The sequence below is a fragment of the Sagittula sp. SSi028 genome (assembly GCF_048553715.1).
Lineage (GTDB): Bacteria > Pseudomonadota > Alphaproteobacteria > Rhodobacterales > Rhodobacteraceae > Sagittula.
This window is the reverse complement of record NZ_JBLZNC010000006.1, coordinates 163,160-216,963: the sequence shown is the minus strand read 5'-3', so window position 1 is coordinate 216,963 and position 53,804 is coordinate 163,160. Positions and strand designations below refer to the sequence as shown.

The window sequence follows — 53,804 nt, the reverse complement described above, 5'->3', positions numbered from 1 at the left end:
CCCCGATGGCGCTGATCGATGGCATTGCCGACCGGCTGGTGATGATGACCGCTGTGACGAAAACCTTTAACATCGCGGGCGCCCATATCGGCAACGTCATCATCCATGATCCGAAACTGCGCGCGGCCTTTGCGGCGCGAATGGCGGCCATGGGCATGTCGCCGAACTCCTTCGGTCTGTTCATGGCCGAAGCCGCCTATTCCCCGCAAGGCGCCGCATGGGTGGATGAACTGGTCAGCTACCTCGACGGCAACCGCAAGCTGTTCGATGCGGGCGTCAACGCGATCCCGGGTCTGCGCAGCATGGATATGCAATCGACCTACCTCGCATGGGTGGATTTCTCCGGCACCGGCATGTCGCGCAGTGAATTTACCAAGCGAGTGGAGCAGGACGCGCATATTGCCGCCAACCACGGACCGACCTTCGGCAAAGGGGGCGAGACCTTCCTGCGGTTCAACTTTGCCACGCCGCGCGCCCGCATCGAAGAGGCCGTGATGCGGCTCCAACGCGCCTTTGGGGATCTGCAGTGATCACCGCGCTGATGGCCATATTGGTGATCGCGGCGGCTGCCACATGGTCCTACCGGTCGCGGCGTGGCAGCGCGACGCGCGGCCCGGCACCGGCCAAGAAGGCCTGCAAATGGGTGCCAGACGGCGAGCCGCGTGGCCGCCTGCGCCCCTTTCGCTGCACCACCTGCGGGGTCACCGCCTTTTCCCAGCACGCCACCGGCCCCGAATTGTGCAAACGGGGCCTGACCGACGGGCGTATGAACTAGGTTACTTGTGGCGGGGCGGACGCGGCCGATAGATCGGGATGCGCCACGCAAAAGCAAGGCTGCCGGCCCGCAGGGCAAAGGTGAGACCGGCACAGATCAGCGTGGGCAGCGGCGCGGGCAGACCGGCCCATGCCGCGATGGCAAAGCCACCTGCCCCCGCCAAGGCACAGGTCACATAGGGCTCTCCCTGTTTGAGCACCACAGGCACGTCGTTGGCCACCACATCGCGCATCAGCCCGCCACCACAGCCGGTCACCACGCCCATCACCAGCACAATGGGCCACGGTAGCCCAAGGCTTGTGGCGATCCCCGCCCCTGCCGCCGCCGCCACAGGCAAGGCCAACGCATCCAGCCACAAGATCGCGGTGTAGCGGCTTTCCAACAGATGCGCCCCAAAGAATACCGCAATCGCGGCAGAACAACCCACGGCGAGATAGGTCGGATCTTCGACCCAGATCGGCGCACGGTTGAGCAGGAGATCGCGCAGCGTCCCCCCGCCCAAGCCCGTCAGACAGGCGAGAAAGCAAAAGCCTACCACATCCAGTTGGGCGCGGCTGGCCACCAGTGCGCCGGTCAGCGCAAAGATCAACACCGAGGTGTAATCAAGCAAGGTCACGATGGGCAGCGCGCTGGTCGACACGGGTGTCAGCTCTTCTTGAAAGGCGCCATGCCGGCGCGGGCCAGCTCGTCGGCCTTTTCGTTTTCGGGATGACCTGCGTGGCCTTTGACCCATGCCCATGTCACGTCATGCCGGGCCTGCGCCGCATCCAGCCGCTGCCAGAGTTCGACGTTTTTCACAGGCTTCTTGGCCGCGGTCTTCCAGCCGTTTTTCTTCCAGCCATGGATCCAGCCAGTCACGCCGTTTTTGACGTATTGAGAGTCCGTGACCACGGTGATCTGCGACGGGCGCGACAAGGATTCCAATGCGGAAATCGCAGCCATCAGCTCCATCTGGTTGTTGGTGGTCAGCGCTTCGCCGCCCTGCATCTCGCGTTCTTTGACGACTGTGTCGCCATCCATCGCGCGCAGAAGAACACCCCAGCCGCCCGGTCCGGGATTGCCGGAACATGCCCCGTCTGTATAGGCGAAAAGATCTGGCATGGCGGTCTCCTGTGGGGTGGTTTCAGGCGGTCGGGGTGAAACAGCACGCGCGCCCCGCGTCAAGCCCCATTGGCCTATAGCAGCAGACCGAGGCCAAGGCACAACACCACCAGCGCGGTCAACAAAATGCGCAGCGCCATCCACCACGGTGGCGCAAGCCCCCAGCGTGCAAACAATGCGTCCAGCCCGAGCAGGCCGACAAATCCCGCGACCAGCGCCAGACCTGCCGCCTGCGGTCCGCCGCCGGTCATGAAAAACGCCCAAAGCGCGGGGATCACCGACACGGCATAGCCCGTGGCGGCCTGACCTTGTGGCGCCCGCGCGGCAAAGCCCCACAGCACGCCCGACATGAACGACAAGATCACAGCCCCGTAGAACAGCTGCACATAGGGGCCGACAAAGCGCGGGCCGATGGCGGCTATGGTCCACTCAGCCAGCGCCGGCGACACCATGGTCAAAACGCCCCAGACAAAGGGCAGCACGCCTGCAAGGCCAAGGATCAGTGCGGAACGGGGGATTCGGGACATCGGGCGCTCCTGTTGTGGCTGTCACAAACATAGGCGCCGCTGGGTGTTGGGCCAGTCCGCACAATGGCGCACCAGCCCGACGTAATGCTTATTGACGATATTTGCTGTGGCAGGCTTTGCAGGTGCCGCCCATCTGGCCCAGCGCCGGACCCAGATCCGCCGCAGAGGCGATGGTGGCATTGGCAGCGGCTGTTTCCAGCGTCTCGGATTTGGCCACGAAATCCTCCCAGTTTTCCCAGATGGCGGGCAGCGATTCAGATTCGGGGTCGGTTTCCGGCGCCTCGAACAAAGCGGGCACCTCGGCAGCGCGGGCGGCCACCGTGTCTACAGCAGCCTGCGCGGCGGCCGCGTCAAAATCCACTTCGCCCTTGGCCATATTGCCCAGCACCTTCATCTGGGCGCTGATGTCGCTCATCGCCTGCATGCGCGCGGCCACAGCCGGATTGGACACATCGGAATGGGCAAAGCTGGTCGCTGCGACAAGAACAAACGCTGCACTGACGGCAAGGGAAGAAACACGCATCTGGGAAAGCTCCTGGGTGGGTTTGATACCACAGAGCCTACCTCACGGAATGTAACTGTCCAGTCACGGTCGCGTAAGCTGGGCAATAAATGCCTCAGGCGGGCATGCGCAAAACGCGAGGCACCTTGAATTCGACGTTTTCCTGCGCGGTCTCGACCACCTGTTCCGTGACAGTGAACCGGTCACGAAAGGCTTGTGTGACCTCTTCGATCAGGATTTCCGGCGCAGAGGCCCCCGCCGTGATGCCGATGGACCGCGCGCCTTCCAACGCGCGCCAATCAATGTCCTCGGCACGCTGGACAAGCTGCGCATAACCGCAGCCCGCCTTGCGCCCGACCTCGACCAGACGGCGCGAGTTCGACGAATTCGGCGCGCCGACCACCAGCAAGGCGTCGATCTTGGGCGCGATGGCTTTGACGGCTTCCTGACGGTTGGTGGTGGCGTAACAGATGTCTTCCTTGTGCGGGCCGATGATAGCGGGAAACCGCTCTTTCAAGGCGGCCACGATGTCGGCGGTGTCATCCACAGACAGGGTCGTCTGCGTCACAAAGGCCAGCCGCTGGGGATCACGCACCTGAACGGTCGCGACATCTTCGGGCGTTTCGACAAGCAGCACTTCGCCCTCGGGGAGTTGCCCCATGGTGCCAACCGTTTCGGGGTGTCCCGCATGGCCGATCATCACCATCTGCAACCCGTTTTCCGCATGGCGCGCCGCCTCGATATGGACCTTGGACACCAAAGGACAGGTGGCATCGACATAGATCATCTCGCGCGCCTGCGCCGCTTGGGGCACGGATTTGGGCACACCATGGGCCGAAAAGATCACCGGCCGGTCGTCAGGGCATTCTTCCAGTTCCTCGACAAAGACCGCCCCCTTGGCGCGCAGATCATCCACCACGTATTTGTTGTGCACGATCTCGTGGCGCACGTAGACAGGCGCCCCCCATTTGTCCAAAGCCATCTCGACGATCTTGATGGCGCGATCCACGCCCGCGCAAAAGCCGCGCGGGGCCGCGAGATACAGATCGAGGGGCTGAAGCTGCTGGGTCATGGCGATCTCCTTTGCGGATCAGGTAATCAGTCTGACCGCGCACGTCCAGTCACAGCAGACCCGATGCAATCCACGCAAACACAATGTAGCGCACGGTCTTGGCAAAGCCGACCAGCAGGACGAACAGCCACAAGGGCGTGCGCATGATGCCCGCCGCCAAAGTAATCGCGTCGCCCAACGGGGCCCATGACAGCAGCAGCGACCAAACGCCCCACCGCGCGTACCAGTCCTGCGCGCGGGCCATTTGCCGGTCGTTGGCGGGAAACCAGCGGCGGTGGCGGTAGCGTTCCACCGCACGGCCCATCCCGTAATTCACCACGGAGCCCAGCGTGTTGCCAATGCTGGCGACCACGACCAAGGACGCCACAGACCACTGCCCCGTGGCTTGCAGCCCTGCGAAAACGATTTCGGACTGGAAGGGCAGGATCGTTGCGGCACCAAAGGCGGCAAGGAAAAGGCCGCCCAACGCAGCGGCGTCGGCGGCCCAATCTATCGGCATACGGTCGTCCGTTTCATGTCAGGCAGCTCTCCTTCGACGCGGAACACTCCCGCGCCAAAGGCGAGCTAGTGCATCATTTCGCGGCGGCGACCTCAAACCCGCGCTGTTCCATCGGAACCTCACGCGGAGGGCGGCCGATCACATCGCGCAGTTCGTCCAGCTCGATGAAGTTGTCCGCCTGACGGCGCAGTTCGTCCGCGATCATCGGCGGCTGGCTGCGGATGGTCGACACGACAGACACGCGCACGCCCTGACGCTGCAGCGATTCCACCAGCGGGCGGAAATCGCCATCGCCCGAGAACAGAACGATATGGTCAACGCGGGGCGCAAGCTCCATGGCATCGACAGTCAGTTCGATATCCATGTTGCCCTTGACCTTACGGCGGCCCTGGCTGTCGGTGTATTCCTTCGCGGGCTTCGTCACCATGGTAAAGCCGTTGTAGTGCAACCAGTCCACCAGCGGGCGGATCGGCGAATACTCGTCATTTTCCAGAAGAGCGGTGTAGTAGAAGGCGCGAACCATCTTGCCGCGACGGGCGAACTCCTGCCGCAGCAGTTTATAGTCGATATCAAAACCGAGAGATTTAGCCGCCGCGTAGAGATTCGAGCCGTCTATGAAAAGCGCGAGGCGCTCATCCTTGTAAAACATCAAAAGTCCTTTCAACTAATACAGACCGTCTCCGACGTGAGTGTAAGGGAGAGCCCGATGACGGCCTTGACCGATAAAAGTAATGCTTTGATCCAATGTAGCAAGACGCAGAAATGTCTCTTTAGGGTAGTGAAAAAGGAATTATGGCACAAGTTTTCTTGATCGCGCTGGGATCCAACTTGGGATCCAAAGGTTTAGATCCGTTTAACACCGTTGACAGCGCGCTTTCTGCGATGCCCGAACACGGCATTCACGTGATTCGGACCAGCGCATTCTATGCCACTCCCTGCTTTCCCGCAGGGGCCGGACCGGACTATGTGAACGCCTGTGCCGCCGTGGAATTGCCCGACGGATGCGCCGATCCTGCGGACCTTCTGGAACGGCTACACCGGATCGAGGCCGATTTCGGCCGCGAACGCATCCAGCGTTGGGGCAGCCGGTCGCTTGATCTTGACCTGCTGGCCTGCGGCGACCGGATCCACCCTGATGCGGACACCTATGCCCGCTGGCACGATCTGCCCGCCGACGAACAGATGCGGCGCGCCCCCGATCAACTGATCCTGCCCCATCCGCGCCTGCATGAACGGGCCTTTGTCCTTGTCCCCTTGCGCGATGTGGCCCCCGACTGGCGCCATCCGGTTCTGCACCGCACCGTGGCCGAACTGCATGACGCGCTGCCCACAGACCTTGTGGCCGAGGTGCGCAGGATCGACAGGCTTTGACTTGTATCTTCGGGCCGACCGCGCTAAGTGGAGTTTTCTCGAGAAGAATCCACCCTAGGACTGGAGCACTCACATGGCCCGCGTGACGGTAGAAGATTGCGTCGATAAGGTTCCCAACCGCTTTGATCTGGTGATGCTGGCCGCCCATCGGGCGCGCGAGATTTCATCGGGCGCCGCGATCACCGTGGACCGCGACAACGACAAGAACCCCGTTGTGGCGCTGCGCGAAATCGCAGAGGAAACCCAGTCCACCGACGAGCTGCGCGAACGTCTGATCGAATCGAACCAGACGCAGATCGAAGTCGACGAACCCGAAGACGACGCCATGGCGCTGCTGATGGGTGCCGAGCAGGACAAACCGCAGGACGACGACATGTCCGAGGAAAAACTGCTGCGCGCCCTGATGGAAGCACAGGGTCAGGGTTAAGGCTGGGCCAGGCAGCATGATCGCCGCCGAGGATCTTGTTGCTCTTGTTCGCAACTACAATCCGCGCACGAACGAAGCGCTGATCAAGGCGGCCTATGATTATGGCCGCCTCATGCACGAGGGGCAGTTCCGCAAAAGCGGAGAGCCCTATTTCACACATCCCGTTGCGGTGGCCGCCATCCTGACGGAGCAACAACTTGACGATGCAACCATCGTCACGGCGCTGTTGCATGACACCATCGAAGACACCCGATCCACCTACACAGAGGTGTCGGAGAAGTTCGGCAAGGATGTGGCCGAGCTGGTCGACGGTGTGACCAAGCTGACAAACCTGCAGTTGTCGAGCTCGGAAACCAAACAGGCGGAAAACTTTCGCAAGCTGTTCATGGCCATGTCCAAAGACCTGCGGGTCATTTTGGTAAAACTGGCCGATCGTCTGCACAACATGCGCACGATCAAGGCGATGAAGCCGGAAAAACAGCTGCAAAAAGCGCGTGAAACCATGGACATCTACGCCCCGCTTGCCGGGCGCATGGGGATGCAGTCCATGCGCGAGGAGCTGGAGGATCTGGCCTTTCGCGTGCTGAACCCGCAGGGGCGTGAATCCATCATCCGCCGCTTTATTACGCTGCAAAAGGAAACCGGTGACGTCATCCACCGGATCACCTCGGACATGCGGCATGAGCTGGACAAGGCCGGTATTGATGCCGAGGTCTATGGCCGCGCCAAGAAACCGTACAGCATCTGGCGCAAGATGCAGGAAAAGAAGATCGGCTTTTCCCGCCTGTCGGACATCTACGGCTTTCGCGTGATCACACGCTCTGAGGCGGATTGCTATGCCGTGCTGGGCGCGATCCACCAGCGCTGGAAATCGGTGCCGGGCCGCTTCAAGGACTATATCAGCCAGCCGAAATCCAACGGCTACCGGTCGATCCACACCACCGTATCAGGGCGCGACGGCAAGCGGGTCGAGGTTCAGATCCGCACCAGCGAAATGCACGAAGTCGCCGAAACCGGTGTGGCCGCGCATTGGTCCTACCGTGATGGCGCCCCCGCCGAGAACCGCTTTGCCGTCGATCCGGCAAAGTGGATCGCCTCGATGACCGAACAGTTCGACAGCGAAGAAGACCACGACGCCTTTATGGAAGCGGTCAAGCTGGAGATGTATTCCGACAAGGTGTTCTGCTTCACGCCCAAGGGCGATGTGGTCAAGCTGCCCAAAGGCGCGACGCCGTTGGATTACGCTTATCAGATCCACACACGGATCGGCTCCAAATGTGTGGGCGCCAAGGTCGATGGCATCCGCGTGCCCCTTTGGACACGTCTGAAAAACGGGCAATCGGTGGAAATTATCACCGCCGAGGGGCAGATCCCGCAGGCGACTTGGCTGGACATCGCCACCACCGGCAAGGCCAAGACCGCGATCCGCCGCGCCCTGCGCGAGGCGAACAAGGAACGCTTTGCCCGTCTGGGGTTGGAACTGGCCCGCGCGGCCTTTGACGCGCATGGCAAGAAAGCCACCGACAAGGTGCTGGAAAAGGCCGCGGCCACCTTGCGGCTTAGCGATGTTGAAACCCTGCTGGCGCGGCTTGGCTCGGCGGAGCTGACGACCCGCGAGGTCGTCGAATCCGTCTATCCCAATCTGGTCATTGCCCAAGACAACGAGGTCGAGGTCCAGCGCGCTGTTGTCGGCCTTGGCGGTCAGGGGTTCGCACGCGCCGCCTGCTGCCAGCCCCTGCCTGGCGAACGGATTGTCGGCATTGCCCACCGTGGGCGCGGCGTGTCTGTCCATGCGATCGACTGCACCGCGCTGGAGGTCTTTGAGGACCAGCCCGACCGCTGGCTGGACCTGCATTGGGCCGATGGCACCCACCCGCCCGTCTACACGGTCGCGCTGGAAATGGTGCTGAGCAACGACGCCGGTGCCCTGGGACGAATCTGCACATTGATTGGCGAGCAAAAGGCCAATATCTCGGACATGACGTTTCAGGATCGAAAACCGGATTTTTACCGTATCATGATGGAGATCGATCTACGTGACGCCGAACATCTGCATTCGGTGATCTCTGCCCTTGAGGCGGAAAGCATGGTCGCCTCTGTCGAACGGCGCCGCGATCCCGAACTGGAAACCACGCCGGAGGCGGCGGAATAAAGGGCCCTGACAGGTGTTCAAGCGACGCGACAGACGGCCGATCTGGCGGATCGTGCTTCACGCGCTATGGCCCAAAGGGGGTTGGGGCCGTGCGGCGCGCTACGTGCGTCTGCGCCTGAACCGTCTGCCTGATCCCCCGCATCGCATTGCGCGCGGGATCTGGGCGGGGGTGTTTACCACCTTTACCCCGTTCTATGGTCTGCATTTCGTCACCGCCGCGATCATTTCATTTGTCATGCGGGGCAATCTGCTGGCATCGATCCTTGCGACATTCTTTGGCAATCCGCTGACCTACGTGCCCATCGGCGTTGTGTCGATGAAAATGGGGTATTGGCTGCTGGGTCTGAACGACCCCGGCCCTGACGCCCGCCATCACGGCCACGACGGCGGCTTGGTGTCCAAGTTCCTGAAAGCAGGCGACGATTTGTGGGACAATCTATGGGCGGTGCTGACCGGCCATCAGGTCGACTGGACCAACCTGTCGATCTTCTACCACGAGGTGTTCTACCCTTATATGATCGGCGGGATCATTCCCGGCATGATCTGCGCGACGATCTGCTACTATATCTCGCTGCCGATCATCACCGCGTTCCAGAACCGGCGCAAAGGCGCGATTGCCGCCAAATTCGCCGAGCTTAAACAGCGCAAGGCAGAGAACCGCGCCCGCTGATCGGGGCGCGGCCAGTGGCCATTAGGGACAGCCCTTTTCCGCCCAGCCTGCCAGCATCCTCTTGAACGACGCGCCCAAGGGGTGCTGTGTGCCCGCGTCGAAATCGAAATTCGCGGTGTTGTACAGCTCGGAATGGCCGCAAAGCTCGGTCACGGTCAGGCTGTGGCAATCGGCGCAGGCCTTGCCCTGCCAAGCGGCGGCGGGCAACCCTTCGAGCGGCGGATAGCTGGGCATCAGCGTCAGGACCGTGTCCAGATCGCTGGCCCGGAACCCTGTGACGGGGGCTGCGCCCTCCGCCCACATGGACGCGTCCGAGAAATCAGGCCCTGCCGACGCGGCCTGCGCCGGGGCCAAAGGCGCGGCAATGCCCCGCGTCACAGACGCCCTGTCATCAGGCACAAGCAATTCGTTGAGAAACGCCATCGCCGCATCGCGGTTCGGCCCGTCAGGATGCTGCGACAGATACATCGCCACCGCTGACGGATCGCGCGTTGCACGCACAGCGGCCCAATCATCTGCGTCAGTCTGTTGTGGCTCTGGCGCAGGTGTTGCGCCCGCCGGAGCGGTCAAAGCCGCAATCGCCTCCTGCGTGGGCACTACATCTGGTGCAGCCCGCTGTCCCGGAGCCAGCACCATATACCCCGCCCAGCCCGCAAGCCCGACAGCCAAACCGCCTAAAAAATGCTTCATCGAACACCCCCATGCCCGTCAAAACCCGCGCTTCTACAACTTAAGCAAGTTTTGAAAAATAATAGTTATCGAATCAACCGTACCACAATACCTTGGGATAGACACAAGATATTGAATTACAAACCTGGGGATAACTTTATGTGGAAGATTTTTAAACAGGCCGCCGTGGCAGCGACCCTGCTGGCACCGGCCGCTTTTGCCCAATCGGCAGATCCCTTTGCCAAAGGCTGGACGCTGGATGGCAGCCAATCGGTCCTGAGCTTTCAGACCATCAAGAATGTCGAAAAGGTCGAGGTCCACAGCTTTCAAAGCTTTCGCGGCACCATTGACGAGGCCGGCAAGGCCGAGCTGATTGTCGATCTCGACAGCGTCGAAACCAAGGTGGACATGCGCAACGTGCGCCTGCGGTTCATCCTGTTTGAAACCTTCGAAGACCCCGAAGCGCGGATCTCCCTGCAGATCCCCCCGGCGGTGCTGAACGACCTTGAGACGCTGCGCCGCAAACGGATCACCCTGCCCTACACGATGGATTTTGTCGGTCTCAGCCGTGAATTCCAGACCGATGTGATCGTGACGCTGCTTGATAATGACACGGTGTCCGTCGCCTCGGCCCAGCCGGTGTCCTACAGCATTTCGACCTTCGAGCTGGAGGAACGCCTTCAGCGCCTCGAAGAGACGGTGGATGTAGACGTGATCCCCTCGGCCACCTTCAGCTTTAACCTTGCCTTCAACCGCAACGGCAGCACCGCCGCGCCGGAGACGCTCAACCTTGCCTCTGTCGGTGCAGCGCCTGCCGGGGGCTTGAGCCTGCAGGACTGCCAGAACCGGTTCAAGGCGATCTCGATCAGTGGCCGGATCACCTTTGATTCCGGCAGCGCAGCGCTGCAGCCCTACAGCCGTCCGCTGCTAGAGGCGATTTCGGAAACCGTTTTAAGCTGCCCGCAAATCGCCCTGCGTGTTTCCGGTCATACCGATTCCCAAGGCAATCCCGAACTGAACCGCCGCCTGTCCACCCTGCGCGCGCAAAGCGTGGCCGATGCGCTCAGCGCCTTGGGCGTGTCGCCGTCCGCCTTGAGCGTCGTCGGCCATGGCGACAGCCAGCCGATCGCGGACAACGCCACCGCCCGCGGGCGCGAGCGCAACCGCCGCATCGAATTTGCGGTGATGACCGGAAGCTGACCGCCAAAGCGGCCCCATGTCACAGCCTGACCGGCAGGGGCCGCTTTTATTTTCCCGCGCGGGGCGCTACCGTTTGATCAAATTGTCAAACACCGCGCCCCTCGTGAGGACCCTGTCATGACCCAATACGCTGGCCGCCTGCGCCTTGGCGTGAACATCGACCACGTCGCCACCGTTCGCAACGCCCGTGGCGGCGCCTATCCCGATCCCGTCCGCGCCGCCAAACTGGCCGAGGATGCGGGCGCCGATGGCATCACCGCCCATCTGCGCGAGGATCGCCGCCATATCACCGACCCCGACATCGAACGTCTGATGGACGCGCTGAGCGTGCCGCTCAACTTCGAGATGGCCGCCACCGATGAAATGCAGACCATCGCGCTGCGGCACAAACCGCATGCGGTCTGCATCGTGCCCGAAAAGCGCGAGGAGCGCACCACCGAAGGCGGGCTGGAAGTGGCCAATGACGAAAACCGGCTGGCGCATTTCATCGCGCCCCTGCGCGAGGCAGGTTGCCGCGTCTCGATCTTTATCGCCGCCGACAAACGCCAGATCGATGCCGCGCACAGGATTGGCGCACAGGTGATCGAACTGCACACCGGCGGCTATTGCGACAGCTTTGTTGACGGCGACATGGATCTGCACCGCGCCGAGCTGGAAAAGATGCGCGAGATGTCAGCCTACGCCCATTCGCTCGGGCTTGAGGTGCACGCAGGCCATGGACTGACCTATGAGACGGTCAAACCCGTGGCCGCCTTCCCCGAGGTGATGGAGCTGAACATCGGTCACTTCCTGATTGGCGAGGCGATTTTCCTGGGCCTCCAGCCCGCCATCGCCGAGATGCGCCGCCTGATGGACGAAGCCCGCGCCTGATTTTACGTCCTCCCGCCGCGGCCCGTGCAACCTGCGCGGCTGCGGCGGCGTTGTTCTGTGCATCTCAGCAAAGGACAGCGCTCATGCCTAATGCCACCTCCGCAGAAATCGACACCATGCGCGATCTGATTGACCGGGCCTTGGCCGAGGTCGACGATGGCGGCAAGGCTGGCATTGCAGCCGCCGTGATGCGCGGTGACGCCATTTTGTCGCGCGGGCTGAATCAGGTCCATCTGCACCACGATCCCACCCGCCACGCGGAAATCGTGGCGATCTCAGCCGCAACCCGCGCGCTATCCGACCCGGACCTGAGCGGCTGCACCCTGCTGACCACCCTGCAACCCTGCGAGATGTGCCTTGCGGCGATGCGCTTTGCCGGGATCAGCCGCGTGATCTATGCCGCAGGCCGCCCCGATGTCGTCGAGGACAAGTATTTTGCCTTTCCCGGACTGCGGATCGAGGATTTCGACCGCGCCGATCACAAGGCATTTACCGCCATTGGCGGCGTGTGTGCCGACCGTATCACCCATGTCTATGCCAATGCGGCAGACTGATGGCTTGCGCAGGGGCGTGCCACGCCATAGCTAACGGCGCATGATTTTAGGCATCGGCACCGATCTTGCGAATATCGACCGCATCGCGGGCACCTTGGACCGGTTCGGGGACAGGTTCCGCAACCGCGTCTTTACCCCGACCGAGCAGGCCAAGGCCGAGCGTCGGCGGGATGTGGCCGGCACCTATGCCAAACGCTGGGCCGCCAAGGAGGCCTGCTCCAAAGCCTTGGGCACCGGTTTGCGCATGGGCATCGCGTGGAAGGACATGGCGGTCTCCAACCTCGACACCGGCCAACCGGTCATGGCCGTCACCGGCTGGGCGGCGGAACGGCTGGCCGAGATGACACCCGAGGGTCACGAGGCCATCATCCACGTCACCCTGACCGACGACCACCCATGGGCGCAGGCCTTTGTCGTGATCGAAGCACGCCCCGTCAAAGCCTGACACACCGCGACGGCTGGCTTGACACGCCCTGCCCTGCCGCGCACTAAGCGCATTATATTTGGGTTCAAGGGGCTTTTCATGACAACCGAAGAGAAAAAGGGCGGCATCGTCGAAACGATCAAGACGGTGGTCTATGCCTTGCTGATCGCAGGCGTGTTTCGCACTTTCCTGTTTCAGCCCTTCTGGATTCCGTCGGGCAGCATGAAAGACACGTTACTGATCGGTGACTTTCTCTTTGTGAACAAGATGGCCTACGGCTACTCCTACGCCTCTTGCCCTTCGGTCATCGTGCCCAGCGTCGGCATCGATATCGATGCCAAGGATATCTGCGGCTGGGCCGATGGCGACAACACACGTCTGTTCGGCTCCGAGCCGGAGCGCGGCGATGTGGTGGTGTTCCGTCACCCGTCTTCGGGGCGTGACTACATCAAGCGCCTGATCGGCCTGCCCGGCGACACCGTGCAGATGCGCAACGGCCAGCTGTACCTCAATGGCGAGGCAGTGCCGGTTGAGCCCGCTGGCACCTTTACCGAAACGCAAGCCCCCCAAGGCCCCCAAGGTCTGCGCCCGCGCTGTGAAAACGGCCCTGTGGGCGAGGGCGGCACCTGCACCAAGACCCGCATGACCGAAACCCTGCCCGGTGGCGTGTCGCATTCCATCCTGAACATCGGCGACCAAAGCTCGGACCACACCGGTGTCTACGAAGTCCCCGAGGGTCACTTCTTTTTCATGGGCGACAACCGCGACAACAGCGCCGACAGCCGTGTGTCCGGCATGGTCGGCGGCGTTGGAATGGTGCCGTTTGAAAACCTCGTCGGTCGTGCGGATCGTGTGATGTTCTCGTCCGCGGGCCGGTCGATGCTGTTCTTCTGGACGTGGCGCGGTGATCGCTTCTTCAAAAAGGTCGACTAAGGTTCGAGGCTGCGCATGAAACTGTCACCAGAGGCCAAAGCGCTAGAAGACCGGTTGGGCTATTCGTTCCGCGACAAGGACCGGCTGCGCCGCGCCCTGACCCATTCGTCGATGTCCTCCCCCACCCGTGGCGACAACCAGCGGCTGGAGTTTCTGGGCGACCGCGTGCTGGGTCTGGTGATGGCCGAGGCGCTTCTGGCGCATGACCGCAAGGCCAGCGAAGGCCAACTGGCCCCGCGCTACAACGCTTTGGTGCGCAAGGAGGCCTGCGCCGACGTCGCCCGCGACATCCAGCTTGGCGATGCGCTCAAACTGGGCCGGTCCGAACAGATGTCGGGCGGACGGCGCAAACAGGCGCTGCTGGGCGACGCCATGGAGGCGCTGATTGCCGCTGTCTATCTCGATGCCGGTTTCGAGACCGCACAGGAGATGATCCTGCGTCTCTGGGGGCCGCGCATCGCCGAGGTGGACGACGACGCGAAGGACGCCAAAACAGCGCTGCAGGAATGGGCGCAGGCGCGCAAGATGTCCCCGCCACGCTACGTCACTGTGGAGCGGTCAGGCCCCGATCATGCGCCCGTCTTCACCATCGAGGCGCGCATCGACAATGGCGAGACCGCCACAGCCACCGCAGGCAGCAAACGTCTGGCCGAACAGGCCGCCGCACGCGCCCTTCTCGATCAGCTGGACTGATCCTCCGCCGGGGCGCGGGCGCGCTTTTCGTATTTGTCCCACAGCCCCATGTGCCCTTTCTGGCGGGCAGCAGCGAGCCACATCCGCTTTCGCGCGTCTGCGTGCTCTAGATCGCTGTAACACCCGCCCGAGAATTTGGGCCAATCAATCGCCAGCCCCGCCCGGACGAGCTCTGCGGAAAGGTCCCGCCCATCCGGCAAGTAGCATTTCGCCACGACGCGCCCGAAATGGTCGCGTTCCAGAATCTCGGCCCGAATGCGCTGCCCTTTGCACAGGCGCACCATCTCCCATTTTGATTTCTTTCCAAACGGATGGTCCAGCTCTGGCGCGTCGATCCCGAACAACCGGATTTGTGTCTTTTGCACCCGGATTGTATCGCCATCCACAACATAGGCAGGGCCGCATAGGGTTTCGGGATGATCTGGCGCGCGGGCCTGATCGGGCGCGAAAGGTTCGGGCGGTGCTACGGATGTCGCCTCACTTCGGGCGGGTTTGGACGGCCTGTCGGGCCATGGCTGTCGGCCGGGCGCATTGCGCGCTTTGGGTTTCTTTGCAAGTAAAACGCGCAGGATCACAACGCCAAACGCGGCGCACACAATGAATGTCATAAAAACCGCCTCAAAATTCCCGCCAACGACAACACACTTTTTACGTGCACATCAAGACCCCACTGGAATTTGCTGTAAAACTGGCTCAGGAAGGGGAAAAACGGCGAACGGGCTTTCATGACAGATAATTTTCGCGGCGCGCTTTGGATGACCCTCGCCATGATCGGCTTTGGCATCGAAGACGCCTTGTTCAAGGCAGCCACTGCGCAGGGGGCCTCTGCCGGGGTGGCGACGGTGCAATTCGGGCTGGTGGCGATGCTGCTTTATGCGCTTTACGCCTGCCAGCAGGGCGTGACGGTCTGGACCCGCGAATACCTGAAAAAAGGCCTGCTGATCCGCACCGCGTTCGAGATCATGGGGCGGTTGTTCTTTGCGCTCAGCCTTGCCTACACGCCCCTGTCGACCACATCCGCCATTCTTCAGGCTGCGCCTTTGGTGGTGATGCTGGGGGCTGCGGTTGTGCTGGGCGAACATATCGGGCCGCGCCGTTGGGCGGCCATGGCCGTGGGCTTTGTGGGGGTGCTGTTGATCATCCGCCCCACGCCCGAGGCGTTCCAGGCCAACGCCATTCTGGCTGTGCTTGGCATGATCGGTTTTGCGGGACGCGATCTGGCCACACGCACCGCGCCGCTGCATGTGCATGCGGCGCAATTGGGGGTGCTTGGCTTTGCCGTCGTGACCTTTGCCGGATGTGTGATTATGCTGTTCGAGGGCGGCCCTGCGCACCTACCCAACCCCACAGCCGCCCTGCTTTTGTGTGCCACCGCCGTGATCGGCACCATCGGATACACCGCAATCACGCAGGCCATGCGCACCGGAGAGGTCGCTGTGGTCGCCCCCTTTCGCTACACCCGTCTGCTGGTGGCGCTTGTTCTCGCCTATTGGCTGTTTGACGAACGGCCCGACGCGCTGACCCTGTGCGGTGCGGCGCTGATCGTCGCCTCGGGGATCTATTCGCTGCTGCGGGAACGGCGCGCCAAGACCTGATCCCAAAGCCCGCGACGCGCGCGTGCAGATGTGCTATGGCGAAATGATGCGAAACCCGCTATGGGGACGCCTTCATCAGCAGGATCTTTACGCAAGACATGACCACACGCGCCGGTTTCATCGCCCTGATCGGAGAGCCCAACGCAGGCAAATCCACCCTCACCAACCAGATGGTCGGGGCCAAGGTGTCCATTGTGACCCATAAGGTCCAGACCACACGCGCCCGCATTCGCGGCGTCGCGATGGAGGGGGACAGCCAGCTGATCTTTGTCGACACGCCCGGTTTGTTCCAGCCGCGGCGGCGGTTGGACCGCGCCATGGTGGCCGCCGCTTGGGGCGGTGCTGCGGATGCGGATGTGGTCGTGCTGCTGATCGAGGCCCACCGTGGCCTGACCGACGGGGTGCGCCGGATCCTCGACGGGTTGCGCGATCTGCCACAGGGGCGCAAGATCGCGCTCGCCATCAACAAGATCGACCGCGTGAAGGCAGAGGATCTGCTGGCCCTGTCGCAGAGCCTCAACGAAGAGTTCAGCTTTGCCCGCACCTTCATGATCTCGGCAGAGCGCGGTCATGGCGTTGACGCTCTGCGTGGCTGGCTGGCCGCAGAGCTGCCCGAGGGGCCGTGGCTGTATCCCGAGGACCAGATCGCGGATCTGCCCATGCGCATGATCGCCGCCGAGATGACCCGCGAAAAGCTGACCCTGCGGCTGCATCAGGAACTGCCCTACCAGCTAACGGTCGAGACCGAGAACTGGGAAGAGCGCAAGGATGGCTCGGCCCGCGTCGATCAGATCGTTTATGTGGCCCGCGACGGGCACAAGGGGATCATCCTTGGGCATCGCGGTGAAACCATCAAAGCTGTGTCCAAGGCCGCACGCGAAGAGCTGACCGAATTCCTTGGCCGCAAGGTGCATCTGTTCCTGCAGGTCAAAGTGCGCGAGAACTGGCTGGAAGAGGCGGAGCGCTATTCCGAGATGGGGCTGGATTTCAAAGACGGCAATGCCTGACCTGAACGGCCCACGCAGCGGACGCGCCCACCCATGACTCAGCGCCTGACCACCCGTTTCTGGGTCGATGCCTATCTGACCCGGCTGCGTCTGCAGGATATTCCTGCCTTTGTGACCGCCCATGGCGATGACACAGCCGGGGCGGTGCTGGTGAAACTGGCCACGTTGGACGGGGCGGCGCGCGCCTTTTCCCGCAGCTTCGATCTGATGACCGGCGCGCGGACATGGTCCGAACTTTGCGCCGGACCTGAATCCGAGGTTGATGCCTCGATCAGCCGCCAGCGGTCCTTCGATCCCGATCTGTGGGTGATCGAGGTCGAAGACCGCGCAGGGCGGCATCTTCTGGATGATCCATCGCTGGGTTAAGGGCGCGGTGGGTCACCCCGCATCGGGAAAGATCTGCCGCATCTGCTGTTCGTAGCGCGCCCAGCTCATCGTAGCCTTGTTGCCGGCATACCCGTGGTAATGCGACCGTCCCGTCGAATTTGGCAGGCCTGCCCAGATCTTGGCGACGTTGTTCATGAAACCCTTGCGGCTGAGCGCGCCCTTGCGCATGGCGCTTAGCCCCGCCTCTTCCAGCAGAATGTCCGCAAGCTGGTCCTGCACTTGGGGGCTGAACCGTGTGGTCAACGGCAACCCTGACTTTCGCACCAACCCCCGCAGCGTTTTGGGAATGATCTGATAGCGCCCGATGGCATGGGGTTGGCGCGGTGTGGCCTGAATCCACGCGTAGATTTCACCGATCGTCATCTGGGTCGGCGGCTTGGGTGGCTTGATCCGCGCGCCATATTGCACCGCGTCATATTGGGCCGGTCCGGCCTCCGCCTCGGCGATCAGGTCGCGCAGACGGGCCACGGGGCCATGGCTGACCGGCAACATGTTGCGCCCGCCGTGCCGCGTGGGCCAAGGCGCAAACAGCGAATTGGCGGCCCGCCCTGCAAACAGGCTGGCCTGCGCGCCGGTTGTGCCCCCGTCCAGTTGCAAAACCCCTGCCTGCCCTTCGCTGCGGGTCGGAATGATGGCAGATGCCGTGCCGGACACCAAGGGCTGCGCCACCGCGACAAAGGCACCGCGCGATTCCAACAAGGGCGGCTGCGCCGACAATCCACCCCCCAAAGCGAGACCGACCAAGATCAAAACAAGGGCCAACAGGCTCCGCGGCATGAGCACCTCCATCCGTGTTCCTCACGCCCTTGTCACACAATGCCGTTTAGAAACCCTTGCCCTGCCCCCTGCCCCGCGCCAAATTCCCGCTATGGAATGGCGTGACACAGGAATTTTGCTGGCAACGCGACGGCACGGTGAGACGTCGCTGATCCTTGATGTGTTTACGCCGACGCAGGGGCGGCATGCGGGCATTCTGCGCGGCGGCACCTCGCGCAAGATGGCCCCGCATCTGCAACCCGGTGCGCAGCTGGACCTGCGGTGGCGCGCCCGCCTGCAGGATCACATCGGCGCATTCACCTTTGAGCCGCAGCGGTCGCGGGCGGCCAACGCGCTGGGGGACCGAATCGCCCTTGCCGGATTGAACGCGGTGGTGTCGCTGCTGCGGTTTTGCCTGCCCGAACGCGTCCCGCACGAGGGCTTGTACCAGCGCAGCGAGCAATTGCTCGATCTTCTGGGGCAACCCGATCTTTGGCCACTGGCCTATCTGAGGTGGGAGCTTGCGCTGCTCGAAGACATGGGCTTTGCGCTGGATCTGGACGCCTGCGCCGTCACGGGGCGCACCGACGGGTTGGTCTATGTGTCGCCAAAATCCGGCCGCGCCGTCACCGCCGAGGGCGCGGGCAACTGGGTCCACCACCTGCTGGCGCTGCCCCCCGTTCTGCGCGGCGAAGGCAGTGCCGAGGACAGCGAGATCACAGCCGCGCTTGCGACCACCGGCTATTTTATGGAGCATCGCCTCGCGCCGCAGATGGGGGACAAACCCCTGCCCGCCGCCCGTGGCCTGCTGATCGACCGCATTCAAGCCCGCGCCGCCCGTGTGGCATCCCAGCCGCGTGATGCGGCCCCTTCCCTCTGACATGGTAAACGGCTAGGAAATTGGCGATGAAATGGAACACACCCAATATCCTGACGGCCCTGCGCCTTCTTGCGGCCCCCGGCGTGGCCGTGATGTTTTTGTATTTCTCGCGTCCCTTGGCGGACTGGCTGGCCTTGCTGCTGTTCATGGGCGCGGCTGTGACCGATTTCTTTGACGGCCACCTCGCGCGGATTTGGAAACAGGAAACCAAGATCGGCGCCATGCTGGACCCGATCGCGGACAAGGCCATGGTCTGCATCGCCCTGATGGTTCTGGTGGCCTACAACTCCTACACGCCTTGGCTGGTTCTGCCGGCCACAGTCATCTTGTTCCGCGAGGTGTTCGTGGGCGGCCTGCGGGAATTCCTTGGCGATGTTTCGGGAACGTTGAAGGTCACGCAACTGGCGAAATGGAAGACCACGGTGCAGATGGTCGCTATTGCGGTTTTGTTCAGCCACGGTGTCTTTGAACATTACTTCGGCGTCTCGATCATCGGGATGAACGACGAGATCGTCATAGGCGTGCTCGAAGGCACCATTGCCGACACCCAAGGATTGATCTGGAAGCATTTCGGCATGGTCTGGGCCGGTCCGCTGGGCATTGCGCTGCTGTGGATTGCGGCGGCGCTGACGCTGATCACCGGCGTGGATTACCTGCGCAAGGCCGCGCCCTTCCTGAAGGAGGAAAGCTGATGCAGGTGCTGTATTTTGCATGGGTCCGCGAACGGGTCGGACTGGCCAAGGAACAGGTGGACACGCAAGCGGCCACCGTCATGGAACTGGTCGAAGAGCTGCGCGCCCGCGAGGACCGCTATGCCGCAGCCTTTGCCGATCTCAGCGCGCTGCGGGTCGCCGTTGATCAGGACCTGACCGACTTTGACGCCAGTCTGGCAAACGCGCGCGAGGTCGCTTTTTTCCCTCCGATGACCGGCGGATAAGCCATGCGGATCGTCGTACAGGAAGCCCCCTTTGACTTTGGCGAGGAAGCCAACCGCTTTGCCGCGGGGCGGCATGATATGGGGGCGGTTGTGACCTTTACCGGCGTGGTCCGCGACGTGGAAGGCGGGCTCGACGTGATGGAGATCGAGCATTATCCCGGCATGACCGAACGGGCGTTGGAACAGATCGCGACAGAGGCCAGCACCCGCTGGAGTTTGGGCGATGTCTTGGTGATCCACCGCTACGGGCGCCTGGAAACCGGCGCGCAGATCATGATGGTCGCCACCGCCGCGCGGCACCGCAAGGACGCTTTTGAAGCGGCGGAATTCCTGATGGACTATCTCAAAAGCCGCGCCCCCTTCTGGAAGAAAGAACACAGCGGCGCTGAGGCCGGATGGGTCGCCGCCCGCGCCGAGGACGAGGACGCCCTCACCCGCTGGTGATTACAGCGTCACCTCCATCAAGCCCACAACCAGAACATCCTCGACCGTGATCGGGGTCAGGGGCTGGGTCAGCGTGGCCACCACGTTGCCATCCGCCGTGACCTGCTGGTTGCCATCGACATCGGTGATAACTTCGATCAGCGGTTCGAGCCCACCGGCAGAGGCATCATATTCCACCACCAGATCGTCTTGGCCCGTGCCAAAATCCTCGATCACGATACCGCCGCCCGTGGGCTGCAATTCGGTGATGACGAAATCATCGTCGCCCCCGTCACCGGACAGCAGATCCCCGTCATTGCCATATAGAGTGTCATTACCGTCCCCACCGCTGAGCGTATCGCCACCGTCGTCACCGGCCAACGCGCCGGGGTGGAGGTCGCGCATGTGGTCCAGCGCCGCCTCGGCTGCGGCCTGTTGTGCGTCGGCGTCCAGTGCTGCGAAATCTTCGGCGTTGTCGTAGGTGGCTTCCAATGCCTCGTGAAACGCCTCCGCAGAGACCGGCGACAGCCCCTCGTCATCGGGCACGTAGCCGAACAACAGATCATCGCCGCTCTCGCCGGACAGTACGTCCGCACCGGCACCGCCCACTAGAAGATCGTCCCAAGCGCCGCCGTTAAGGATGTCATCGCCCTCACCGCCGAACAGGGTGTCCATCCCGTTCTGCCCCAGCAGCATGTCGTCACCGGCACCCCCGTCGAGCGCGTCATGCCACGCGCCGCCGTCAAGCAGGTCGTCGCCCTCTCCGCCCAACAGCAGATCGCGGCCCGGCTCACCAAACAGCGTGTCGTTGCCCGCACCGCCATCCAGCGTATCCCCGCCACGACCACCGGCCAGCCAGTCGCGCCCGGCTGCGGCCTCCAGCAGATCACCGCCCGCGTCTCCGACCTGTGCGGCGTCCCCCAACTCCTCGGGCGCGGTCAACGGCTCGAATGTGTCTTCTTCGTCCTCGGCCCCGTCCACAATCGGCTGAACGATGGCGGCCAAAGTCATAGAGCCAAGAAGCGATGCGATCAAAGCGGTGAACATTGCGTATCCTCGGTGTAAGCCTGTGCAATCTGCACGCGCAATCTGGCGCAAATGTGCCGGAGTCGGGGCATTTATTAACCCTTTGCTAACCTATGAGGCTTTGCACCCAAGCGGCCCTATTGGTAAGATCACCGGACCAAAGGAGACCCAGATGCCCTTCGAGAAAGTGCAGCCCGAGAAACTTTCAGCGGCTGTGGTGCGTCAGATCGAAAAGCTGATCCTGCGCGGCATTCTGCGTCCGGGAGAGCGGCTGCCCTCGGAACGGGAACTGTCCGACAAGCTGGGGGTGTCCCGCCCGTCGCTGCGCGAAGCCGTGGCGGAATTGCAAAACCGTGGCCTGCTGGAAGCACGCGCAAACGCCGGTATCTTTGTCACCGAGGTGATCGGCTCTGCCTTCTCCGAGGCGCTGGTCGGGCTGTTTGCCAACCACGACGAGGCGGTCTTTGACTACCTGTCGTTCCGGCGCGACATGGAAGGGCTCGCCGCTGAACGTGCCGCCCGCCACGGCACCACGACCGATCTGAAGGTCATCGCCGAGTTGATGGCCAAGATGGAAGCCGCCCATGGCAAGCGCAATCCTACCGAGGAATCGCGGCTGGACGCGGATTTCCACCTCGCGATCATCGAGGCGTCGCACAACGTCATCATGCTGCACATGATGCGGTCGATGTACCAACTGTTGCGCGAGGGCGTGTTCTACAACCGCCAGATCATGTTCAAACAGCGCGCCACCCGCGAACAGCTTCTGGAACAGCATCAGGCGATCAACACTGCCCTACAGGCGCGCGATGGCGCAGCCGCCCGCGCCGCGGTCGAGGCGCATCTCAACTTTGTCGAGGACGCCCTGAGCGCGGACCGCAAGAGCAACCGCAACGAATTGATTGCCCGCCAAAGACTGCTGCGGGAAACCGAACGCTAAGCCATACGCAAAACGCCCGCCCTTTCGGGGCAGGCGTTGAATTCGGAATTATCGGACCAATCAGGCTTCGTTCGTGGGTTTCGCCTGCAGCTGACCATAGGCCGACGCACCAATGGTTTGTTCCAGCTCCAACTGCGTTTCGAGAAAGTCGATGTGGCCTTCTTCGTCTGCGATCAGCTCTTCGAACAGGTTTTTGGACACGAAATCCCCGACCTTGTCACAGTGCTGGCGGGCTTCGATATACAAAGTGCGGGCTTCGTATTCGGCGGCCAGATCGGCCTCCAGCGTCTCGCGCAGGGTCTGGCCGATGCGCAGCGGATCAAGCTTTTGCAGGTTCGGGTGACCGCCAAGGAAGATGATCCGCTCAATCAGACGATCCGCGTGGTTCATCTCTTCGATGCTTTCCTCGCGCGATTTCTCGGCGACGCGACCAAAGCCCCAGTCCTCTTGCAGGCGATAGTGCAGCCAGTACTGGCTGACCGCTGTCAGCTCGCTGCGCAAAGCTGCATTGAGGTATTCAATAACCTTTTCGTCGCCCTTCATGGCCCAAAGCTCCTGTCTTCGTGGTTCTCGTCCGACCCTGAGTTAGGTCATCTGTAGAATGAGGCCAGTTTAGAATCATTTCAAGGTAATGCAGCGTAAAATCCGCCGGAAACAGACGTTGCATCGGTGATTTGCCCATATCACCGTTCGCCCACACGACGCGCCCTACCGATCCGGTCCATCGCGGGCGTCCGCAACAGGGGCACTTCGAGATTGGGGTCGCGTTCCATCGTGTCCAGAAACAGCGACAGGCAATCGCCGCAATCAGCCTTTTTGCCCAAAGCGCGATAGACCTTGCCGGGCGTGATGATGGTTTCGGGGTCAGCTGCGCGCATCCACTCCATCGCGGCGTGGATATCCTTGTCGGTGATCGCGTTGCAGTGACAAACCATCATGAGAGCGCTCCTGTGGATCATAGAAACAGGCAGATGGCTCATACATGACTAATTTAGTCGGTATCGTCAATTCCGATTAATTCAATAAGTTATAGACCGGCGCAACGTCAGCCATTCCTCGCCGAACGCCACTGGCCGCCGCACAACAAAAAACCGGGCGCTGTGACAGCGCCCGGCTCTTGTCATGTGGTCCGGTCCGAGGGAGGAGATCCGGATCAGACCACAGTGCCTTTGGGATTAGCCCTTGGAGAACTCCGGGTAGGCTTCCATGCCCAGCTCGGCCATGTCGAGACCGTTGATCTCGTCCTCTTCGGTGACACGGATGCCCATGACCGCCTTGAGGATGAACCAGACCACTGCCGATGCGACGACGGTGAAGATACCGACAACCACGATGGCGTAGAGCTGCGTGCCCAGCGATGCGTCACCGTTGGTGAAGCAGACCGCGATGGTGCCCCAGATACCTGCCAGCAGGTGAACCGGGATCGCGCCAACAACGTCGTCGATCTTCAGCTTGTCGAGGAAGGGAACCGCGAAGACCACGATCACACCACCGACCATACCGATCAGGGTCGCTGCGCCCAGGGAGGGGGTCAGCGGCTCTGCGGTGATGGACACGAGGCCCGCCAGCGCACCGTTGAGAACCATGGTCAGGTCCGGCTTTTTGTACAGGATCTGCGTCAGGATCAGAGCGGCGATTGCGCCACCGGCTGCTGCGGTGTTGGTGTTGGAGAAGATGCGCGACACGTCAGCCACATCACCCACGGTGCCCATCGCCAGCTGCGAGCCACCGTTGAAGCCGAACCAACCCAGCCACAGGATGAACGTACCCAAGGTTGCGAGCGTCAGGTTGGAACCCGGCATCGGAACGGTACGGCCATCTTTGTACTTGCCGATACGCGGACCCAGGATCAACGCGCCGGTCAGAGCCGCCCAGCCACCAACGGAGTGCACAACAGTCGAACCCGCGAAGTCGAGGAAGCCTGCTTCGTCCAGGAAACCGCCGCCCCATTTCCACGACGCCTGCAGCGGGTAGATGATGGAGGTCAGGATCACGGTGAAGATCAGGAACGGCCACAGTTTCACGCGCTCGGCCACGGTGCCCGACACGATGGATGCGGTTGCCGCACAGAACATCAGCTGGAAGAAGAAGTCCGAACCGGTGGAGGCATAGCCGATGTCGTCAGCTGCATCGGCGGTTACGCCAACAGCTTCCAGAACGCCGGGACCCCAAACGCCGGACAGAACGCCCTCGATGGACCATGTGCCCAGCGGGTACATCAGGTTGTAACCGATGAGGTAGTAAAAGATCGACGCCAGCGAGAACAGCGCGACGTTCTTGATCAGCTGCATGGTGACGTTTTTGCTGCGCACCAGGCCCGCTTCGAGCATGGCAAAACCGGCGGCCATCCAGAAGACGAGGAACCCGCCCATCAGGAACAGCACGGTGGTCAGGATGAAGGGCAGCGTATCGACGGCCTCTGCCTCTTGGGCGAAACCCGCGCTGGGCAGCGCCAGCAGCAGAGCCGCGGCTGCGGTTGTTTTGGTAAACTTCATGTTCATTGGTCCGTAAAATCCCCTAGGAAGCGTCAGATCGCGTCTGCGTCGGTTTCGCCCGTCCGCACGCGAACGGCTTGCTGAACGTCGAGAACAAAGACTTTGCCATCGCCGATCTTGCCGGTCTGTGCTGTCGTCTTGATGGTCTCGACCACCTGCTCGGCCATGGCCGCGCTGACGACGATTTCCAGTTTGATCTTTGGCACGAAGTTTACCGCGTATTCTGCGCCACGATAAATTTCAGTATGGCCGGACTGAGAGCCGAAGCCCTTGATTTCCGTTACCATCATGCCGCGCACGCCGATCCCCGTGAGGGCTTCGCGCACCTCTTCGAGCTTGAACGGCTTGATCGTTGCAATGATCAGTTTCACCTTATTCCCCTTCGATCCTTGGCGAGGTTGGCCCCCGCTATTGACCCCTGCAGAAGAACGGTGATCGCTGCCAAAAATGAAGGCTTTGGGCAAAATTCAGGCGCTTTATCATCTCGTTAAGCACGAAAATTAAGCAAGTTTAAAATTTCGCACACAAAACAGGCAAAACAAAAACCCGCTTACAGGCAGCGAGGTGGTCAACATTCCCATTCAGACGCGATAGAGTCGCGCCAACAACGTCAGAGCAGGTTCCGTTTCCATGAGTTCACCGCGCAAACCAGGCAAGCTGGTGGCGGATCGCCGGTATAGCAAAAAGACCGAGACGCCGCGCAAACCCGCCGCCAAAAAACCACGCAAACCCCGTAAACCCGCTGTCAAACGCGGGCGGCGCGGACCCGTGGGGCTGATCCTTGGCCTGTTTGGCTGGCTCTTTCGCCTGTTTTTCCGCCTGACCGCCACTGTGGTGATTCTTGCTGTGGTCGGCATCGGGTCTTGGGTTCTGTATGTGTCGTCGACCCTGCCGGAGCTGGACACCCTGCTGGATGGACGTGCGCGCGGGTCGGTCACGCTACTGGATCGCGAAGGCCGCCTGTTTGCACTGCGCGGCGACCAATACGGCGGCGCGGTGACCGCCACTTCGGTCAGCAAGCACCTGAAAAACGCCGTGCTCGCCACCGAGGACAAGCGGTTCTACCAACACATCGGTGTCTCCCCCCGTGGCGTCGCGTCGGCTGTGCGAATCAACCTCGCCGAAGGACGCGGACCGTTGCAGGGGCATGGCGGCTCGACCATCACCCAGCAGACCGCGAAACTTCTGTGCCTTGGCCGCACCTATAAACCGCGTGAATGGGACAGCGAGGCGGATTTCGTCGCCGACTGTCGCCAGTCCTCCCTGGAGCGTAAGATCAACGAAGCCATCTTCGCCATGGCGATGGAGATGAAGTACACCAAGGATGACATCCTTTCGATCTACCTCAACCGCGCCTACATGGGGGGCGGTGCCTATGGGGCCGAAGCCGCCGCGCAGCGTTACTTTGCCAAACACGCCGCCGCGCTGAACCCCGCCGAAGGGGCGATGATCGCTGGCCTGTTGACCGCGCCCTCGACCCTGTCGCCCACCGCCAATCTGGAACGCAGCCAGCGCCGTGCGGCCACCGTGCTGCGCCTGATGGAGGAACAAGGCTACCTGACCGCAGAAGAGGCCGCCCACTACCAGCAGAACCCCGCCACCCTGTCCAGCCAGGCCAAGAACCTTGGCGGCGGGTACTTTGCCGATTGGGTCATGCAGTCGGGGCCGGAATACTTCACACAGGACACCACGCAGGACGTCGTAATCTCCACCACGATGGACCCGCGCATTCAGGCCGCCACGCAAGAGGCCGTGCTGAAGGTGTTCAACGAAAAGGTCTCGGAAAGCTCCAAGGCAGAGGTCGCCGTGGTGGTGATGTCTGCAGACGGGGCGGTGCGTGCCATGGTCGGCGGGCGTGATGTGGATGCAACCGGTCTGTTCAACCGCGCCAGTCAGGCGGTGCGCCAGACCGGATCGGCGTTCAAGCCGTTTATCTATGCCACCGCGCTGGAACTGGGGTATTCGCCCTATGACACGGTCACGGATGAACCCTACTGCCTGTCCATCCCCGGACAGCCGCAGTGGTGCCCCGAGAACTACACCCGCAACTACAAAGGCCGCGTGACGCTGGTCGAGGCCCTGAAACAGTCGCTGAACATCCCCGCGATCAAAGTGTCCGAATCTGTCGGCCGTGATCTGGTGATGCGGGTCGCGCGCGATTTCGGCATCTATCGCGACTTGCAGGACGTGCCGTCGATGGCGCTTGGCACCTCCGAGGCGACATTGCTGGAGATGACCGGCGCATTTGCCGGTATTCTCAACGGCGGATCCTCGGTGACGCCCTATGGCCTGCGCGAATTGCGTCTCAAAGGGGATCAGGAGCCGCTGATGGGGTCCGGCGGCGGCATCGGGGAACGCGTTATTCAGGAAAGCGCCGCGCGCCAATTGACCTGGATGATGGAAAAGGTGGTGTCTGAAGGGACAGGCCGCCGCGCCGCATTGGAGGGCTGGCAGGCCGCAGGCAAGACCGGCACGTCACAAGAAGCGCGCGATGCGTGGTTTGTGGGCTTCACCGCCGATTACGTCACCGGGGTCTGGATGGGCTACGACGACAACACCCCGTTGAAAGGCGTGACCGGCGGCGGCCTTCCGGCCGAGATCTGGTCAGAGGTGATGGCCCGCGTGCAAAACGGGACAACACCAAAACCGCTTCCGATGGAAGAACCTGAGGCACCGGCACCGCCGCCCCCTCCCCCCGCGCCCGAAGTCGTACAGCAGCCGCAACCCGCCCCGACCACACCCGGACGCACCCGCCGCGTTGAAAGCAATGCAATCGAGGACGTGCTCCGCAGCATCTTTGGCGGCGGAAACTAACGAAAAAGGGCGGGGAACATCCCCGCCCTACGATCTGTCATACCTGTAGAAGCCGGTCAGAGACGGTCCATCTTGCGCGCCAGCTTGGCATCGAGCGCCGACAAGCCATCCACATCATGCGTGGTCAGCACCACCTCGACCGTGTTGTAGGTGTTTGACCACTCCGGATGGTGGTTCCACTTTTCCGCATAAAACGCGGCGCGGGTCATCCAGCTGAAGGCGGTGACAAAATCCTCGAACGCAAAGGTCTTGCGGATCGCATCGCGGCCTTCGACCATTTCCCAACCGCTGTCGAACAGCGGGGCCAGAACGGTCTTGCGACCGGTGTCAGACAGTTTCTCGTTCATTGCTGTTCCTCCCTGTTGTCTTGTTTGAAAGGCCCGTAGGCCGTCATGATCTCGATATCCTCGTCGATGGCGCGCCGTTCCGCCTCAAGGTATTTGGCCACAGCATCGGCGAAGCCCGCATCGCCCAGCCAGTGCAGCGAATGGGTCTGGGCGGGCAGATAGCCCCTTGCCAGTTTGTGTTCACCCTGCGCGCCGGCCTCGACACGCGACAGGCCTTTGGCGATGGCGAAATCAATGGCCTGATAATAGCACGCCTCGAAATGCAGGCAGGGGTGATCCTCGATACAGCCCCAGTAGCGGCCGTAGAGCACATCGCGCCCGATAAAGTTCAGCGCCCCCGCCACGGGCACGCCGTCGCGTTCGCACAGCACGAGCGCCATATCCTCGCGCATCGTATCATGGACGATCTCGAAGAAATCGCGGGTCAGATAGGGCGTGCCCCATTTGCGGCTGCCGGTGTCCTGATAGAACTGCCAGAAGGCATCCCAATGGGCCGGTTGAATGTCATCGCCCGTCAGGGTGCGTATGACCCCGCCAAATCCTTGCGCCTTTGCGCGTTCCTTTCGGATGGCCTTTCGCTTGCGGGACGACAAATCCGCCAGGAAGCCGTCGAAATCCGCATAGCCGCGGTTGTGCCAGTGAAATTGCTGCGTGATCCGTGGCAGCAACCCCATTTGAGCACCGGCCTGCGCCTCGGCCTCGGTGCAAAAGGTGATATGCAACGAACTGAGCCGGTTGTTGGCCGCAAACTGCACCGCGCCTTGAACCAAAGCCTGCTGACCCGCGACCTCCCACCCCGGACGGGTCAGAAACCTGCGCCCTGTCGCAGGGGTAAAAGGCACCGCCATCTGCATTTTGGGGTAATACTGCCCACCTGCGGATTCGTAGGCATGTGCCCAATTGTGGTCAAAGATGTACTCACCCTGACTGTGCCCCTTGGCGTACATCGGGGCGACCGCGATGATCTGGCCGTCTGCCTCGACCGTCAGGTGGTGCGGCTCCCATCCGGTGCCGCGCCCGACCGACCCGCTGCGTTCCAGCGCATGCAGGAACCGGTAGGTGGTAAAGGGATCAGCCGGAGGCCCGCCCTGCGCGGCCTCGGGGCAGGCACAGGCGTCCCATGCCTTTGGATCGATCTGCGACAGGGACGGCACCACCGTGACCGTTAATTCAGGAAAGGACGCATCTTGTGTCATGGCGCTGAATTTGGCCCCCAACGCCACGGGTTCAAGCGGCGTACCCCTCAAAGGTGACATTGTCTGCGATCCGGCGCGCGGCCTGTTCCTGTTCGGGGGAACGGATTGTCCAGCACAGCACAGGCAAACCGCGCTCCTTCAGCTCGGCCACACGTGGGTTGGTCAAATCGCTGTGATCGTGGCTGATAAAATCGAGCGAGATGCGATCCGCCAGCTCTATCGCCGCCAAGGGTGCGCGTTGCGCTGGCGTCAACTGCGGGAATTCACTGTCACTGCCGGAACAGGTTGTCATACCGACGGGGCGATCGGGGCACAGCTGCGCCATGCGCTCCACCGTATGCGGATTGAATGACATCAAGGCCACAGGGCCCGCATAGCTGTGCAGCGCGCGGGCCGTTGCCTGTTCCAGCACGCCAATATCAGAACCCATTGCGCCATCCTGATCCTTGATTTCGATCAGCAGCGGCACCTGACCTGCGACGATCTCCAGCACTTCTGCCAGCGTGGGTATACCGTCGGCGGCGTCTGTCAGCTGGATCTGTGACAGGCTGGCGGCATCGCGCGCACGAACCGGCCCGCTTTGATCGGTCAAACGGTCCAGAGTGTCATCATGGAACACCATAGCCTGCCCGTCCGCTGACAGCTGCAGATCAATTTCAATACCATAGCCCTGCGCAATAGCGGCCCGAACGGCCGCGCGCGAATTCTCGGGACGGCCCGCCGCGCGGTCATGCAGGGCGCGGTGGGCCAAAGGGCGGGCCAGAAAGGCCTGTGGCAAAACCGGCATCAGGCGAGCTCGAAGATGCCTTCGATCTCGACCGCGACGCCCAAGGGCAAAGCCGCCGCCGAAACCGCTGACCGGGCGTGACGACCGGCGTCCCCCAACAGTGCGACCATCAGATCGGAGGCACCGTTGATCACCTTGGGCTGATCGGTGAAATCAGGGCCAGAATTGACGAAGCCCACCAGCTTTACCACCCGTTTCAGCCGTGTCAGATCACCACCGCAGGCCGCTTTGACCTGCGCCAGAAGCGACAGGGCGCAGGCACGCGCGGCCTCGGCCCCCTGCTCAACGCTGAGATCCTGACCAACTTTGCCGGTGACCAGTGCGCCATCGATCATGCTGATCTGCCCCGACACGTAGAGCGTATTTCCGGTCAAAACATAGGGAACATAGTTGGCCGCAGGCGCTGGCGCGTCCGGCAGGCTGAGGCCCAATTCACCAAGACGCGCGTCGATGTCATTGCTCATGTCGGGATCCTTTGATCAAGCGATGTTCGGGCGCGACCCTAGCGGTGGCACTGCGGAATGCAATGCCTTGAAAGCTGTGCGCCCCAAACGGGACAGGCCAAAGCATCCGTCAGCTTTCGCGGAACGCGCGGGCGAAATAATCCATGAAGGGTTTGACCAGATAGGCCAGCGGCGTGCGGTCCTCTGTGCGAATGAATGCCTCCACCGGCATGCCGGGAATCAGGACGGCGCCCTTTGGCAAACGCTCTGATTCGCCGTCGTTGAGGATGATCTCCGCCCGGTAATAGCTCACGCGCGACGCCTCGTCCTGAAAGGCATCTGCGGAGACCTGACGCACCTGCCCGAACAGTTCGGGCGTCTGGCGCTGGTCCAAAGACGAGAACCGCAGGCTGACCTCTTGATCGACGAAAAGCTGATCGATGTGGATAGGTTCAACGCGTGCCGCAATCACCAACGGGCGGTCCTGCGGCACGAGATACAGAACCGGATCGGCCGGCCGGATTACAGAGCGTTCCGCAAAAACCGTCATCCCGTATACGATCCCAGACACCGGAGCCGTGATGACCATACGTGACAGCCGTTCGCGCAGGGCGCGGGCTTGTTCCGCCATCTCGCGTTCGCGAAACTGCAGGTCGCGCAGCGTGGTGATGGCTTCCTCTCGGCGGCGGTTTGTCAGCGACAGGATCTGGATTTCCGTCTCTGTGATACGCCCCTCCGCCTGCGCCTTTTGCGCGACCAGTTCGCCGACTGTGCCTGACAGCCGCGCCTCTTCGCGCTGCAGAGCGAGGATCTCCGGCTCGCGCACCAGACCATTGGCGCGCAGGGCCTGTTTGCCTGCAAGCTCCTGCCCGATCAGGGCCAGTTGCGATTCCAAAGCGGCCTGTTGGGCTGCGACCCCGCCCACCTGATCGCCAGTTTGCTGAATGCGTTTGCGCAGTTGTTCCACCTCTGCGGCAAGCGATTCAGCGCGTGCGGTGAACAGGTTGCGCTGACCGTCGACCAGTTCGGCAACCTCGGGATCGGTTTCCGCGCGGGTCAGCAGATCGGCCGGGAATTCGACACGGTCCTTTCCATCGCGTTCCGCAGACAGTCGCGCGCGACGGGCGGTCAGCTCGAACAGCTGTCCCTCGACGATGGCGAGTTCGGACAACAACAGCGTGGGATCAAGCCGGATCAGAACATCGCCCTGCGCGACACTGGCCCCCTCCTCCACAAGAATGTCCGCCACGACGCCGCCATCGGGGTGCTGCACCACCTGCCGGTTCTGGTCGACCTCGATCTGGCCACTGGCCACGATCGCGCCCGATATATTCGTCATAGCCCCCCACGTGCCAAAGCCCCCCACCAACAAAAGCAGGGCCAGCAGGCCAATGATCATCGGCATGCGCGTGGGAAAACTGGCGTGGCCGGTGGGGGCCGCCTGCCCTTTTTGCGTCGTTCTGGTCTTGTGCGGGGCGCTCATCGCACACCTCCCGGTGCTGCCGACTTCTGGATCTGCTGATGGTTCTTCACCATCTGCTGCAACACCTCATCCTTGGGGCCAAAGGCCACCCGTTGCCCCGCCTCCAGCATAAGCAGCTTGTTGCATTCCTTGATGGCCGCAGGACGGTGCGCCATGATCAGCACGGATTTGCCCGCCTCTTTGAATTGGCGAATGGCGGTGTTCACAGCCTCCGATCCCTCGTTGTCGAGGTTGGAGTTCGGCTCATCCAGTACAAGGATCACCGGATCGCCATACATGGCGCGCGCCAGCCCGATCCGCTGCATCTGTCCCCCGGACAAGCGCCCCCCGATGGCCGAGACACGTGTGTCATAGCCCTGCGGGAGCTTCAGGATCATCTCATGGGCATCAGCGCGCTTTGCAGCAGCGACAATCCCCTCGGCATCGGGGTGCGGTGACAGACGCGCAATGTTTTCCGCGATGGTGCCGTCAAAAAGAGTGACCCGCTGTGGCAAATAGCCGATGTGCTGGCCCAGAACGTCCGGCCCGTACTGATCCAGCGTAGCCCCATCCAGCCGGATCTTGCCGCCTGCCGGTCGCCAGATCCCCGTCAGGGCGCGCGCCAACGTGGATTTCCCAGACCCCGACGGCCCGATCACACCAATGGCATCCCCCGGCTCGACGTTGAAGCTGACCAACCGCAGGGCCGCCTGCTGCTCCCCCGGCGCAACAATCGTCGCTTGCTGCACCTCCAGCCGCGCGGCGGGCGTGGGCAGGGCGGTGCGCGCAGGCTCCGGCGGCAGTTCACTCAGAAGCTGTGCGAGATTGTCCCACCCCTTGCGGGCGCGGGTCACCACGGGCCACTGACCAATCGCCAGCTCCACCGGGGCCAACGCACGCCCCATCAGGATCGACCCCGCGATCATAGCGCCGGCGCTGAGCTCACCTTGCAAAACCAGATAGGCACCAAGCCCCAACATCAGCGACTGCAACAGCATGCGAAAGGTCTTGGTGATCGTGGTGAAGGTGCCGGTCATATCCGCCGTGGCGATCTGCCCTGACAGCGCCTGCCCCCGCGCCCCGATCCAACGGGTGAAAGCATCGCCGCGCATGCCCAGCGCCTGCACCATCTCGGCTTCCTGACGGATCTGGTCCGAGGTCTGTTCCGCCAACATCACGGCCCGATTGCTTTGCAATGTGGGATCACGTGACACCATCTGGTTGGCCAAGGTCACCGCGATCAGCACCCCGCCGCCCACCAAGGCCAATGCCCCCATCCACGGGTGAAAAATGAACAGACCAAACAGGAAAACAGGCACCCAAGGGATGTCAAACGCCGCCAGCAGGACCGGAGAGGACATCAGGCGTTGCACAGCCTCCAGATCCCGCAGCCCTGTTTGCGACAGCTCATCCGGTTTGATCGCGGCACGGCGCAGCACCGCATCAAAGACCCGCAAATCCAAAGCCGCCTGAAACCGCGCCGCCACCCGCGCCATGATCCGCCCCCGAACATAGTCGAGCACCCCCATCATAACGTACAAAAATACGACCAGTGCCGTTAGCGCCACCAACGTCGCCACGGACCGCGATCCCAGCACACGGTCATAGACCTGCAGCATGTACATCGGGCCAGTCAGCATCAGCATGTTCACAAAAAAGCTGAACACCCCGACAAACCAGTAATACGGACGCGATTGCCTGCGCGCGGCGCGCAGTTCTTTCAAACCCGCTTCTGTTTTGTCGCCACTCATAAAGCCCATCGATCCCCTTGGATTGCGTCGCAGGCCGTCTGCCTACGCCGTGTGTAACACAGGGCTCGATCAAATAGGACAGGCCGCTTCAGACAATACAAAAGAATGGATTAGCGTCTTTTTAACCGGAAATGACGCGACCAGGACACGACACCGGCAGAGAGGTGTTGCCGGTTGCGGGACGGTGGGCGGGGCGCCTTTGCCGCAGGCAAACAGCGTCCGCCCCCCGGACCTTAAACCGCGATATTGTCGATCAGGCGGACATCATCCAGCCATGCGGCCGCAAACAGCCGGCATTCGCCCTCAAGCCGCTCCCGCGCCACCAGATCCTCGACGCCGCGAAGGTCCAGATATTCCACACGCTCGAATCCCGACGCCAGCAGGGTTTGCTCGGCCTTCGCCCGCAGCTCCGCCATCGCAGATCCCGCCTGCAGGCCCTTTACCATTGTCTGCATCTGGTCCAGCAAGACAGGGGCCACGGCGCGGCCGGTGTTGCTCAGGCGCCGGTTGCGCGACGACATCGCCAAACCATCAGACTCGCGCACCGTCGGGCAGCCCACCACCTCGACCGGCAGATCAAGATCCGTCACCAGACGGCGCACCACCTGAAGCTGCTGGAAATCTTTCTCCCCGAAATAGGCGCGGTCCGCAGCCGTTTGGGTCAACAGCTTCGTGACAATGGTGGCCACCCCGTCAAAATGACCGGGCCGATGCGCGCCACACAGCACGTCCGTCAGCCCTGTCACAGACACGGTGGTAGCAAACCCTGCGGGATACATCTGGTCGACGTCCGGCGCATAAAGCACATCCACACCCAACGGGGCGAGCAGCGCACAATCGCTGTCTTCGGTACGGGGATAATTTTCCAGATCAGAGGCACTGTTGAACTGCTTGGGGTTCACGAACAGGGTCGTGATCACGCGATCACATTCCGCCTTTGCCCGCTCGACCAAGGCCAGATGCCCCGCATGCAGCGCCCCCATTGTGGGCACCACACCAACCCGCTCACCCGCCGCGCGCCAACCGGCCACGACAGCCCGCAGATCGGCGCGCGTGCGCAGGATCCGCGGCGTCACCACCGCCAGATCCGCCATTGCCTGTGCCGTCACGCCGATTTCCCCACGTCCGAAAACACATGCTCGGCGGCCGGAAACTGCCGTGCGCGCACCTCTGCGGCATAGGCCGCAATGGCCGCTTCGCCATCCTCGCCCAATGTGCCGTAGCGCTTGACGAACTTCGGCTTGAAGGCCGTGAACAGCCCCAGCATGTCATCCACCACAAGGATCTGCCCGTCACAGCCCGCCGAGGCACCGATCCCGATGGTCGGAATGCTGACCTGAGCGGTCACCGCATCGGCCAGACCCTGCGGGATCTTTTCAAGAACCACAGCGAAGGCCCCCGCCCCCTCGACCGCGCGGGCATCTGCCAACAGCTTGCCCGAAGCCGCACCGCGCCCTTGCACCTTGTAGCCGCCCAGCGTGTGGATCGACTGCGGCGTCAGGCCGATATGCGCCATCACGGGAATGCCACGGGCCGTCAAAAAGGCGATTGTCTCCGCCATCTCGACACCGCCTTCCAGTTTCACCGCAGGGGCGCCGGTTTCGCGCATCAGTCGCGCGGCGTTGCGGAAGGCCTGCTCCTTGGATTCCTCGTAAGAGCCGAACGGCATGTCCACGACCATCATCGCGCGCGTCAGCCCGCGCTGCACCGCTTGGGCGTGCATAATCATCATTTCCATCGTCACGCCAAGCGTCGATTCAAGGCCATGCAGCACCATACCGACGGAATCCCCGACCAGCACAAAGTCCACATGCTCATCCATCATCTGCGCCATCGGCGTGGTGTAGGCCGTCAGACTGACCAACGGCGTCCCGCCCTTGGCGTTGCGGATGTCTTCGGGCGTTTTGGCCCGGATCTGTCCAGTGGTGCTCATGTCAGGCTCCTCCTCCAAAACAGCGGGCATCATCGGGTCAGGATATGTCTGAAACCCTAACGTTTCCGCCATAAAGTTGCGCAGGTGTATCATGCGCCGCGCTGCAGCGCCACATAGCATTTGGGTATGACGGGTAAAAGCTTTTAGGGGAAAAACCCTGCGTCTGCCCCATTTGCCCAAGGCCAGCGCGACAGCAACGCCCCAAACATCAGATCGTTTCCGCAGGGCCGCCGCGCTTGCACCCCTGCGGCAAACACAGCACTGTCGGTATCGTGCCCCATGCCTTGCCACGCCGGATAAAAGGACGCCTGCCGTGACATCTGCCCGCCTGACCCTCGCGCTGTGCGCGCTTTGCGCAACGCCCGCCCTTGCCCAGCAGACCGATCTGACGATCGCGCTGCAATTGGAACCGCCCCATCTGGACCCGACCTCTGCGGCAGCGGGGGCCATTGACAGCGTGCTGTATTCGAACGTCTTTGAAGGGCTGACCAAATTTGACGAAAGCGGCGCGATCCAGCCCGGTCTGGCCCGCAGCTGGGAGATCTCAGACGACGGGCTGACCTATGTGTTCGAGCTGACCGAGGCCGTCTTTCACGACGGCAGCGGTTTCGACGCGGAGGATGTGAAATTCAGCCTCGACCGCGCCCGTGCCGAGGACAGCACAAATGCGCAAAAACAACTGTTCGCCGGCATCAAGGCGGTCACGGTTCTGGACCCGCGCAGGGTGCAGATCGACCTGTCCGCTCCGGATGGGAACTTGCTGTTCAACCTCGCTTGGGGGGATGCGGTCATTGTCGCCTCCGAAAGCATCGAAGATATCAAGAGCACCCCCGTAGGCACCGGCCCCTTCCGCTTTGTCGACTGGCGGCAGGGCGACAGCATCACGCTTGCGGCTTTTGACAGCTATTGGGGCGACGCCCCCGCGCTGACGGAGGCCACGTTCAAATTCATCTCGGACCCCACTGCCGCCTTTGCCGCCGTCATGGCGCAGGACGTAGACGCCTTCGCAGGCTTCCCCGCGCCAGAGAACCTGATCCAGTTCGAGGCCGACCCACGGTTTCAGGTCCTGACGGGTTCCACCGAAGGCGAGACCATTCTGGCAATGAACAATGGCCAGCCGCCCTTTGATGACATCCGTGTGCGGCAGGCGGTGGCCCATGCCATCGACCGGCAAGCGATCATCGACGGCGCAATGTACGGGCTGGGCACGCCCATCGGCACGCATTTCGCACCGCACAATCCCGACTACATCGACCTGACCGGCCTGTCGGCCTACGATCCCGATCGCGCCCGCGCCCTGCTGGCCGAGGCGGGTCTGGCGGGTGGCTTTACCACCAGCCTCAAGCTGCCGCCGCCCTCCTATGCCCGACGTGGTGGCGAGATCATCGCCGCCCAATTGCGCGCGGTCGGCATCACCGCAGAGATCACCAATCTGGAATGGGCGCAGTGGCTCGAAGAGGTGTTTCGCGGCAAGGATTTCGGGCTAAGCATCGTCAGCCACACAGAACCGATGGATATCGGCATCTACGCGCGGCCCGACTATTACTTTCAGTATGACAACCCCGCCTTCGCCGAGGTGTTGGACACGCTTAGCTCCACCGCCGATGCCACGGATCGCAGCGCGCTGCTGCATCAGGCCCAAGAGATCATCGCAAGCGATTACGTGAACGCCTACCTGTTCCAGCTCGCCTACCCCACCGTGGCGGACGCCCGGCTGGAGGGGCTGTGGCGTAATGCGCCGACGCAGGCCACCGATCTGACCGGCGTGCGCTGGCGCGAGTGACCCGTCACGCGGATCACGGACAGCTTGTGCTGTCCCGTGGTCTGCCGCACAAGTGGCACGAAACGGGGGTTTTCATGCACGCACGCCAGCACCACAGGGACCATTTTACGGCCTGCGCCCTGCCTTCGGCCAAACGGCTTGCATGATGGCATATCTGGTTAAACGACTGCTCTCTTTGGCTCTCAGCCTGTTGGCAGCCAGCATGGTGATCTTTGCCGTGGTGGAAATCGCGCCCGGCGATCCGGCAGCCTTTATGTTGGGGATCAACGCCCAGCCCGACACGCTGGCCGCGCTGCGGGCGGAGCTCGATCTCGATATGGCGGCCCCGGCGCGCTACTGGCACTGGATCACCGGCATGATGACCGGCGATTTCGGCACCTCCTACACCTATCGCACGCCGGTGGCCGATCTGGTGGCGGACCGGCTTGCGGTGTCTTTGCCGCTTGCGGTGATTGCCCTGATGCTGGCGGTGGGGGTGGCCATTCCCGCCGGTCTGTTCGCCGCCGCCCGCCGTGGTCGGGCCGGAGATCTGGGCGTTATGGCGGCTGCGCAATTGGGCGTGGCCATCCCGAACTTCTGGTTTGCCATGCTGCTTGTGCTGGTCTTTGCCATCACATGGCGGCTGTTTCCCTCGGGCGGGTTTCCCGGCTGGGACGACCCCCTGGCCGCGCTGCGCGCCCTGACGCTGCCTGCGGTGGCGCTGGCCTTGCCGCAGGCAGCTATTCTTGCACGTGTGCTGCGGTCCTCCCTGATTGACTCCGCGCAGGAGGATTACATTCGCACCGCCCGCGCCAAGGGGCTGTCCCCCGGTCAAGCGCTGCGCCGCCACGGGTTGCGCAATGCGCTGATCCCCGTCCTGACCCTGATGGGGCTGCAATTCTCCTTCCTGCTGGCGGGGGCCATTATCATCGAACAGGTGTTCTACCTGCCCGGACTGGGGCGCCTGATCTTTCAGGCGATTTCGCAGCGGGATCTGATCACTGTTGAATCCGTCACCATGCTGCTGGTCTTTGCGGTGATCATGGTCAATTTCGCGACCGACATCGCCTATGCCATCGTCGATCCGCGCCTGCGCCGCAGGAGAGCCGCATGACCCGCGCCTTCTGGATCGGGGCCGCGCTGACCCTTTGCGCCATCGGTGCCGCCCTGCTGTCGCTGGTCTGGACCCCCTATGATGTGACCGCGATGAACATCCCTGCCAAGCTTCAGGGGCCGTCGCTGACACATCCCTTGGGGACCGATCATTTCGGGCGGGACATCCTGTCTATGCTGATGGCGGGGGCGCGCACCTCTATCGCTGTGGCGGTGGTCGCTGTGGGCATTGGCGCAGGCGTCGGTGTGCCGTTGGGGCTGGCCGCTGCCGCCCAGCGCGGCGGCCTGTTGGACGAAGCGATCTCGCGCCTGTCGGATCTGGTGTTCGCCTTCCCCAGTCTGGTCATCGCCATCCTGATCACCGCGAGTTTTGGGCCATCCGCGCTGAACGCGATCCTCGCCATCGGCATATTCAACATTCCGGTTTTCGCGCGGCTCAGCCGGGGCGCGGCCCTGCCCCTGTGGCAGCGTGATTTCATCCTTGCGGCACGCAGCTTTGACAAATCCCGCGCCCGTATCAGCGCCGAACATATCCTGCCCAACATCGCCAATCTGTTGACTGTGCAGTGCACGATCCAGTTCTCGCTGGGCATTCTGGCCGAGGCAGGGCTGAGCTATGTCGGCCTTGGCGCGCAGCCCCCGACCCCCAGTTGGGGCCGAATGCTGGCGGATGCGCAAACGCTGGTCACCATCGCGCCGCATGTGGCCATCCTGCCCGGTTTGGCGATCGTGCTGACCGTGCTGGGGCTGAATCTGCTGGGCGACGGTCTGCGCGACCGGCTGGATCCCAAGCTGAAGGTCATGCGCCTATGACCGGGCCGCTTTTGTCCATCTCGTCGCTGGATGTCACCCTGTCGGGTCGGCGTTTGCTCCATGACGTGTCGCTGACGCTGGATGCGGGCGAGACGCTGGCGCTGACGGGCGAGTCCGGTTCTGGCAAATCGCTGACCGCGCTGGCGGTGATGGGGCTTTTGCCCGCGCGCATGCGAACGGGTGGGACCATCACCTTGGGCGGCACCGAACTGACAGATTTGGCCCCGCGCGCCCGCGACCTGCTGCGCGGGTCGCAAATCGGAATGGTGTTTCAGGAGCCGATGACGGCGCTGAACCCGCTACACACCATCGGCCAGCAAATTGCCGAAGTCTTTACCATTCACGGCCGACCGGTTCCCGACATTGGCGGGCTGCTGCACCGGGTGGGGCTAGACGTGCCGCCGGGGCGCTACCCGCATGAGCTGTCGGGCGGGCAACGCCAGCGCGTCGTCATCGCCATGGCCATTGCCTTGCGCCCGCGCCTGATTATTGCAGACGAGCCGACAACCGCGCTGGATGTGACGACCCAAGCGCAAATTCTGGATCTGCTCAAATCGCTGACTCAAGAGGATGGTAGCACGCTCATGCTCATCAGTCACGATCTGGCGGTGGTCTCTGGCATGGCGGACCGAATCGCTGTGATGCAGAACGGCCAGATTGTCGAAACCGCTGCCACCGAACAGCTTTTACGCCATCCGCAGCACCCCTATACCCGCAGCCTGCTGGCGGCCTCGTCACATCGCAGCCCGCTGCCCCCCGCTCCGCCTGCCAGACCACTGCTGCAGGCCCACGATATCACCGTGCGCTATCCACAGCCGCGGCGCGGGTTGCGCCGCACGCCCGATGCAACCACCCTCGATCATGTCAGCCTGATCCTGCGCAGCGGGGAACGGGTCGGGCTGGTGGGGGAAAGCGGCTGCGGCAAATCCACATTGGCGCGCGCGCTTCTGGGGCTGCAACCTTTGGCCGGGGGTCAGGTCACATTGGCCGATCACCCGATTGCGGACCGGCAGGCCAAGGCGCGCATTCAGGTCGTGTTCCAAGATCCCTACGGCAGCTTCAATCCCCGTCACAAAGTTGGCCGCCTTCTGGCAGAGCCGTTCCACCTGCGCCGCCCCCATCCCGATCGGGCACAAGTGGATGCAGCGATTGCGCAGGCGTTGACGGATGTCGGCCTGTCCCCCGACGACACCGAAAAGCACATCCACGCCTTTTCCGGTGGCCAACGTCAAAGGCTGGCAATCGCCCGCGCCCTGGTCATCGAACCTGATGTGATCGTTCTGGACGAGGCCGTTTCCGCGCTGGACGTGCGGGTGCGCGCGCAGGTTCTGGACCTGTTGGCGGGGCTGTCCGCGCGACGCGGTCTGGCATGGCTGTTTATCAGCCATGATCTGGGTGTAGTGCAGTCGATCACCGACAGGGTTCTGGTGATGGATCAGGGGCGGATCGTCGAAGACGCGCCCACCGCACAGATCTTTGCCAGCCCAAAGCACCACGTCACCAAACGGCTGCTGGCCGCTATGCCGCAACTGCCCGAGACGCATGGCCACACACACCCCTCCATCGACCAAAACCACCCAATACAGGAGCCCACCGATGATCCCCGGACCCCGTAACCTGATCACCGATGTCGCGGGGCTGCGCGTCGGGAATGCGCAGGACCTGACCCTGAATTCCGGCACAACCGTGCTGCTGGGCGATGCGCCGATGACCGCGTCCGTAGCGGTGCATGGCGGTGCGCCGGGCACACGGGAAACCGACCTGCTGGCCCCCGACAAATCCGCGCCGGGCGTGGATGCGCTGGTCCTGTCGGGCGGCAGCGCCTTTGGGCTGGCCGCAGCCCAAGGGGTGATGGACGCGCTGCATCGCATGGGGCGGGGGTTCGAGGTGTTTTCCGCACGGGTGCCGATTGTGCCCGCCGCGATCCTGTTTGATCTGCTGAACGGCGGGGACAAGGCTTGGGCCGAAAACCCTTATCCTGCCTTGGGCCGCGCGGCCTTGGATGCCGCTTGCACCGATTTCGCATTGGGCACGGTCGGTGCGGGCACGGGGGCCCAGACTGCCCAGCATAAGGGGGGGCTTGGCTCTGCGTCTTTGGTGATAGACGGGATCACGGTCGGTGCCTTGGTCGCGGTCAACCCGATGGGCAGTGTCACCACACCGTCGGGGCAGCACTTTTACGCGGCCCCCTTTGAAATCGGGTCCGAGTTCGGTGGTCTCGGCATCGCGCAGGAGCCCGCGCTGACCCTGCCGCCCAGCCGCAAGGCGCAGACCATGGCGCAGCAGGGCAACACGACCATCGCCATCATTGCCACCGATGCCGATCTGGACAAGGCGCAGTGCCACAGGCTGGCTGTTGCCGCGCATGACGGCATGGCGCGCGCCGTTCTGCCCGCGCACACGCCTATGGATGGTGATCTGGTGTTTGCCGCAGCCACTGGGGCCAAACAGGCGGACCCCATGACCCTGCCAATGCTGGGCCATGCCGCAAGCCTGTGCCTGTCACGCGCCATCGCCCGCGCCGTGTGGGAGGCCACCCCGGCCCCCAATGACACCCTGCCCACGCTGCGCCAAACGCTATCCGGCACGGGCCATGTCTGAACCAATCCCCCGCGTTGCGCGTTGACCTGCATCAGCCAGCCGGAGGTTTCCATGCGCGCCATTGTCTTGTCCCTGACCCTTGCCGCGCCCGTGGCGGCGCAAGACCTTCAATCCCCACAGGATTTCGCGAACATCGAGGACGAGACCGCGCGGTCTGAGGCGCTATTTGAGGAAATGGGAAAAGTCATCACACATCCGCGCTGTCTGAACTGCCATCCGGTGGGGGATCGGCCCACACAGGGCGATGACATGACCCCGCATATGCCCCCGATCACGCGCGGCCCCGACGACCATGGACCGGACGGGCTGAATTGCACCGCCTGTCATGGCGACGAGAATCAGGCCTTTAACAGCTCACCCGGGAGCATTCCGGGACACGATCCGTGGCATCTTGCGCCGGTGTCGATGGGCTGGCAGGGGCTGACCCTGTCCGAGATCTGTACCCAGCTCAAAGATCCCGAGCGCAATGGCGGCCGCGATCTGGAGGCGATCCATGAACACATGGCCGAGGACGGTCTGGTGGGATGGGGATGGCACCCCGGTGAGGGACGCGCCCCCGCCCCGGGAAGCCAGGAACTTTTCGGCCAGCTTACACGGGCATGGATCGACACAGGCGCGGCCTGCCCCGACTGACCCCGGTCAGCGCAGAATCGGCGGCTTGTCCGGGTCCGACCCCGGTGCCGGGCGCACGATTTCCGTGCGCGGCTGCTGAAGCTGCGGCAAGTCAAACCGCAGACCCGTGCGCACCAGCTCCGCCGCCAGCGGATCTGATTGCGTCAGGAAGGTCACATCCAGGGCCCCCGCCTCGAGCCCGGAGAACACCAGCGCCTCTTGGACCGCACCGGCCAAGGCCGGTTCCGCACCGCTGGGCGCGCCGATGATCCCGAGGATATGACCACGGGCGCCGCCCTCGTAAGTGGCGGCCGACAACCATGCCGTTTCCGCAAGACCCGCCGCAGTGGCCAGTTTGGCATCCAGCGCCACCAACAGGTTTTCCGGCAGACCTTTAGGCGGGTGCAGCCGTTCAATCCGCGCCTCATCCGATTGCGGCGCATGCCCCAGCGTTTCGGCCAGCCAGCCCATCGCCTCTGGCGGGAGGAGCGTTTCCCCAGCCGTGCCCGCATTCAGCGCAATGCCGATCCCCTGCCCTGCCAGCATGCCCGCCAAGGCGCGGCCCGACAGCGCCACATAGGGCACCGCCCGTGCGGCAAATTCCGAAAGACGGTGTTCGCGATCAAAGGCCAGCAGGAATTTCGCATCGGCGACGTCGAACACCTCGGGGTCGATGGTGTCACCCTCGGGTTCGCGTTCGAGCATCAGATACAGCTCGGCCGAGGCCAACCGGTCGTAGAAGCGCATCCGAAGCGTTTCATCCTCGGGGGCGGCATTCATCGCCGCAAGGGCGCTGTCCAAAGGGGTTGCGTCTGTCATGTCAGGGCCTCTTGGACGCGGTGTCGCAACACGGGCAGAAGCTCCGTCTCGAACCACGGGTTATGTTTCAGCCATGCCGTATTGCGCCACGACGGATGGGGCAAGGGGATCATGTCCGGCATATGGTCGCGCCACGCGGTCACGGTGTCGGTCACGCCGGTGCGGGTGCCTAAGTGCCATTTCTGCGCGTAGCCGCCGATGGGCAGGGTCAGCGTGACCTGCGGCAGCTGTGCCATAAGCTGCGCCCGCCATGTGCGCGCGCAGATTGCCGGGGGCGGCAGGTCGCTGCCTTTGCGGTAGCCGGGAAAGCAAAAGGCCATCGGGACGATGGCGATCTGAGTGTCGTCGTAGAACTGCTCGGGCGGCAGTCCCAGCCAGTCGCGCAGGCGGTCACCGGACGGGTCGGTGAAGGGCTTGCCCGACTGGTGGACGCGCGCACCGGGCGCTTGTCCTGCGATCAAGATGCGTGCTGAGGAGCGCGCACGAACGACGGGACGCGGCGCATGGCCGGTTTCGGTCTGGGCAAACCGTTGGGCGCACAGGCGGCAGGCGCGAATATCGGACAAGAGGCGATCCATCCCGGCAATTTGGTCAGTCCCGCCACGAAGGACAAGGGCTTGGCCGAACCGTCGCCAAAGGCGGGTCAAAGCCCCGCCCTACGCGGAGATCCAGTCATTTCGGCAGTTGTCGAAATAAAGATTGCGCGCGCCTTATCCTTTCGTTACTTCTAGGGATATGAAAATATCCGACCCCATCCCGCACCTTATCACCCCGGCCACTGCTGCCTCCAAATTCGCGGCACTCGGGTCAGAGCAACGTCTGTCCGTCATGCAGGCGCTGGTACGCGCCGGTCCGGACGGGCTGAGCATCGGGGCGCTTGGGGCGAGCTGTGGCATCACCGGATCGACCCTGACGCACCACCTAAAGATCCTGTCCGCCGCCGGATTGGTGACCCAGACCCGTCAAGGGCGGTCCATTATCTGCGCAGGCGCAGACTACCCCGAAATCCGCGCGCTGTCCGATTACCTGTTGCAAAACTGCTGTGCCGACAGCCCCTGCCCCGAGGATCACAATCATGGCTGATACCACATCGCCTGCCCCGCGCCTGCCGCAGCTGCGCAAAATCCCGAAGGCCTGGCTTGCCAGTGCTTTGATCCTGTTGGCCGTTGCGATACTGGACACGCCACGCTTTTGGCCAACGCTCGGCTTTACCGTCGAGGCGCTGCTGGGCACATTGCCCTTCATCCTGTTTGCAGTGCTGGCCGTCGCCTACCTGAAGGCCACTGGCGCAGAAACGCTGCTGGCCAAGGCGTTCGAGGGCAATGAGACCCGCATGATCGTCTTTGCGGCGCTGCTGGGCGGGTTGTCCCCCTTCTGTTCGTGTGAGGTGATCCCGTTTATTGCGGCGCTTCTGGCGGTGGGTGCGCCCCTGTCTGCGGTGATGGCCTTCTGGCTGGCCTCTCCGCTGATGGATCCGGCGATGTTTACCATCACAGCCGGCGTTCTGGGGATGGAATTCGCCACGGCCAAGGCCCTGTCGGCCATCGGGATCGGTCTTTTGGGCGGGGTGGGCGTAATGCTGTTGAAATCCTCGTCGGTGTTTGCCGATCCTTTGCGGGAAAAGCCGCAGGTCGGCGGCTGCTGCGGGGTCAAAAAACCGTTTCAGGGGCGTCCCGTCTGGGCCTTCTGGCAGGACGCCGAGCGCCGCGACACCTTTCGCCGCACGGGGTTGGAGAACTTTGCCTTTCTGATGAAATGGCTCACGCTGGCCTATGTGATCGAGGCGGCGATGATCCACTACATCCCCGCCGAAACGGTGGCCCGCGTTCTGGGCGGCTCTGGTATGATGACGATCATCCTTGGCGCTTTGGTGGGGATGCCGGCCTATCTCAATGGCTATGCCGCCGTGCCGCTGGTGGGCGAGCTGATGAACATGGGCATGTCCCCCGGAGCCGCGATGAGCTTTATGATTGCCGGAGGCGTCTCCTGTGTGCCTGCGGCCGTGGCGGTCTGGGCACTGGTCAAACCGCGAATCTTTGCCGCCTATCTTGGGATCGCTTTGACCGGTGCTGTGCTGGCCGGTCTGGCTTGGGGGGCGCTCGCCTAAGCGCAAAGCCCTTTCGCGTCTACGCACAGGGCCGCTCCCCTCGTTGTTCTTTGGTTTACAAATCGTTAAGTCCTCTGCTGAATGGCTGGGGACAACGAGGGGGCCACCGATGTATCGCGTTTGGAATTTTCTGGCGAGTTATTCGCTGCTTTTGATCATCGGCGCGGTCATCGCGCTGATCTGGGCCAATCTGGATGTGATCGCCCCCGTGGCGGGACAACCGCATTACTGGGCCGACAGCTACCACCACTTTGTCGAGTTCAAGATCTGGGACCACGCGCCCATTGGCCATTGGCATGACGGGTATCGCACCCTGACCCTGCACTATCTGGTGAACGACGTGCTGATGGCGCTGTTCTTTGCCATCGCGGCCAAAGAGGTGTGGGAGGCCGTGATCCTCAAAGACGGCTCTCTGCGCGGGAAAAAGGCGGCCACCCCGCTGTTTGCCACGGCGGGCGGCATGTTTGGCCCCATCGCCGTCTACCTTGGCCTTGCAGCGATCATGGGGTCAGAGACCTACAGCGCTGTCGCCAATGGCTGGGCCATTCCGACCGCCACGGACATTGCGTTCAGCTATCTGGTGGGGCGGATCGTTTTTGGCGCGGGGCACCCCGCCGTGCGCTTTCTTCTGTTGCTGGCGATTGCCGACGACGCAGCCGGTCTGATTATTCTGGCAATCTTCTACCCGTCGAGCGAGCTGGCCCCGGAATGGCTGCTGCTGTCGCTGGCGGCCGCAGTCCTGGTGTTCTTTGCGTTCAATTCGCTGCCGCGTAAGCTGGACGTGGGCAAACAGGACCGGCCCAATTCCACGTGGGTCCGCGAAAAGCTGTCCTTCTGGCCCTATGCCGTGGCGGGCTGCGTGTCGTGGTACGGCTTTATGATGGCTGGTCTGCACCCTGCGCTGGGCCTGCTGCCCGTGGTGCCCGCCATCCCGCATGCGGACCGCGCCTTTGGCATCTTCTCCGCCGCAGAGGAACATTTGCACGATCTGCTCAACGCGATGGAGCATGCGCTGAAATATCCCGTCGAGGTGATCTTGTTCTTCTTCGGCCTGCTGAACGCGGGCGTGGCCTTTGCGTCGATGGGACCTGCCACGTGGCTGGTTCTGGCCGGGCTGCTTATCGGCAAACCGGTAGGCATTTTGCTGTTTGGCTGGCTGGCCGCAGTTCCGTTGCGTCTGGGCATTCCAGATGGCATGCGGATCATCGATCTGGTGGTGATCGGCTTTGTTGCGGCGATCGGGTTTACCGTGTCCCTGTTCGTGGCCTCTGTCGCCTTTGACGCAGGGCCGGTGCAGGACGCGGCCAAAATGGGCGCGCTGTTCAGCTTTATTGCAGCGGTGGTTTCCATCATCGCGGGCAAGGTCACACGGGTTCAAAAGCAAGAGCTGTAAACCGGCCTACCCGGATCAGCCAGACGGCGCCCACGGGCGCCGTTTTGCGTTTGCCGCTCCTATGCCGAAATGTGGCAAAGACTTGCCGTAGCGTTTCCACACGCATTTGCGAAGGGCCCGCGCGTTGTCATTGTTTCCCCTGACAGTCATAATGTGGCCCAATTCCTATTTTAATTCTAACGAAACCCCACATAGGGGATAACGAGTGCGAACCGGGGCATCCCTGTATGTTAGAATTCGACATGGTATCGAAGTCCTTTTGGACCGGCACCCAGCGGAAGGTGATCCTTGACCGCGCGTCGTTTCGCGTCGATCTGGGGGAATCTCTGGGCATCCTTGCGCCCAACGGGACCGGGAAAACCACGCTGATCCGCATGATGGCCGGGCTGGAAAAACCCGACGAGGGCGAGATCCGGCGCAATTGCCGCATCTCCTTTCCGCTGGGCTTCATGGGCGGTGTCGTGTCCAAAATCTCGGCCAAGGAAAACGCCCGCTTTATCGCGCGGATGTACGGTCTGGACCCTGACTACGTCGAAAGCTTTTGCCGATGGTTGTGTGACCTAAAAGAGTATTTCGACCAGCCTTTAGGGACATATTCGTCGGGGATGCGCGCGCGGTTCTCCTTTGCGCTCTTGCTCGCGCTTGATTTCGACATGTACCTTATCGACGAGGGCATGCCGAATTCTACGGACGCCGCGTTCAACAAAAAGGCCGGGGATCTGCTGGCCGAACGCCTGCGCACGACCACGATTGTGATCGTCAGCCACCAGCCGGAGACGCTGGAAAAATTCGCACGAAAGGCCGCCGTGTTGATGGATGGCCAGTTGCATATGTTTGAAACTTTGGAAGAAGCGAAACAGCTGTATGACTACGAAACCCAAGGCTAAGAAGTTCCGCATTCGCCGCAGCCCCACCGCGGGCGAGGCGGTGGAACAGCCGGCGGACGCAGCCGCACCAGCCCCGCGTTCGCCCACACCGCCCCAAGCGGCCCGCCCCGCAACTCCGCCTCAGGCCAGCCTGTCGCGACGCCCTGCGCAACCCGCGGCGCCGACCGCTGATGCGGGCACCCAGCCCGCCGCAGCACGCCCGACGCCACAAGCGGCACGGCCCACAGCGCCGCAGCAGCCACCGCGTCCGCAACCTGTTGCCGCGCAACAACCGCCGCGTCCGCAACAGGCCGCGCCCGCACAGCAATCCGCCTCGGCCAGTCAGCAGCCACCACGCCCGCAGCCGACGGCTGCACAGGCGCGTCCGCAACAGCCTCCTGCAGCGGCGCAACCAGCGCAGCCCGCCCGCAGTGGCGAGGTCGCCTCTGCCCAACAGGTGGCGGGCGAAACCGACATGGATGCCATCCGTCAGGAAGGCCTGACAGGCCGCCAGTTGCGCATGGCACGGCGCGTCGCCCAGAAACACGGGCTGGCGCCCACATCGGATTTCGACGCCGTGCGCCTGCTGCGCGCCAAGGGAATCGACCCGTTCCAACGCAGCAACATGCTTGAACTCGTACAACCGGCCGAGGCCGACACCCCGAAGGAAAAGGTGCAACTGCCGCAGACGGTTCAGGTGGAAAAGCACAAGCTCCCCTCGACCGATACCGTCAGCCCGGCGGAACGGCGCGCCATCGAAATCTCGCGCATTCAAAAGGAACTCACATCGCGGCGGCGCAAAAAGATGATGCTGCTGCTGTCGCGGCTGGCCGTCTTTGTCATGCTGCCCACCATCATCATGGGCTACTACTTCTATGTCGTGGCCACCCCGATGTATTCCACCAAATCAGAGTTTCTGATCCTCAAGAACGACGGCACAGGGGCGGCCGTGCCCAGCTTCCTCAGCGGGACGTCGTTTGACACCGCGCAGGATGCGATCGCCACGCAAAGCTACCTGCAATCCAAAGAAGTCATGTTGCGTCTCGACGCCGACGAGGGCTTCGTCGATCACTTCTCCCAGCCGGAAATCGACCCGTTGCAGCGGCTCGACCCGGAATCGTCGAACGAAGACGCCTACAAACTGTATAAAAAGAACGTCCAGATCAGCTTTGACCCGACCGAAGGCGTGATCCGGATGGAGGTCACCGCCGCCGATCCGGAGATTGCCGCCAGTTTCAGCCGCGCCCTGATCGAATACGCCGAAGAACGCGTGGACAATCTGACCGCCCGCAAGCGCAGCGATTCCGTGCTAACGGCCGAAACCAACCTGACCAAAGCCGAGAACGACCGCCGCGATGCACAGGAAGTGCTGGTGCGCATGCAGCAAGAGGGCAGCATCGTCGACCCCGAAGGCCGCATCGGCGCCCTGCGTGCCCAGATCAACACGCGCGAGCTTGAACTGCAGGAAAAGCGCCTGCAGTTGGAGGCTTTGCTCGACAACTCGCGGCCCAACACCGCCAAGGTCGACGGCACGCGCGGCGACATCCGCAGGCTGGAATCACTGCTGGCGCAGCTGAATGCCGAAATGACCACCGCAACCACGGGCGAGCAGTCCTTGGCGGAACTCGCCGTGCAAATCCGGCTGGCCGAGGCTGATCTGGCCACGCGCGACATGATGCTGCAATCGGCACTGGAACGTCTCGAAGGCGCGCGCCGCGAAGCAGACAACCAAGCGCGCTACATGACGACCTCGGTGGAACCTGTTGCGTCCCAAGACCCGAGCTATCCGCGCAAGTTCGAGAACACAATCCTTGCCTTTCTCATCTTTGCCGGAGCCTATCTGATGGTTTCGCTGACCGCATCGATCCTGCGCGAACAAGTTTCCAGCTAAGATCAGCGTGACGTTTTTTGCCCCGGACGCAGGTGACTGCGCCCGGGGTGATTGAATCGCCGCACCAGATTCAACGAGCTTTTCCAACGCGGTGAAAATACTTTCATTAAACTGACAAATTCCCGGGAAATCTGCTTGCACCCCCCTGCCAGCCTTTGCTAGACGCGTCGACGGAGAGGTGGCCGAGTGGTCGAAGGCGCACGCCTGGAAAGTGTGTAGGCGGGAGACCGTCTCGAGGGTTCGAATCCCTTCCTCTCCGCCATTACCCGATTTGGCAATTCTCACCAAGCGACTGATGTTAAACGACATTCGTTGTCAGCTGCATGTTTGCTCCTGCCGATTTGCCGTTTTGCTGCACATCTTGCTGTACAATTTGCTGCACATTTTGCGCTCCGAACGACAGCAAGGAGCGTGACTGATGAGTATCAAATCTAGGTTCAGGACCCATTGATTTCCCGGTATCAGCGCGATTCACGGCTCGAAAATCGAGCGGTGAACATGTCTGATCTCTTTCGGTTGAGCGATGCGCAGATGGCGCGTCTGGAGCCTTTCTTTCCGAAGTCCCACGGCAAGCCTCGCGTCGATGATCGACGCGTGTTGAGTGGGATTATCTTCATCAATCGCAATGGTTTACGTTGGCGCGATGCCCCGGCGGAATATGGGCCACACAAGACATTCTACAACCGCTGGACACGTTGGAATGACAAGGGCATCTTCGCGCGGATGATGCTCGGCTTGGCCGCCGATCACGGCGAACGGAAGACCCTTATGATCGACGCAACCTATCTGAAGGCACTCCGCACAGCGACCAGCATGGGCGTGAAAAACGGGGGCGTGTCGCCACGCGCTACGACCGCTGCCCAAAGGTCTTCCTCTCAGCCATCGCCCTCGCGGCACCCGTCATCTATTGGCTATGAGTCCTGACCCTAGAGTTGACAACGGCAGCGGTAAGATAACCGGGTGCGACAAGACAAATTTCAAAAACCAACTTTTGTCGAAAAGTCGGTCTTTGGATGTCGGACGACAAGCAGAAAAGGCACTGGCGAGCCGTGGAGGACTCGAACCCCCGACCTGAGAATTAGAAGTTCCCTGCTCTAATCCAGCTGAGCTAACGGCCCGCGCGTGCGCCGCGCATCTATCAGCGAAATAACAGGTCTTGTCAACGTGATCAGGGATCCGCACCTGAATAGCCCCGTGTATTGTGTACGCCTTCTACGCCAACTTTGAGGCTAGAAGGCAATGATGGGCACAGGGAATTTCACAGGCGATTTCAAGCGAGATGCGGTCGCGCAAATTACTGAGCGAGGCTGTCGGGTGAAGGAAGTGTCAGACCGGTTGGGTGTCAGTACGCATTCTCTGTATGCGTGGAAGCGCAAGTTTGCGAAGGCAGTGTCAGGCGACACCGAGAAGGACGACGAGATCCGCAGGCTGAAGCGCGCACTGCTGCGTGTGACGTCGCCGCGGCCGACAGTGTCTGGCTGACAGACATCACCTCTATCCGGACCCATGAAGGCTTCGCCTATCTGGCTGTTGTCATCGACCTTTATTCCAGAAGGGACGTAGGTTGGTCGATGCACAGCAGGCAGACCACCGATGTGGTTCTGCAAGCTCTCTTGATGGCGATCTGGCGTCGAAAGCCCCGCGATAAGGTCCTGATCCACTCGGATCAGGGCAGCCAGTTCACCAGTATGGATCGGGCTGCGTTCCTACGCGTCCACAAACCGGAACATTCGATGAGCAGGAGAGGGAACTGCCATGATACTGCCGTTGCAGAGAGCCTCTTCAACCTGCTCAAGCGCGAGCGGATCCGGCGGCGGACATACCGCACACGTGCAGAAGCAAGGCAGGATGTGTTCGACTCCATCGAAATGTTCTAGAATCCGAAACGCAAGCACGCGCATAACGGCATGCTGTCGCCGATAGAGTTCGAACGGCAACAAAAACTGAACAACCAAGGCGTCTAAGAAACGCGGGGCTATTCAACCCGACGAACAAAAGTCACCCTGCTGGCGGTCAAATTTACCTTTTTCTAACCAAGCTAGCGTCAAGGTGGCTCAGATCTGACGCGGAGCACAGATGGTAACAGTTGCTCATACTGTCGCTTTTGAGGGGGTCGATGCCCGCCCTGTCGAGGTGCAATGCGCGATCACCCCGGGGCTGCCGGCCTTTTCCATCGTCGGCCTGCCGAACAAAGCCGTCTCCGAAGCCCGTGACCGTGTCCGCACCGCGCTGACCTCACTTTCCATCGCTTTGCCGTCCAAACGCATCACAATCAATATGTCGCCTGCCGATCTGCCCAAGGAAGGCTCGCACTTCGATCTGCCGATCGCGATGGCATTGCTGTCTGCGTTGGACATCATTCCGCCGGACGCCGTGTCGCATACTTTGGCCTTGGGGGAGCTGTCGCTCAACGGAACACTGATGCCAGTCGTGGGCGCCTTGCCCGCTGCCATGACCGCCGCCAGTGAAAGCCGCACGCTGATGTGCCCGCGCGCCTCGGGCCGCGAAGCAGCCTGGGTCGAGGCTTGCACCGTCCTCGGCGCCGATAGCCTATTGGACATCATTCGCCATTTCACCGGCCAATCCATATTGCCACCCGCCTCGGGCGGCGAGGTCACCATTCCGCCCACACATCGCGATTTGCAGGATGTCAAAGGGCAGGAACGTGCAAAACGGGCAATGGAAATCGCCGCATCAGGGCGGCACCATATGCTGATGATCGGGCCACCGGGGGCGGGGAAATCCATGTTGGCCGCACGGATGCCGAGCCTGCTGCCGCCGCTCTCCCCAATCGAGGCATTGGAAACCTCGATGGTGCACTCCGTCGCGGGATTGCTGACCGATGGCGGCATTTCTCGTATGCGACCGTTTCAGGAACCGCATCACACGGCCTCGACCGCTGCTTTGATTGGCGGCGGGCGGCGCGCCCAACCCGGAGAGATCAGCCTTGCGCACAATGGTGTGTTGTTCATGGACGAACTGCCCGAATTCCCGCGCGCGGTGCTGGATACCCTGCGACAACCTCTGGAAACCGGCGAGGTCATGGTATCGCGCGCCAACGCCCACGTCCGCTATCCTGCCCGATTTTTGTTGATGGCAGCGGCGAATCCGTGCCGGTGCGGGCATCTGGCCGATGCCAATCTGGCCTGCTCCAAGGCGCCGCTGTGCGCCGAAGACTATCTGGGCCGCATCTCGGGTCCGTTGATGGATCGCTTTGACCTGCGTCTCGACGTGCCTGCCGTCATGGTGGAGGATCTGAACCTGCCACCCTCGGGCGACAGCTCGCGCAGCGTGGCTGAACGTGTGGCCCATGCCCGTCAGATACAAAGCGACAGGTTCGCCGACCATCCCGGTGTCTCCACCAACGCCGATGCAGAAGGCGATCTGCTGTCGGAAATCGCCCCCCTGACCCCGGAGACTCGCGACATGCTGAACACGGCGGCGGAGCGTTTTCATTTGTCCGCGCGCGGATATCACCGCGTCTTGCGCGTGGCCCGGACGATTGCGGACCTCGACCAGAGCGCAGAAATCGCGCGGCCGCATCTGGCAGAGGCGCTGAGTTACCGGCTGGTTTCGTCCAGGGACGCCTGAACAAAACGCGCGGCCCGTCTGAGCGTGGCCGTGGCCTCCGGCACCCAGCCCTGAAACAGCGGCCACACATGCGGGGCCGTTGGATGGCGTTCTGTGGTGACCTGCGCGCCAAACTGGCGCAGCCGCGTCACCATGCGTGCGCAATCATCATACAGCACTTCGGTCTCGCCCCATGCCATCCAGACCGGCGGACAGCGGGGATATTCGGCAAACAGGGCTGACGCCCGCGGATCACAGGCGTCAGCCCCGCATAAGATTAAGGCAGCAAGCTCTTCGATCCTGTTCGCGGGCAATAAGGGGTCACGATCTGCGTTGCGCCGCAGGGATTCACCGCTGGCGCTGAGATCCGTCCATGGGGAAAAGGTAAACACACCGGCGGGCGGCGTCCCCTGCTGGCACAAGGCTGCGACCAGACACAATGCCAGACCGCCACCTGCGGAATCGCCGCCGACCACGATGCGGTCAGCCGCGTAGCCCAGCGACTGCAACCGCGCCCAGGCCGCATGCGCCGCTTCAATCTGGGCAGGAAAAGGAGCAGTTTGCGCCAACGGGTAGCGTGGCGCGCAAACCTCCACCCCTGCCGCCTGCGACAATGCCCCCAGCATGGCCCGATGCGTA

At 62.4% G+C, this 53,804-nt stretch carries 60 protein-coding genes, 2 tRNA genes and 2 pseudogenes (2 of these 64 running past the window's edge); 37 read left to right on the top strand and 27 right to left on the bottom strand.

Annotated features, from left to right (window positions below):
* Positions 1 to 530, top strand: the end of a protein-coding gene (locus tag ACN5AZ_RS13400; protein ID WP_419429388.1) for a MalY/PatB family protein. Its footprint begins 643 nt before the window's first position; the window shows 530 of its 1,173 coding nt (coding positions 644-1,173); its start codon lies beyond the left edge, outside the window; its stop codon occupies positions 528 to 530.
* The gene (locus ACN5AZ_RS13395; protein WP_419429387.1) at positions 527 to 775 is read left to right on the top strand and encodes a hypothetical protein; all 249 of its coding nucleotides are present in this window, start codon (positions 527 to 529) and stop codon (positions 773 to 775) included. Before ACN5AZ_RS13400 ends, ACN5AZ_RS13395 begins: the two co-directional genes overlap by 4 nt.
* 1 nt (position 776) lies before the next feature.
* Here ACN5AZ_RS13395 and ACN5AZ_RS13390 read toward each other — a convergent pair whose 3' ends face one another.
* The 7 genes from ACN5AZ_RS13390 to ACN5AZ_RS13360 all read right to left on the bottom strand — a co-directional run bounded on the left by ACN5AZ_RS13390 (position 777) and on the right by ACN5AZ_RS13360 (position 5,125).
* Entirely contained in the window at positions 777 to 1,400 is a 624-nt protein-coding gene (locus ACN5AZ_RS13390) for a trimeric intracellular cation channel family protein (RefSeq protein ID WP_419429474.1), read from the bottom strand.
* 20 nt (positions 1,401 to 1,420) lie between these two features.
* Complete coding sequence (rnhA, locus tag ACN5AZ_RS13385) at positions 1,421 to 1,876, bottom strand: ribonuclease HI (RefSeq protein WP_419429386.1); 456 nt, start codon at positions 1,874 to 1,876, stop codon at positions 1,421 to 1,423.
* Between the two features lie 74 nt (positions 1,877 to 1,950).
* Positions 1,951 to 2,403, bottom strand: coding sequence for a DUF3429 domain-containing protein (locus ACN5AZ_RS13380; protein WP_419429385.1), 453 nt, complete (start codon positions 2,401 to 2,403; stop codon positions 1,951 to 1,953).
* 88 nt (positions 2,404 to 2,491) lie between these two features.
* A complete protein-coding gene (locus ACN5AZ_RS13375; protein ID WP_419429384.1) occupies positions 2,492 to 2,926 on the bottom strand; it encodes a c-type cytochrome in 435 nt (144 codons plus the stop codon).
* Positions 2,927 to 3,020: 94 nt separating this feature from the next.
* Complete coding sequence (gene ispH / locus ACN5AZ_RS13370; RefSeq protein ID WP_419429383.1) at positions 3,021 to 3,977, bottom strand: 4-hydroxy-3-methylbut-2-enyl diphosphate reductase; 957 nt, start codon at positions 3,975 to 3,977, stop codon at positions 3,021 to 3,023.
* A 49-nt stretch (positions 3,978 to 4,026) separates the two neighbouring features.
* Entirely contained in the window at positions 4,027 to 4,476 is a 450-nt protein-coding gene (locus ACN5AZ_RS13365; RefSeq protein WP_419429382.1) for a YqaA family protein, read from the bottom strand.
* Positions 4,477 to 4,549: 73 nt separating this feature from the next.
* Entirely contained in the window at positions 4,550 to 5,125 is a 576-nt protein-coding gene (locus ACN5AZ_RS13360) for an NYN domain-containing protein (RefSeq protein WP_419429381.1), read from the bottom strand.
* Between the two features lie 143 nt (positions 5,126 to 5,268).
* Here ACN5AZ_RS13360 and folK point away from each other — a divergent pair, with 143 nt between their 5' ends.
* The 4 genes from folK (at position 5,269) to ACN5AZ_RS13340 (ending at position 9,096) form a co-directional block, all read left to right on the top strand.
* Positions 5,269 to 5,847, top strand: a complete 579-nt coding sequence (gene folK / locus ACN5AZ_RS13355) for a 2-amino-4-hydroxy-6-hydroxymethyldihydropteridine diphosphokinase (RefSeq protein WP_419429380.1) — start codon at positions 5,269 to 5,271, stop codon at positions 5,845 to 5,847.
* Positions 5,848 to 5,920: 73 nt separating this feature from the next.
* Complete coding sequence (rpoZ, locus tag ACN5AZ_RS13350) at positions 5,921 to 6,274, top strand: DNA-directed RNA polymerase subunit omega (protein WP_419429379.1); 354 nt, start codon at positions 5,921 to 5,923, stop codon at positions 6,272 to 6,274.
* 16 nt (positions 6,275 to 6,290) lie between these two features.
* Positions 6,291 to 8,426 carry a RelA/SpoT family protein gene (locus ACN5AZ_RS13345; RefSeq protein WP_419429378.1) on the top strand — a complete coding sequence of 712 codons (2,136 nt, stop codon included), beginning with the start codon at positions 6,291 to 6,293 and terminating at the stop codon, positions 8,424 to 8,426.
* Between the two features lie 13 nt (positions 8,427 to 8,439).
* Positions 8,440 to 9,096: a DUF2062 domain-containing protein gene (locus ACN5AZ_RS13340; protein WP_419429377.1), complete on the top strand. Its 657-nt coding sequence runs from the start codon at positions 8,440 to 8,442 to the stop codon at positions 9,094 to 9,096.
* Positions 9,097 to 9,117: 21 nt separating this feature from the next.
* Here ACN5AZ_RS13340 and ACN5AZ_RS13335 read toward each other — a convergent pair whose 3' ends face one another.
* On the bottom strand, positions 9,118 to 9,786 hold the full coding sequence (locus ACN5AZ_RS13335) for a hypothetical protein (RefSeq protein ID WP_419429376.1): 669 nt from the start codon (positions 9,784 to 9,786) through the stop codon (positions 9,118 to 9,120).
* A gap of 138 nt (positions 9,787 to 9,924) precedes the next feature.
* Here ACN5AZ_RS13335 and ACN5AZ_RS13330 point away from each other — a divergent pair, with 138 nt between their 5' ends.
* The 6 genes from ACN5AZ_RS13330 (at position 9,925) to rnc (ending at position 14,439) form a co-directional block, all read left to right on the top strand.
* Entirely contained in the window at positions 9,925 to 10,965 is a 1,041-nt protein-coding gene (locus ACN5AZ_RS13330; RefSeq protein WP_419429375.1) for an OmpA family protein, read from the top strand.
* Positions 10,966 to 11,082: 117 nt separating this feature from the next.
* Positions 11,083 to 11,835 (top strand): pyridoxine 5'-phosphate synthase, encoded by a 753-nt coding sequence (locus tag ACN5AZ_RS13325; protein WP_419429374.1) that lies wholly within the window; start codon positions 11,083 to 11,085, stop codon positions 11,833 to 11,835.
* Between the two features lie 83 nt (positions 11,836 to 11,918).
* Complete coding sequence (locus tag ACN5AZ_RS13320; protein WP_419429373.1) at positions 11,919 to 12,389, top strand: nucleoside deaminase; 471 nt, start codon at positions 11,919 to 11,921, stop codon at positions 12,387 to 12,389.
* Positions 12,390 to 12,429: 40 nt separating this feature from the next.
* A complete protein-coding gene (gene acpS, locus ACN5AZ_RS13315) occupies positions 12,430 to 12,834 on the top strand; it encodes a holo-ACP synthase (protein WP_419429372.1) in 405 nt (134 codons plus the stop codon).
* A 78-nt stretch (positions 12,835 to 12,912) separates the two neighbouring features.
* Positions 12,913 to 13,746 carry a signal peptidase I gene (lepB, locus tag ACN5AZ_RS13310; protein ID WP_419429371.1) on the top strand — a complete coding sequence of 278 codons (834 nt, stop codon included), beginning with the start codon at positions 12,913 to 12,915 and terminating at the stop codon, positions 13,744 to 13,746.
* Between the two features lie 15 nt (positions 13,747 to 13,761).
* Complete coding sequence (rnc, locus tag ACN5AZ_RS13305) at positions 13,762 to 14,439, top strand: ribonuclease III (RefSeq protein WP_419429370.1); 678 nt, start codon at positions 13,762 to 13,764, stop codon at positions 14,437 to 14,439.
* Here the strand turns inward: rnc and ACN5AZ_RS13300 are convergent.
* Entirely contained in the window at positions 14,427 to 15,047 is a 621-nt protein-coding gene (locus ACN5AZ_RS13300; protein ID WP_419429369.1) for a thermonuclease family protein, read from the bottom strand. The two genes, rnc and ACN5AZ_RS13300, sit on opposite strands and share 13 nt — an antisense overlap.
* Positions 15,048 to 15,164: 117 nt before the next feature.
* Between ACN5AZ_RS13300 and ACN5AZ_RS13295 the strand changes: the two genes are divergently transcribed.
* From ACN5AZ_RS13295 to ACN5AZ_RS13285, 3 genes are all read left to right on the top strand, one after another.
* Entirely contained in the window at positions 15,165 to 16,034 is an 870-nt protein-coding gene (locus tag ACN5AZ_RS13295; protein ID WP_419429368.1) for a DMT family transporter, read from the top strand.
* A 98-nt stretch (positions 16,035 to 16,132) separates the two neighbouring features.
* Positions 16,133 to 17,041, top strand: a complete 909-nt coding sequence (gene era, locus ACN5AZ_RS13290) for a GTPase Era (RefSeq protein WP_419429367.1) — start codon at positions 16,133 to 16,135, stop codon at positions 17,039 to 17,041.
* A gap of 33 nt (positions 17,042 to 17,074) precedes the next feature.
* Entirely contained in the window at positions 17,075 to 17,407 is a 333-nt protein-coding gene (locus tag ACN5AZ_RS13285; protein WP_419429366.1) for a DUF1491 family protein, read from the top strand.
* Between the two features lie 12 nt (positions 17,408 to 17,419).
* Here ACN5AZ_RS13285 and ACN5AZ_RS13280 read toward each other — a convergent pair whose 3' ends face one another.
* Complete coding sequence (locus tag ACN5AZ_RS13280) at positions 17,420 to 18,205, bottom strand: hypothetical protein (RefSeq protein WP_419429365.1); 786 nt, start codon at positions 18,203 to 18,205, stop codon at positions 17,420 to 17,422.
* Positions 18,206 to 18,296: 91 nt separating this feature from the next.
* Here ACN5AZ_RS13280 and recO point away from each other — a divergent pair, with 91 nt between their 5' ends.
* From recO to ACN5AZ_RS13260, 4 genes are read left to right on the top strand one after another with little or no spacing between them, the layout of a single operon-like run.
* On the top strand, positions 18,297 to 19,064 hold the full coding sequence (recO, locus tag ACN5AZ_RS13275) for a DNA repair protein RecO (protein WP_419429364.1): 768 nt from the start codon (positions 18,297 to 18,299) through the stop codon (positions 19,062 to 19,064).
* Positions 19,065 to 19,090: 26 nt separating this feature from the next.
* Positions 19,091 to 19,756: a CDP-diacylglycerol--glycerol-3-phosphate 3-phosphatidyltransferase gene (pgsA, locus tag ACN5AZ_RS13270; protein ID WP_419429363.1), complete on the top strand. Its 666-nt coding sequence runs from the start codon at positions 19,091 to 19,093 to the stop codon at positions 19,754 to 19,756.
* Entirely contained in the window at positions 19,756 to 20,001 is a 246-nt protein-coding gene (moaD, locus tag ACN5AZ_RS13265) for a molybdopterin converting factor subunit 1 (RefSeq protein ID WP_419429362.1), read from the top strand. Before pgsA ends, moaD begins: the two co-directional genes overlap by 1 nt.
* A 3-nt stretch (positions 20,002 to 20,004) precedes the next feature.
* The gene (locus ACN5AZ_RS13260) at positions 20,005 to 20,445 is read left to right on the top strand and encodes a molybdenum cofactor biosynthesis protein MoaE (protein ID WP_419429361.1); all 441 of its coding nucleotides are present in this window, start codon (positions 20,005 to 20,007) and stop codon (positions 20,443 to 20,445) included.
* On the opposite strand, the gene ACN5AZ_RS13255 is transcribed toward ACN5AZ_RS13260, so the two are convergent.
* Positions 20,446 to 21,471, bottom strand: a complete 1,026-nt coding sequence (locus ACN5AZ_RS13255; protein WP_419429360.1) for a calcium-binding protein — start codon at positions 21,469 to 21,471, stop codon at positions 20,446 to 20,448.
* A gap of 151 nt (positions 21,472 to 21,622) precedes the next feature.
* On the opposite strand from ACN5AZ_RS13255, the gene ACN5AZ_RS13250 reads away from it, so the two are divergent.
* Positions 21,623 to 22,390 carry a FadR/GntR family transcriptional regulator gene (locus ACN5AZ_RS13250; RefSeq protein ID WP_419429359.1) on the top strand — a complete coding sequence of 256 codons (768 nt, stop codon included), beginning with the start codon at positions 21,623 to 21,625 and terminating at the stop codon, positions 22,388 to 22,390.
* A gap of 60 nt (positions 22,391 to 22,450) precedes the next feature.
* Here the strand turns inward: ACN5AZ_RS13250 and bfr are convergent, their stop codons facing one another.
* From bfr to ACN5AZ_RS13230, 4 genes are all read right to left on the bottom strand, one after another.
* Positions 22,451 to 22,933 carry a bacterioferritin gene (gene bfr, locus ACN5AZ_RS13245; protein ID WP_419429358.1) on the bottom strand — a complete coding sequence of 161 codons (483 nt, stop codon included), beginning with the start codon at positions 22,931 to 22,933 and terminating at the stop codon, positions 22,451 to 22,453.
* Between the two features lie 140 nt (positions 22,934 to 23,073).
* On the bottom strand, positions 23,074 to 23,328 hold the full coding sequence (locus ACN5AZ_RS13240; RefSeq protein WP_419429357.1) for a (2Fe-2S)-binding protein: 255 nt from the start codon (positions 23,326 to 23,328) through the stop codon (positions 23,074 to 23,076).
* Between the two features lie 237 nt (positions 23,329 to 23,565).
* Positions 23,566 to 24,885: an ammonium transporter gene (locus tag ACN5AZ_RS13235; RefSeq protein WP_419429356.1), complete on the bottom strand. Its 1,320-nt coding sequence runs from the start codon at positions 24,883 to 24,885 to the stop codon at positions 23,566 to 23,568.
* 32 nt (positions 24,886 to 24,917) lie between these two features.
* Positions 24,918 to 25,256 carry a P-II family nitrogen regulator gene (locus tag ACN5AZ_RS13230; protein ID WP_419429355.1) on the bottom strand — a complete coding sequence of 113 codons (339 nt, stop codon included), beginning with the start codon at positions 25,254 to 25,256 and terminating at the stop codon, positions 24,918 to 24,920.
* Between the two features lie 259 nt (positions 25,257 to 25,515).
* On the opposite strand from ACN5AZ_RS13230, the gene ACN5AZ_RS13225 reads away from it, so the two are divergent.
* Positions 25,516 to 27,699, top strand: coding sequence for a transglycosylase domain-containing protein (locus ACN5AZ_RS13225; protein ID WP_419429354.1), 2,184 nt, complete (start codon positions 25,516 to 25,518; stop codon positions 27,697 to 27,699).
* Between the two features lie 56 nt (positions 27,700 to 27,755).
* On the opposite strand, the gene ACN5AZ_RS13220 is transcribed toward ACN5AZ_RS13225, so the two are convergent.
* The 8 genes from ACN5AZ_RS13220 to panB all read right to left on the bottom strand — a co-directional run bounded on the left by ACN5AZ_RS13220 (position 27,756) and on the right by panB (position 35,618).
* Complete coding sequence (locus ACN5AZ_RS13220) at positions 27,756 to 28,046, bottom strand: 4a-hydroxytetrahydrobiopterin dehydratase (RefSeq protein WP_419429353.1); 291 nt, start codon at positions 28,044 to 28,046, stop codon at positions 27,756 to 27,758.
* Positions 28,043 to 29,242, bottom strand: coding sequence for a GNAT family N-acetyltransferase (locus ACN5AZ_RS13215; protein WP_419429352.1), 1,200 nt, complete (start codon positions 29,240 to 29,242; stop codon positions 28,043 to 28,045). Before ACN5AZ_RS13215 ends, ACN5AZ_RS13220 begins: the two co-directional genes overlap by 4 nt.
* Positions 29,243 to 29,273: 31 nt before the next feature.
* Positions 29,274 to 30,032 (bottom strand): glycerophosphodiester phosphodiesterase family protein, encoded by a 759-nt coding sequence (locus ACN5AZ_RS13210; protein ID WP_419429473.1) that lies wholly within the window; start codon positions 30,030 to 30,032, stop codon positions 29,274 to 29,276.
* A complete protein-coding gene (locus tag ACN5AZ_RS13205; protein WP_419429351.1) occupies positions 30,029 to 30,493 on the bottom strand; it encodes a RidA family protein in 465 nt (154 codons plus the stop codon). The genes ACN5AZ_RS13210 and ACN5AZ_RS13205 overlap by 4 nt, the downstream gene beginning before the upstream one ends.
* Positions 30,494 to 30,602: 109 nt before the next feature.
* Positions 30,603 to 31,955 (bottom strand): HlyD family type I secretion periplasmic adaptor subunit, encoded by a 1,353-nt coding sequence (locus ACN5AZ_RS13200; protein WP_419429350.1) that lies wholly within the window; start codon positions 31,953 to 31,955, stop codon positions 30,603 to 30,605.
* Entirely contained in the window at positions 31,952 to 33,685 is a 1,734-nt protein-coding gene (locus tag ACN5AZ_RS13195; RefSeq protein ID WP_419429349.1) for a type I secretion system permease/ATPase, read from the bottom strand. The genes ACN5AZ_RS13200 and ACN5AZ_RS13195 overlap by 4 nt, the downstream gene beginning before the upstream one ends.
* 233 nt (positions 33,686 to 33,918) lie before the next feature.
* Positions 33,919 to 34,779 (bottom strand): pantoate--beta-alanine ligase, encoded by an 861-nt coding sequence (gene panC / locus ACN5AZ_RS13190; protein ID WP_419429472.1) that lies wholly within the window; start codon positions 34,777 to 34,779, stop codon positions 33,919 to 33,921.
* An 11-nt stretch (positions 34,780 to 34,790) separates the two neighbouring features.
* Positions 34,791 to 35,618 carry a 3-methyl-2-oxobutanoate hydroxymethyltransferase gene (panB, locus tag ACN5AZ_RS13185; protein WP_419429348.1) on the bottom strand — a complete coding sequence of 276 codons (828 nt, stop codon included), beginning with the start codon at positions 35,616 to 35,618 and terminating at the stop codon, positions 34,791 to 34,793.
* A gap of 328 nt (positions 35,619 to 35,946) precedes the next feature.
* Between panB and ACN5AZ_RS13180 the strand changes: the two genes are divergently transcribed.
* The 6 genes from ACN5AZ_RS13180 to ACN5AZ_RS13155 all read left to right on the top strand — a co-directional run bounded on the left by ACN5AZ_RS13180 (position 35,947) and on the right by ACN5AZ_RS13155 (position 42,540).
* Positions 35,947 to 37,401 carry an ABC transporter substrate-binding protein gene (locus ACN5AZ_RS13180; protein WP_419429471.1) on the top strand — a complete coding sequence of 485 codons (1,455 nt, stop codon included), beginning with the start codon at positions 35,947 to 35,949 and terminating at the stop codon, positions 37,399 to 37,401.
* Between the two features lie 142 nt (positions 37,402 to 37,543).
* Entirely contained in the window at positions 37,544 to 38,494 is a 951-nt protein-coding gene (locus ACN5AZ_RS13175) for an ABC transporter permease (protein ID WP_419429347.1), read from the top strand.
* The gene (locus tag ACN5AZ_RS13170; protein WP_419429346.1) at positions 38,491 to 39,306 is read left to right on the top strand and encodes an ABC transporter permease; all 816 of its coding nucleotides are present in this window, start codon (positions 38,491 to 38,493) and stop codon (positions 39,304 to 39,306) included. The genes ACN5AZ_RS13175 and ACN5AZ_RS13170 overlap by 4 nt, the downstream gene beginning before the upstream one ends.
* Positions 39,303 to 40,922 carry a dipeptide ABC transporter ATP-binding protein gene (locus ACN5AZ_RS13165; protein WP_419429345.1) on the top strand — a complete coding sequence of 540 codons (1,620 nt, stop codon included), beginning with the start codon at positions 39,303 to 39,305 and terminating at the stop codon, positions 40,920 to 40,922. The genes ACN5AZ_RS13170 and ACN5AZ_RS13165 overlap by 4 nt, the downstream gene beginning before the upstream one ends.
* Positions 40,903 to 41,907 carry a P1 family peptidase gene (locus ACN5AZ_RS13160; protein ID WP_419429344.1) on the top strand — a complete coding sequence of 335 codons (1,005 nt, stop codon included), beginning with the start codon at positions 40,903 to 40,905 and terminating at the stop codon, positions 41,905 to 41,907. Before ACN5AZ_RS13165 ends, ACN5AZ_RS13160 begins: the two co-directional genes overlap by 20 nt.
* A 51-nt stretch (positions 41,908 to 41,958) precedes the next feature.
* Entirely contained in the window at positions 41,959 to 42,540 is a 582-nt protein-coding gene (locus tag ACN5AZ_RS13155) for an Isoquinoline 1-oxidoreductase subunit (RefSeq protein ID WP_419429343.1), read from the top strand.
* Between the two features lie 6 nt (positions 42,541 to 42,546).
* On the opposite strand, the gene ACN5AZ_RS13150 is transcribed toward ACN5AZ_RS13155, so the two are convergent.
* Positions 42,547 to 43,338 carry an SseB family protein gene (locus tag ACN5AZ_RS13150; RefSeq protein ID WP_419429342.1) on the bottom strand — a complete coding sequence of 264 codons (792 nt, stop codon included), beginning with the start codon at positions 43,336 to 43,338 and terminating at the stop codon, positions 42,547 to 42,549.
* Positions 43,335 to 43,916 carry a uracil-DNA glycosylase family protein gene (locus ACN5AZ_RS13145; RefSeq protein WP_419429341.1) on the bottom strand — a complete coding sequence of 194 codons (582 nt, stop codon included), beginning with the start codon at positions 43,914 to 43,916 and terminating at the stop codon, positions 43,335 to 43,337. Before ACN5AZ_RS13145 ends, ACN5AZ_RS13150 begins: the two co-directional genes overlap by 4 nt.
* Positions 43,917 to 44,073: 157 nt before the next feature.
* On the opposite strand from ACN5AZ_RS13145, the gene ACN5AZ_RS13140 reads away from it, so the two are divergent.
* From ACN5AZ_RS13140 to ACN5AZ_RS13110, 7 genes and pseudogenes are all read left to right on the top strand, one after another.
* Entirely contained in the window at positions 44,074 to 44,421 is a 348-nt protein-coding gene (locus ACN5AZ_RS13140; protein ID WP_419429340.1) for an ArsR/SmtB family transcription factor, read from the top strand.
* Positions 44,414 to 45,445: a permease gene (locus ACN5AZ_RS13135; protein WP_419429339.1), complete on the top strand. Its 1,032-nt coding sequence runs from the start codon at positions 44,414 to 44,416 to the stop codon at positions 45,443 to 45,445. The genes ACN5AZ_RS13140 and ACN5AZ_RS13135 overlap by 8 nt, the downstream gene beginning before the upstream one ends.
* A 109-nt stretch (positions 45,446 to 45,554) precedes the next feature.
* On the top strand, positions 45,555 to 46,838 hold the full coding sequence (locus ACN5AZ_RS13130) for a Na+/H+ antiporter NhaA (RefSeq protein ID WP_419429338.1): 1,284 nt from the start codon (positions 45,555 to 45,557) through the stop codon (positions 46,836 to 46,838).
* A 227-nt stretch (positions 46,839 to 47,065) separates the two neighbouring features.
* On the top strand, positions 47,066 to 47,725 hold the full coding sequence (locus ACN5AZ_RS13125) for an ABC transporter ATP-binding protein (RefSeq protein WP_419429337.1): 660 nt from the start codon (positions 47,066 to 47,068) through the stop codon (positions 47,723 to 47,725).
* Entirely contained in the window at positions 47,703 to 49,595 is a 1,893-nt protein-coding gene (locus ACN5AZ_RS13120; RefSeq protein WP_419429336.1) for a capsule biosynthesis protein, read from the top strand. Before ACN5AZ_RS13125 ends, ACN5AZ_RS13120 begins: the two co-directional genes overlap by 23 nt.
* 172 nt (positions 49,596 to 49,767) lie before the next feature.
* Positions 49,768 to 49,857: transfer RNA gene (locus tag ACN5AZ_RS13115), tRNA-Ser, on the top strand.
* A gap of 236 nt (positions 49,858 to 50,093) precedes the next feature.
* Positions 50,094 to 50,429, top strand: a pseudogene (locus tag ACN5AZ_RS13110) (transposase); the annotation flags it as partial.
* 206 nt (positions 50,430 to 50,635) lie between these two features.
* On the opposite strand, the gene ACN5AZ_RS13105 reads toward ACN5AZ_RS13110, so the two are convergent.
* Positions 50,636 to 50,713, bottom strand: a tRNA-Arg gene (locus tag ACN5AZ_RS13105).
* Between the two features lie 121 nt (positions 50,714 to 50,834).
* Here ACN5AZ_RS13105 and ACN5AZ_RS13100 point away from each other — a divergent pair.
* The 3 genes and pseudogenes from ACN5AZ_RS13100 (at position 50,835) to ACN5AZ_RS13090 (ending at position 53,186) form a co-directional block, all read left to right on the top strand.
* Entirely contained in the window at positions 50,835 to 51,077 is a 243-nt protein-coding gene (locus ACN5AZ_RS13100; RefSeq protein ID WP_419429335.1) for a transposase, read from the top strand.
* Positions 51,047 to 51,559 (top strand): annotated as a pseudogene (locus ACN5AZ_RS13095) (IS3 family transposase); the annotation flags it as partial. The gene ACN5AZ_RS13100 and the pseudogene ACN5AZ_RS13095, both read left to right, overlap by 31 nt.
* Positions 51,560 to 51,671: 112 nt before the next feature.
* Positions 51,672 to 53,186, top strand: coding sequence for a YifB family Mg chelatase-like AAA ATPase (locus tag ACN5AZ_RS13090; RefSeq protein ID WP_419429334.1), 1,515 nt, complete (start codon positions 51,672 to 51,674; stop codon positions 53,184 to 53,186).
* Here the strand turns inward: ACN5AZ_RS13090 and ACN5AZ_RS13085 are convergent.
* Positions 53,156 to 53,804 carry the 3' portion of an alpha/beta hydrolase gene (locus ACN5AZ_RS13085; protein WP_419429333.1) on the bottom strand. The gene runs 107 nt beyond the window's last position, so the window shows 649 of its 756 coding nt (coding positions 108-756); its start codon lies beyond the right edge, outside the window; the stop codon is at positions 53,156 to 53,158. The genes ACN5AZ_RS13090 and ACN5AZ_RS13085 overlap by 31 nt on opposite strands.

Bases quoted from the DNA above. Each gene is read 5' to 3' on its own strand.
- rnhA (WP_419429386.1), bottom strand. From the start codon at position 1,876: ATGCCAGATCTTTTCGCCTATACAGACGGGGCATGTTCCGGCAATCCC.
- ACN5AZ_RS13380 (WP_419429385.1), bottom strand. From the start codon at position 2,403: ATGTCCCGAATCCCCCGTTCCGCACTGATCCTTGGCCTTGCAGGCGTG.
- ACN5AZ_RS13375 (WP_419429384.1), bottom strand. From the start codon at position 2,926: ATGCGTGTTTCTTCCCTTGCCGTCAGTGCAGCGTTTGTTCTTGTCGCA.
- ispH (WP_419429383.1), bottom strand. From the start codon at position 3,977: ATGACCCAGCAGCTTCAGCCCCTCGATCTGTATCTCGCGGCCCCGCGC.
- ACN5AZ_RS13365 (WP_419429382.1), bottom strand. From the start codon at position 4,476: ATGCCGATAGATTGGGCCGCCGACGCCGCTGCGTTGGGCGGCCTTTTC.
- ACN5AZ_RS13360 (WP_419429381.1), bottom strand. From the start codon at position 5,125: ATGTTTTACAAGGATGAGCGCCTCGCGCTTTTCATAGACGGCTCGAAT.
- folK (WP_419429380.1), top strand. From the start codon at position 5,269: ATGGCACAAGTTTTCTTGATCGCGCTGGGATCCAACTTGGGATCCAAA.
- rpoZ (WP_419429379.1), top strand. From the start codon at position 5,921: ATGGCCCGCGTGACGGTAGAAGATTGCGTCGATAAGGTTCCCAACCGC.
- ACN5AZ_RS13345 (WP_419429378.1), top strand. From the start codon at position 6,291: ATGATCGCCGCCGAGGATCTTGTTGCTCTTGTTCGCAACTACAATCCG.
- ACN5AZ_RS13335 (WP_419429376.1), bottom strand. From the start codon at position 9,786: ATGAAGCATTTTTTAGGCGGTTTGGCTGTCGGGCTTGCGGGCTGGGCG.
- ACN5AZ_RS13330 (WP_419429375.1), top strand. From the start codon at position 9,925: ATGTGGAAGATTTTTAAACAGGCCGCCGTGGCAGCGACCCTGCTGGCA.
- ACN5AZ_RS13325 (WP_419429374.1), top strand. From the start codon at position 11,083: ATGACCCAATACGCTGGCCGCCTGCGCCTTGGCGTGAACATCGACCAC.
- ACN5AZ_RS13320 (WP_419429373.1), top strand. From the start codon at position 11,919: ATGCCTAATGCCACCTCCGCAGAAATCGACACCATGCGCGATCTGATT.
- acpS (WP_419429372.1), top strand. From the start codon at position 12,430: ATGATTTTAGGCATCGGCACCGATCTTGCGAATATCGACCGCATCGCG.
- lepB (WP_419429371.1), top strand. From the start codon at position 12,913: ATGACAACCGAAGAGAAAAAGGGCGGCATCGTCGAAACGATCAAGACG.
- rnc (WP_419429370.1), top strand. From the start codon at position 13,762: ATGAAACTGTCACCAGAGGCCAAAGCGCTAGAAGACCGGTTGGGCTAT.
- ACN5AZ_RS13300 (WP_419429369.1), bottom strand. From the start codon at position 15,047: ATGACATTCATTGTGTGCGCCGCGTTTGGCGTTGTGATCCTGCGCGTT.
- ACN5AZ_RS13295 (WP_419429368.1), top strand. From the start codon at position 15,165: ATGACAGATAATTTTCGCGGCGCGCTTTGGATGACCCTCGCCATGATC.
- era (WP_419429367.1), top strand. From the start codon at position 16,133: ATGACCACACGCGCCGGTTTCATCGCCCTGATCGGAGAGCCCAACGCA.
- ACN5AZ_RS13285 (WP_419429366.1), top strand. From the start codon at position 17,075: ATGACTCAGCGCCTGACCACCCGTTTCTGGGTCGATGCCTATCTGACC.
- ACN5AZ_RS13280 (WP_419429365.1), bottom strand. From the start codon at position 18,205: ATGCCGCGGAGCCTGTTGGCCCTTGTTTTGATCTTGGTCGGTCTCGCT.
- recO (WP_419429364.1), top strand. From the start codon at position 18,297: ATGGAATGGCGTGACACAGGAATTTTGCTGGCAACGCGACGGCACGGT.
- pgsA (WP_419429363.1), top strand. From the start codon at position 19,091: ATGAAATGGAACACACCCAATATCCTGACGGCCCTGCGCCTTCTTGCG.
- moaD (WP_419429362.1), top strand. From the start codon at position 19,756: ATGCAGGTGCTGTATTTTGCATGGGTCCGCGAACGGGTCGGACTGGCC.
- ACN5AZ_RS13260 (WP_419429361.1), top strand. From the start codon at position 20,005: ATGCGGATCGTCGTACAGGAAGCCCCCTTTGACTTTGGCGAGGAAGCC.
- ACN5AZ_RS13255 (WP_419429360.1), bottom strand. From the start codon at position 21,471: ATGTTCACCGCTTTGATCGCATCGCTTCTTGGCTCTATGACTTTGGCC.
- ACN5AZ_RS13250 (WP_419429359.1), top strand. From the start codon at position 21,623: ATGCCCTTCGAGAAAGTGCAGCCCGAGAAACTTTCAGCGGCTGTGGTG.
- bfr (WP_419429358.1), bottom strand. From the start codon at position 22,933: ATGAAGGGCGACGAAAAGGTTATTGAATACCTCAATGCAGCTTTGCGC.
- ACN5AZ_RS13240 (WP_419429357.1), bottom strand. From the start codon at position 23,328: ATGATGGTTTGTCACTGCAACGCGATCACCGACAAGGATATCCACGCC.
- ACN5AZ_RS13235 (WP_419429356.1), bottom strand. From the start codon at position 24,885: ATGAAGTTTACCAAAACAACCGCAGCCGCGGCTCTGCTGCTGGCGCTG.
- ACN5AZ_RS13225 (WP_419429354.1), top strand. From the start codon at position 25,516: ATGAGTTCACCGCGCAAACCAGGCAAGCTGGTGGCGGATCGCCGGTAT.
- ACN5AZ_RS13220 (WP_419429353.1), bottom strand. From the start codon at position 28,046: ATGAACGAGAAACTGTCTGACACCGGTCGCAAGACCGTTCTGGCCCCG.
- ACN5AZ_RS13215 (WP_419429352.1), bottom strand. From the start codon at position 29,242: ATGACACAAGATGCGTCCTTTCCTGAATTAACGGTCACGGTGGTGCCG.
- ACN5AZ_RS13205 (WP_419429351.1), bottom strand. From the start codon at position 30,493: ATGAGCAATGACATCGACGCGCGTCTTGGTGAATTGGGCCTCAGCCTG.
- ACN5AZ_RS13200 (WP_419429350.1), bottom strand. From the start codon at position 31,955: ATGAGCGCCCCGCACAAGACCAGAACGACGCAAAAAGGGCAGGCGGCC.
- ACN5AZ_RS13195 (WP_419429349.1), bottom strand. From the start codon at position 33,685: ATGAGTGGCGACAAAACAGAAGCGGGTTTGAAAGAACTGCGCGCCGCG.
- panC (WP_419429472.1), bottom strand. From the start codon at position 34,779: ATGGCGGATCTGGCGGTGGTGACGCCGCGGATCCTGCGCACGCGCGCC.
- panB (WP_419429348.1), bottom strand. From the start codon at position 35,618: ATGAGCACCACTGGACAGATCCGGGCCAAAACGCCCGAAGACATCCGC.
- ACN5AZ_RS13175 (WP_419429347.1), top strand. From the start codon at position 37,544: ATGATGGCATATCTGGTTAAACGACTGCTCTCTTTGGCTCTCAGCCTG.
- ACN5AZ_RS13170 (WP_419429346.1), top strand. From the start codon at position 38,491: ATGACCCGCGCCTTCTGGATCGGGGCCGCGCTGACCCTTTGCGCCATC.
- ACN5AZ_RS13165 (WP_419429345.1), top strand. From the start codon at position 39,303: ATGACCGGGCCGCTTTTGTCCATCTCGTCGCTGGATGTCACCCTGTCG.
- ACN5AZ_RS13160 (WP_419429344.1), top strand. From the start codon at position 40,903: ATGATCCCCGGACCCCGTAACCTGATCACCGATGTCGCGGGGCTGCGC.
- ACN5AZ_RS13155 (WP_419429343.1), top strand. From the start codon at position 41,959: ATGCGCGCCATTGTCTTGTCCCTGACCCTTGCCGCGCCCGTGGCGGCG.
- ACN5AZ_RS13150 (WP_419429342.1), bottom strand. From the start codon at position 43,338: ATGACAGACGCAACCCCTTTGGACAGCGCCCTTGCGGCGATGAATGCC.
- ACN5AZ_RS13145 (WP_419429341.1), bottom strand. From the start codon at position 43,916: ATGGATCGCCTCTTGTCCGATATTCGCGCCTGCCGCCTGTGCGCCCAA.
- ACN5AZ_RS13140 (WP_419429340.1), top strand. From the start codon at position 44,074: ATGAAAATATCCGACCCCATCCCGCACCTTATCACCCCGGCCACTGCT.
- ACN5AZ_RS13135 (WP_419429339.1), top strand. From the start codon at position 44,414: ATGGCTGATACCACATCGCCTGCCCCGCGCCTGCCGCAGCTGCGCAAA.
- ACN5AZ_RS13130 (WP_419429338.1), top strand. From the start codon at position 45,555: ATGTATCGCGTTTGGAATTTTCTGGCGAGTTATTCGCTGCTTTTGATC.
- ACN5AZ_RS13125 (WP_419429337.1), top strand. From the start codon at position 47,066: ATGTTAGAATTCGACATGGTATCGAAGTCCTTTTGGACCGGCACCCAG.
- ACN5AZ_RS13120 (WP_419429336.1), top strand. From the start codon at position 47,703: ATGACTACGAAACCCAAGGCTAAGAAGTTCCGCATTCGCCGCAGCCCC.
- ACN5AZ_RS13100 (WP_419429335.1), top strand. From the start codon at position 50,835: ATGATGGGCACAGGGAATTTCACAGGCGATTTCAAGCGAGATGCGGTC.
- ACN5AZ_RS13090 (WP_419429334.1), top strand. From the start codon at position 51,672: ATGGTAACAGTTGCTCATACTGTCGCTTTTGAGGGGGTCGATGCCCGC.